The sequence below is a fragment of the Lelliottia jeotgali genome (assembly GCF_977070485.1).
In genome coordinates, this window is sequence record NZ_CDRVFO010000005.1 from 284355 (window position 1) to 342025 (window position 57671).

At 62.5% G+C, this 57671-nt stretch carries 48 protein-coding genes and 2 pseudogenes (2 of these 50 cut by a window edge); 31 read left to right on the forward strand and 19 right to left on the reverse strand.

The window, feature by feature from the left end; all coding sequences use genetic code 11:
- Window positions 1-362: the end of an amidohydrolase family protein gene (locus tag ACW4TB_RS10045; protein WP_254466159.1), read on the forward strand. The gene continues 643 nt to the left of window position 1, outside the view; the window shows 362 of its 1005 coding nt (coding positions 644-1005); its start codon lies beyond the left edge, outside the window; it ends in the stop codon at window positions 360-362.
- Window positions 363-452: 90 nt separating this feature from the next.
- Here ACW4TB_RS10045 and fabB read toward each other — a convergent pair whose 3' ends face one another.
- From fabB to ACW4TB_RS10070, 5 genes are all read right to left on the reverse strand, one after another.
- Complete coding sequence (gene fabB / locus ACW4TB_RS10050; RefSeq protein WP_012315335.1) at window positions 453-1673, reverse strand: beta-ketoacyl-ACP synthase I; 1221 nt, start codon at window positions 1671-1673, stop codon at window positions 453-455.
- An 11-nt stretch (window positions 1674-1684) separates the two neighbouring features.
- Window positions 1685-2200, reverse strand: coding sequence for a 3-hydroxyacyl-[acyl-carrier-protein] dehydratase FabA (gene fabA / locus ACW4TB_RS10055; protein WP_012315334.1), 516 nt, complete (start codon window positions 2198-2200; stop codon window positions 1685-1687).
- A gap of 201 nt (window positions 2201-2401) precedes the next feature.
- Entirely contained in the window at window positions 2402-4333 is a 1932-nt protein-coding gene (locus ACW4TB_RS10060; RefSeq protein ID WP_012315333.1) for an ATP-binding protein, read from the reverse strand.
- Window positions 4330-5220, reverse strand: coding sequence for an ABC transporter substrate-binding protein (locus ACW4TB_RS10065; RefSeq protein ID WP_012315332.1), 891 nt, complete (start codon window positions 5218-5220; stop codon window positions 4330-4332). The genes ACW4TB_RS10060 and ACW4TB_RS10065 overlap by 4 nt, the downstream gene beginning before the upstream one ends.
- Window positions 5220-7367 carry a TonB-dependent receptor plug domain-containing protein gene (locus ACW4TB_RS10070; protein WP_279932667.1) on the reverse strand — a complete coding sequence of 716 codons (2148 nt, stop codon included), beginning with the start codon at window positions 7365-7367 and terminating at the stop codon, window positions 5220-5222. The genes ACW4TB_RS10065 and ACW4TB_RS10070 overlap by 1 nt, the downstream gene beginning before the upstream one ends.
- Window positions 7368-7527: 160 nt before the next feature.
- On the opposite strand from ACW4TB_RS10070, the gene ACW4TB_RS10075 reads away from it, so the two are divergent.
- The 17 genes and pseudogenes from ACW4TB_RS10075 to ACW4TB_RS10155 all read left to right on the forward strand — a co-directional run bounded on the left by ACW4TB_RS10075 (window position 7528) and on the right by ACW4TB_RS10155 (window position 26262).
- Window positions 7528-8553 carry an NAD(P)H-dependent glycerol-3-phosphate dehydrogenase gene (locus ACW4TB_RS10075; protein WP_279932669.1) on the forward strand — a complete coding sequence of 342 codons (1026 nt, stop codon included), beginning with the start codon at window positions 7528-7530 and terminating at the stop codon, window positions 8551-8553.
- Window positions 8554-8589: 36 nt separating this feature from the next.
- Window positions 8590-8937 (forward strand): DUF4389 domain-containing protein, encoded by a 348-nt coding sequence (locus ACW4TB_RS10080; protein WP_012315329.1) that lies wholly within the window; start codon window positions 8590-8592, stop codon window positions 8935-8937.
- Complete coding sequence (sixA, locus tag ACW4TB_RS10085) at window positions 8934-9392, forward strand: phosphohistidine phosphatase SixA (RefSeq protein ID WP_012315328.1); 459 nt, start codon at window positions 8934-8936, stop codon at window positions 9390-9392. Before ACW4TB_RS10080 ends, sixA begins: the two co-directional genes overlap by 4 nt.
- A 172-nt stretch (window positions 9393-9564) precedes the next feature.
- The gene (locus ACW4TB_RS10090) at window positions 9565-10353 is read left to right on the forward strand and encodes an alpha/beta fold hydrolase (RefSeq protein WP_012315327.1); all 789 of its coding nucleotides are present in this window, start codon (window positions 9565-9567) and stop codon (window positions 10351-10353) included.
- Window positions 10350-11204, forward strand: coding sequence for an alpha/beta fold hydrolase (locus tag ACW4TB_RS10095; protein ID WP_279932672.1), 855 nt, complete (start codon window positions 10350-10352; stop codon window positions 11202-11204). Before ACW4TB_RS10090 ends, ACW4TB_RS10095 begins: the two co-directional genes overlap by 4 nt.
- Window positions 11205-11313: 109 nt before the next feature.
- Window positions 11314-12105, forward strand: coding sequence for a DUF4892 domain-containing protein (locus tag ACW4TB_RS10100; protein WP_012315325.1), 792 nt, complete (start codon window positions 11314-11316; stop codon window positions 12103-12105).
- Between the two features lie 12 nt (window positions 12106-12117).
- The gene (locus ACW4TB_RS10105) at window positions 12118-13170 is read left to right on the forward strand and encodes an AI-2E family transporter (protein ID WP_042112064.1); all 1053 of its coding nucleotides are present in this window, start codon (window positions 12118-12120) and stop codon (window positions 13168-13170) included.
- A 176-nt stretch (window positions 13171-13346) separates the two neighbouring features.
- Entirely contained in the window at window positions 13347-13436 is a 90-nt protein-coding gene (gene kdpF / locus ACW4TB_RS10110; RefSeq protein WP_039602773.1) for a K(+)-transporting ATPase subunit F, read from the forward strand.
- A gap of 9 nt (window positions 13437-13445) precedes the next feature.
- The gene (kdpA, locus tag ACW4TB_RS10115; RefSeq protein WP_279932677.1) at window positions 13446-15140 is read left to right on the forward strand and encodes a potassium-transporting ATPase subunit KdpA; all 1695 of its coding nucleotides are present in this window, start codon (window positions 13446-13448) and stop codon (window positions 15138-15140) included.
- Window positions 15141-15156: 16 nt separating this feature from the next.
- Window positions 15157-17205, forward strand: coding sequence for a potassium-transporting ATPase subunit KdpB (gene kdpB, locus ACW4TB_RS10120; protein WP_455842967.1), 2049 nt, complete (start codon window positions 15157-15159; stop codon window positions 17203-17205).
- Window positions 17206-17215: 10 nt separating this feature from the next.
- Window positions 17216-17767 (forward strand): potassium-transporting ATPase subunit KdpC, encoded by a 552-nt coding sequence (kdpC, locus tag ACW4TB_RS10125; protein ID WP_279932680.1) that lies wholly within the window; start codon window positions 17216-17218, stop codon window positions 17765-17767.
- 150 nt (window positions 17768-17917) lie between these two features.
- Window positions 17918-20572 (forward strand): sensor histidine kinase KdpD, encoded by a 2655-nt coding sequence (locus ACW4TB_RS10130; RefSeq protein WP_279932682.1) that lies wholly within the window; start codon window positions 17918-17920, stop codon window positions 20570-20572.
- A complete protein-coding gene (locus tag ACW4TB_RS10135; RefSeq protein ID WP_012315319.1) occupies window positions 20569-21264 on the forward strand; it encodes a response regulator in 696 nt (231 codons plus the stop codon). Before ACW4TB_RS10130 ends, ACW4TB_RS10135 begins: the two co-directional genes overlap by 4 nt.
- A gap of 407 nt (window positions 21265-21671) precedes the next feature.
- Window positions 21672-23444 carry a bifunctional diguanylate cyclase/phosphodiesterase gene (locus tag ACW4TB_RS10140; protein WP_042111592.1) on the forward strand — a complete coding sequence of 591 codons (1773 nt, stop codon included), beginning with the start codon at window positions 21672-21674 and terminating at the stop codon, window positions 23442-23444.
- A 32-nt stretch (window positions 23445-23476) separates the two neighbouring features.
- Window positions 23477-24238 (forward strand): annotated as a pseudogene (locus tag ACW4TB_RS10145) (PAS domain-containing protein); the annotation flags it as partial.
- A 105-nt stretch (window positions 24239-24343) separates the two neighbouring features.
- Window positions 24344-24775, forward strand: a pseudogene (locus tag ACW4TB_RS10150) (methyl-accepting chemotaxis protein); the annotation flags it as partial.
- Between the two features lie 134 nt (window positions 24776-24909).
- Window positions 24910-26262, forward strand: coding sequence for a spinster family MFS transporter (locus ACW4TB_RS10155; RefSeq protein WP_455828319.1), 1353 nt, complete (start codon window positions 24910-24912; stop codon window positions 26260-26262).
- Window positions 26263-26305: 43 nt separating this feature from the next.
- Here the strand turns inward: ACW4TB_RS10155 and ACW4TB_RS10160 are convergent, their stop codons facing one another.
- The 10 genes from ACW4TB_RS10160 to gloB all read right to left on the reverse strand — a co-directional run bounded on the left by ACW4TB_RS10160 (window position 26306) and on the right by gloB (window position 40475).
- A complete protein-coding gene (locus ACW4TB_RS10160) occupies window positions 26306-28783 on the reverse strand; it encodes a TonB-dependent siderophore receptor (RefSeq protein ID WP_279932687.1) in 2478 nt (825 codons plus the stop codon).
- An 86-nt stretch (window positions 28784-28869) separates the two neighbouring features.
- Complete coding sequence (locus tag ACW4TB_RS10165) at window positions 28870-29832, reverse strand: FecR domain-containing protein (protein WP_012315314.1); 963 nt, start codon at window positions 29830-29832, stop codon at window positions 28870-28872.
- Entirely contained in the window at window positions 29829-30344 is a 516-nt protein-coding gene (locus ACW4TB_RS10170) for a sigma-70 family RNA polymerase sigma factor (protein WP_012315313.1), read from the reverse strand. The genes ACW4TB_RS10165 and ACW4TB_RS10170 overlap by 4 nt, the downstream gene beginning before the upstream one ends.
- A gap of 340 nt (window positions 30345-30684) precedes the next feature.
- A complete protein-coding gene (locus ACW4TB_RS10175) occupies window positions 30685-32295 on the reverse strand; it encodes an ABC transporter ATP-binding protein (protein ID WP_012315312.1) in 1611 nt (536 codons plus the stop codon).
- 1 nt (window position 32296) lies between these two features.
- The gene (locus ACW4TB_RS10180; RefSeq protein WP_012315311.1) at window positions 32297-33316 is read right to left on the reverse strand and encodes an ABC transporter permease; all 1020 of its coding nucleotides are present in this window, start codon (window positions 33314-33316) and stop codon (window positions 32297-32299) included.
- Between the two features lies 1 nt (window position 33317).
- The gene (locus ACW4TB_RS10185; RefSeq protein ID WP_012315310.1) at window positions 33318-34391 is read right to left on the reverse strand and encodes a microcin C ABC transporter permease YejB; all 1074 of its coding nucleotides are present in this window, start codon (window positions 34389-34391) and stop codon (window positions 33318-33320) included.
- 1 nt (window position 34392) lies between these two features.
- Window positions 34393-36228, reverse strand: a complete 1836-nt coding sequence (locus ACW4TB_RS10190; protein ID WP_254466150.1) for an extracellular solute-binding protein — start codon at window positions 36226-36228, stop codon at window positions 34393-34395.
- Window positions 36225-38054, reverse strand: coding sequence for an extracellular solute-binding protein (locus ACW4TB_RS10195; RefSeq protein WP_012315308.1), 1830 nt, complete (start codon window positions 38052-38054; stop codon window positions 36225-36227). The genes ACW4TB_RS10190 and ACW4TB_RS10195 overlap by 4 nt, the downstream gene beginning before the upstream one ends.
- A 120-nt stretch (window positions 38055-38174) precedes the next feature.
- The gene (locus tag ACW4TB_RS10200) at window positions 38175-39596 is read right to left on the reverse strand and encodes a lytic transglycosylase domain-containing protein (RefSeq protein ID WP_012315307.1); all 1422 of its coding nucleotides are present in this window, start codon (window positions 39594-39596) and stop codon (window positions 38175-38177) included.
- A gap of 99 nt (window positions 39597-39695) precedes the next feature.
- A complete protein-coding gene (gloB, locus tag ACW4TB_RS10205) occupies window positions 39696-40475 on the reverse strand; it encodes a hydroxyacylglutathione hydrolase (RefSeq protein WP_254466149.1) in 780 nt (259 codons plus the stop codon).
- 86 nt (window positions 40476-40561) lie between these two features.
- Here gloB and ACW4TB_RS10210 point away from each other — a divergent pair, with 86 nt between their 5' ends.
- The 5 genes from ACW4TB_RS10210 to ACW4TB_RS10230 all read left to right on the forward strand — a co-directional run bounded on the left by ACW4TB_RS10210 (window position 40562) and on the right by ACW4TB_RS10230 (window position 45021).
- The gene (locus tag ACW4TB_RS10210) at window positions 40562-41335 is read left to right on the forward strand and encodes a class I SAM-dependent methyltransferase (protein ID WP_012315305.1); all 774 of its coding nucleotides are present in this window, start codon (window positions 40562-40564) and stop codon (window positions 41333-41335) included.
- 13 nt (window positions 41336-41348) lie between these two features.
- On the forward strand, window positions 41349-41795 hold the full coding sequence (gene rnhA / locus ACW4TB_RS10215) for a ribonuclease HI (RefSeq protein ID WP_012315304.1): 447 nt from the start codon (window positions 41349-41351) through the stop codon (window positions 41793-41795).
- Between the two features lie 51 nt (window positions 41796-41846).
- Window positions 41847-42605: a DNA polymerase III subunit epsilon gene (dnaQ, locus tag ACW4TB_RS10220; protein WP_254466148.1), complete on the forward strand. Its 759-nt coding sequence runs from the start codon at window positions 41847-41849 to the stop codon at window positions 42603-42605.
- A 162-nt stretch (window positions 42606-42767) separates the two neighbouring features.
- The gene (locus ACW4TB_RS10225; protein ID WP_455842960.1) at window positions 42768-43100 is read left to right on the forward strand and encodes an Orn/Lys/Arg decarboxylase N-terminal domain-containing protein; all 333 of its coding nucleotides are present in this window, start codon (window positions 42768-42770) and stop codon (window positions 43098-43100) included.
- A 4-nt stretch (window positions 43101-43104) separates the two neighbouring features.
- Entirely contained in the window at window positions 43105-45021 is a 1917-nt protein-coding gene (locus ACW4TB_RS10230) for an Orn/Lys/Arg family decarboxylase (protein ID WP_455842961.1), read from the forward strand.
- Here ACW4TB_RS10230 and ACW4TB_RS10235 read toward each other — a convergent pair.
- The gene (locus tag ACW4TB_RS10235; protein WP_012315301.1) at window positions 45005-45223 is read right to left on the reverse strand and encodes a hypothetical protein; all 219 of its coding nucleotides are present in this window, start codon (window positions 45221-45223) and stop codon (window positions 45005-45007) included. The two genes, ACW4TB_RS10230 and ACW4TB_RS10235, sit on opposite strands and share 17 nt — an antisense overlap.
- Before the next feature lie 156 nt (window positions 45224-45379).
- On the opposite strand from ACW4TB_RS10235, the gene chrR reads away from it, so the two are divergent.
- The gene (chrR, locus tag ACW4TB_RS10240; RefSeq protein WP_012315300.1) at window positions 45380-45940 is read left to right on the forward strand and encodes a class I chromate reductase ChrR; all 561 of its coding nucleotides are present in this window, start codon (window positions 45380-45382) and stop codon (window positions 45938-45940) included.
- Between the two features lie 109 nt (window positions 45941-46049).
- On the opposite strand, the gene phnX is transcribed toward chrR, so the two are convergent.
- Together phnX and ACW4TB_RS10250 are read right to left on the reverse strand one after the other, a co-directional pair.
- Window positions 46050-46877, reverse strand: coding sequence for a phosphonoacetaldehyde hydrolase (phnX, locus tag ACW4TB_RS10245; protein WP_254466146.1), 828 nt, complete (start codon window positions 46875-46877; stop codon window positions 46050-46052).
- A gap of 34 nt (window positions 46878-46911) precedes the next feature.
- Window positions 46912-48018: a 2-aminoethylphosphonate--pyruvate transaminase gene (locus ACW4TB_RS10250; protein ID WP_279932698.1), complete on the reverse strand. Its 1107-nt coding sequence runs from the start codon at window positions 48016-48018 to the stop codon at window positions 46912-46914.
- A gap of 135 nt (window positions 48019-48153) precedes the next feature.
- On the opposite strand from ACW4TB_RS10250, the gene ACW4TB_RS10255 reads away from it, so the two are divergent.
- The 7 genes from ACW4TB_RS10255 (at window position 48154) to ACW4TB_RS10285 (ending at window position 55823) form a co-directional block, all read left to right on the forward strand.
- Window positions 48154-49017: a LysR substrate-binding domain-containing protein gene (locus ACW4TB_RS10255; protein WP_012315297.1), complete on the forward strand. Its 864-nt coding sequence runs from the start codon at window positions 48154-48156 to the stop codon at window positions 49015-49017.
- Between the two features lie 64 nt (window positions 49018-49081).
- Window positions 49082-50092, forward strand: coding sequence for an AraC family transcriptional regulator (locus ACW4TB_RS10260; protein ID WP_012315296.1), 1011 nt, complete (start codon window positions 49082-49084; stop codon window positions 50090-50092).
- 178 nt (window positions 50093-50270) lie between these two features.
- A complete protein-coding gene (locus ACW4TB_RS10265; protein ID WP_279932701.1) occupies window positions 50271-51914 on the forward strand; it encodes an AMP-binding protein in 1644 nt (547 codons plus the stop codon).
- Window positions 51915-51927: 13 nt separating this feature from the next.
- The gene (locus ACW4TB_RS10270; protein ID WP_279932703.1) at window positions 51928-52695 is read left to right on the forward strand and encodes an SDR family NAD(P)-dependent oxidoreductase; all 768 of its coding nucleotides are present in this window, start codon (window positions 51928-51930) and stop codon (window positions 52693-52695) included.
- Between the two features lie 11 nt (window positions 52696-52706).
- Window positions 52707-53900 (forward strand): acetyl-CoA C-acyltransferase, encoded by a 1194-nt coding sequence (locus ACW4TB_RS10275; protein WP_279932705.1) that lies wholly within the window; start codon window positions 52707-52709, stop codon window positions 53898-53900.
- 8 nt (window positions 53901-53908) lie between these two features.
- Window positions 53909-55036, forward strand: a complete 1128-nt coding sequence (locus ACW4TB_RS10280; RefSeq protein ID WP_279932707.1) for an acyl-CoA dehydrogenase — start codon at window positions 53909-53911, stop codon at window positions 55034-55036.
- Window positions 55037-55049: 13 nt separating this feature from the next.
- Complete coding sequence (locus ACW4TB_RS10285; protein WP_012315291.1) at window positions 55050-55823, forward strand: enoyl-CoA hydratase; 774 nt, start codon at window positions 55050-55052, stop codon at window positions 55821-55823.
- Window positions 55824-55859: 36 nt separating this feature from the next.
- On the opposite strand, the gene ACW4TB_RS10290 is transcribed toward ACW4TB_RS10285, so the two are convergent.
- Window positions 55860-57671: the end of a DUF6543 domain-containing protein gene (locus ACW4TB_RS10290; RefSeq protein ID WP_279932709.1), read on the reverse strand. It continues 2721 nt past the right edge of the window; only the last 1812 of its 4533 coding nucleotides appear in the window; the start codon falls outside the window, past its right edge — the gene reads right to left on this strand; the stop codon is at window positions 55860-55862.

The following is a 57671-nucleotide window of genomic DNA, read 5'->3' on the forward strand; positions in this document are numbered from 1 at the left end:
GTTTCATCTGGGCGCATGCGGGCACGAGCATGGAGATTCATCGGCATCAGATGCAAATGGATTTTTTATTGCCGGTGCTGACGCGCTTGCTCAACGACTACCCGAACCTTTATATCGACTTGTCGTGGACTGTGCTCAAGCCCTACCTGCTGGATGACAAAGGTATGCCGCGCAAGGAGTGGCTGGCGCTGGTCGAGCGCTTCCCGCAGCGGTTCATGCTTGGGTCTGATGTGGTGGGCAAGTTTGGCAGCGTAGGGGAGCAGATGCACGGCTTCAAGCCGTTTCTGGATGCTTTGCCGGAGGGGGTGGCCAAGCAGGTGGCGCGGGACAACTTCCTGGCGGTCTTGCCCAAGGCTCGCTGACGGTCTGCCCGGAACTTTACGCGGCACAGGCAAACACAAAAGAAAACGCCCCGAACCAGTCGGGGCGTTTTCATTTACCGCATCAAGGCATTACTTGCCAGTCCAGCGCTTGAGCACCAGGGTGGCGTTGGTGCCGCCAAAGCCGAAGCTGTTGCTCATGACCGTATCGATCTTGGCGTTTTCTTCGGTTTTGCGCAGGATCGGCAGGTCAGCGACTTCCGGGTCCAGTTCGTCGATGTTGGCGGAGCCGGCGATGAAGTTGTTCTCCATCATCAGCAGGCAGTAGATCGCCTCGTGGACGCCAGCAGCACCCAGCGAGTGGCCCGACAGGCTCTTGGTCGAGCTGATCTTCGGTGCCTTGTCGCCGAACACGGCGCGAACACCTTTGATTTCGGCAACGTCGCCGACTGGAGTCGAGGTGCCGTGGGTGTTCAGGTAGTCGATCGGGGTGTCGACAGTGGCCAGTGCTTGCTGCATGCAGCGAATGGCACCTTCGCCGCTTGGGGCAACCATGTCGTAGCCATCGGACGTAGCGCCGTAGCCGACGATTTCGGCGTAGATCTTGGCGCCACGGGCGAGGGCGTGTTCCAGTTCCTCGACCACTACCATGCCGCCGCCGCCAGCGATGACGAAGCCATCACGGTCGGCGTCGTAAGCGCGCGAAGCCAGTTCCGGAGTATCGTTGCGCTTGGTCGACAAGGCGCCCATGGCATCGAACAGGAACGACTGGCTCCAGTGCTCTTCTTCACCGCCACCGGCGAAGACGATGTCCTGTTTGCCCCACTGGATCTGCTCCAGTGCGGTGCCGATGCAGTGTGCCGAGGTGGCGCAGGCCGACGAGATCGAGTAGTTCAGGCCCTTGATCTTGAACGGGGTGGCCAGGCAAGCCGAGACGGTGCTGCCCATGGTGCGGGTGACGCGGTACGGGCCGACACGCTTGACGCCTTTTTCACGCAGGGTGTCCAGAGCTTCCATCTGGTTCAGGGTCGAGGCGCCGCCGGAGCCAGCTACCAGGCCGGTACGCGGGTTGGAAACCTGCTCTTCGGTCAGGCCGGCGTCCTTGATCGCGTCCTGCATCGCCAGGTAGGCGTATGCCGCAGCGTGACCAACGAAGCGGTAGACCTTGCGGTCGATCAGTTCTTCGAGGTTGAGGTCGATGGAGCCGGAAACCTGGCTACGCAGCCCCTGTTCCTTGTATTCCGGGTTGTAACGGATACCCGGACGGCTGTTGCGCAGGTTTTCGGTGACGGTAGCTTTGTCATTGCCCAGGCACGATACGATGCCCAGACCAGTGATAACGACGCGGCGCATGCGAATAACCCTTAGAAATTGTCAGTGGAGGTGAACACGCCGACCCGCAGGGCTTCGGCAGTGTAGATCTCGCGGCCGTCAACGCTGACCGAGCCATCGGCGATGGCCATGTTCAGCTTGCCCTTCAGGACGCGCTTGATGTGAATGTTGTAGGTGACTTTCTTGGCGGTGGGCAATACCTGACCAAAGAATTTCACTTCACCCGAGCCCAGGGCGCGGCCACGGCCTGGAAGGCCCTGCCAGCCCAGGAAGAAACCAACCAGCTGCCACATGGCGTCAAGGCCCAGGCAGCCGGGCATTACCGGGTCGCCTTCGAAATGGCAGGCGAAGAACCACAGGTCCGGGGTGATATCCAGCTCGGCGACCAATTCACCTTTGCCGTACTTGCCGCCTTCTTCGCTGATATGGGTGATGCGATCGACCATCAGCATGTTCGGCGCGGGCAGTTGCGCATTACCTGGGCCGAACAGCTCACCGCGACTGCAGCGCAGCAGGTCTTCCCGAGTAAAGGCGTGTTGTTTGGTCATGCGAGCTCCTCAATAACCCCCTGTGGCAGGGGATGAATCTTCCCGGCCAACCCGGCATCAGTCCGGGCGGCAGCCTACAGGTAGACTATTGCGTTGTAGTGAAAGTCACAGCGCACCTGGCGAAAGAAGTACAGGTGTGCACTGAAACGTCTATTTTCAGGGCCGATGACGGTCCTGTCCAGTCCTTAAGACTGCCGCACTTTAGCATTTATCGCCAGTCGCGACTGTCCGGCCGGGCAGCCAGCGTTGTAACACCTGCTGCAGGTCAGTGCGGCGCAACGGTTTGCTCAGGTAATCGTCCATGCCGGCGGCCATGCAGCGTTCCCGATCACCCTGCAGGGCGTTGGCGGTCAAGGCGATGATCGGTAGCTTGCCGCCGTTGGGCAGCAGGCGTATGCGTCGTGTGGCTTCATAACCATCGACCTGTGGCAGGCGGCAGTCCATCAGTATGGCCGCAAAGTGCTGCTGGCTGACCTTTTCAACGGCCTGGATGCCGTCATGGGCCACGCTGACTTCCAGCCCCAGGCTGCGCAACATGGCTTCGATAACGCTCTGATTGACCGGGTTGTCCTCCACCAAAAGGATCCGTTCGCCTTCGGCGAGCGGTGTGTGAGCCGCCAGCGCGCCGGGCAATGTCGCAGACGCAGGGCTGGCCAGGGCGAGCGGCATTTCCAGGGTGAAGGTCGAACCCAGCCCTTCGTGGCTTTCGCCACGCAGCTTGCCGCCCATGCGTTCAGCAAGGGTACGAGCGATGGACAGCCCCAGGCCAGTACCGCCATAGCGCCGTGAAATCGAGCTGTCGGCCTGCTGGAAGGCGACGAACATCATTTCCAGGCGTTCGCTGTCGATGCCGATACCTGTGTCGCGCACGCTGCACGTGAACCACAAGGTCTGACGATCGAGCGCCTGCCACCGAGCCTCGACCTGCACCTGGCCGCGTTCAGTGAACTTCAGGGCATTGCCGACCAGGTTGAGGAGGATTTGGCGGATGCGTGTCGGGTCGCCCACCACCTGCAGCCGCTCGCTCTGGGTCGGTAATTGCAGCTGCAGATCCAGGCCTCGTTGCTGTGCGCTGTGCTGGAAGGACTGCACGCTGCTGGCGATGAGCTCGCCGAGATTGAAGTCGATATGCTCCAGTTGCAGTGTGGTGCGTTCGATCCGCGAGAAATCGAGAATGTCGTTGATCACCTTGAGCAAGTGCCCGGTGGATTCGCTGGCCACAGCCGTGTATTCGGCTTGCTCGCTGGTCAACTGGGTGGTTTCGAGCAGTTGCAGCATGCCCAGCACGCCGTTCATGGGAGTACGCAACTCGTGGCTCATCATCGCCAGGAATTCCGATTTGGCGCCGTTGGCCTGCTCGGCTTCCTCGCGGGCCTGGATCAACTGGGCAATGGCCTGTTTCTGTTCGGCGCTGGCCTGTTCCAGTGCGCTGGCCAGGTTGTTGATGTGGCGTGCCAGGTGGCCCAGCTCGCTGTCGTCGACCACCGGCAGCGGGGTGTTGTAGTCACCTTGCTGGATGGCCTTGACTGCATGGCCCATGTCGCTGATCGGCTTTGCGAGGCTCATGGCCAGGCGGCGTGCGAGCAGGAAGGTGAACAACAGGGCGAACAGCGCCAGGATGCCAGCCTTGATAACGATCTCCTGTTGGCGCTGGCTGAAGGCGTCGTCCGACATGCCGACGATCACCCGCCCCAGATAATCGTCCCCGATTGCCGGCGACGGCGCTTTGCCCTGCTGCAGGAAGTCGTTGTCCAGGCGGATTTGCTGAAGCCGGATCGGCGCCTGGAACACCTCTACGCGTTGTGCCCGGTTAGCGCTCTCGTCTGACTGCTCGACGTACACCAGGATGTGGTTGCGGCTGTCCTGCACTTCCAGAAAGCGCACGTGGGGGATGCTCAGGGTGGCGCGCATCAGGCCTTCGAGCACTTCGTTGTTGCCCGAGATCACACCGTACTCGGACGCTGGAGCCAACTGATTGGCGATCAACTGACCGGTATGGTTGAGCTCCTGGCGCAAGTCCTGGATGCGCACGAAGGTGAAGAAGCTGATCAGCAGCAATGTCAGCAGCAGCGCAGGGCCTAGGCTTATGATCTGCGTACGGGTGTGGATATCCCAGCTCAGGCGTCTAGTCATGGGGTGGGTTCTCCTTCAGCCAAAACCTTGGCAGTGGCGTTCGGATCAATCGGTTCAAGGCCCAGGGCGCGAGCCACCTGCTGGTTGCCGCTGACCCCGAAACGTGCGGGGTACAGGCTGCGCGGCCATTGCGCTGGCGGGCGGTCGAGCAGTTGGTCGAGCACCGCCAGCCAGTCCTCTTGGTCGCTGTAGGTACTGGCCAGAGCACCGGCGCGGACGAAACCGGCGTTCGGGCCGATCAACGCCATCTGCCGGCCGTAGCTGCTTAGCAGCAGGTTCTTGGCGGTCTTGGAGTTGTAAAGGTCGGGGTCTTCCAGGCCCAGTAGCACGTCGCTATTGCCCAACAGATCCAGCAGCGGCCGGCTGTCGCGCTGGTCCGGCCATTGCTGGGCGACAATTTCCAGCCCCAGTGGCCGGGCCGCCTGGCGTAGTTCGTCAAGCAGAAAATGGCTGTGTTCTGCGTACAGCACGCCGATGCGTTGGGCCTGCGGCAACAGGTAGCGGGCCAGGCGCAACTGGCGAGCCAGGGGCGGGTCACTCCACAGCAGGGTCAAGTACGCCGGTCGCGACTTTCCCAGGCGCTGCTCGGCCTGCACGCGGCTGATGCGCATGGCCAGGGCCGCCGGCCCTTTGCTTTCGGCCAGGCGCCACTCCAGTGCGGCGCTGTCAAGCAGCACCAGGCGCAGGTCGGCCTTGAGCTTGCCTGGGCGCGGCAGTTCGGCAACGGTCTGAAACCGTACCTGGTCTTGGTTGCGGCGGCTTTCGAGGGCCGCGACAAAGCTACGGATGCCGGGCTGTTCCTCGCCACCGACCAACAGGATTTCGCTGGCGGACAGCGAACCCAATGGCCATAGGCAGAACACCAGCAGGCGCAGCAGGCGGGCCATCAGAACTCCAGCTCCGCGCTGACGCTCAGGCGGTGACGGCTGTCATAGCGGTTCTGGAGGGTGGTGGTCGGCTCGTCGTCCAGGCGCTGCTGCCACAACGCAGCCAGCTCAAGGGTGCTGCCCTCGATACGAAAGCGTTTGGCCAGGCGCAGGTCGAGGCGCTCGTAGCGGTACTGGTTGAGCGCATCGTCGCCGTAGTAGAACAGTGCACTGGACCAGCCATCACCCCATTCGCGCATCCAGCCCGCCGAGCCACTGTTGCGGGCGGTGTTGGCGCTGTCGGCGGGGTTGCTGGCCCAGGCATCGACATAGGCATAAGTGAAACGCAGACGGTCGCGCCGGGTGGGGCGCCAGTCCAGCTGTGCCTCGCTGCCGCTGAATCGGGCCTTGTTGGCGTTACTGGCGATGTACTGGTTGTTCCTGAGTGGCTCGCTGATCATTCCTGTGATCTCGTCATAGAACAGCTTCACATCCATGTTCAGGTTGATATCAGTGAACTGGCCGTTGTAGCCCAACTCGCGAGAACGCATGCGTTCCTGGTCGAGGTCGCCCGGGCCGCGGGTCTTGACGAAATACTCGCCGTTCTGCTGGCCGAACGCAGTTGGGGTAAGGTTCTTGACCGTGTAGCTCCAGTTGACGTTGTTTTCGAACATGTCCGGGGAGCGCACTGCCTCGGAATACACCGCACGCAAGCCGTGGCGCGGGGTGATCAGGTAGTTGACTGCCATGCGCGGGGACAGCGAGCTGCCGGACAGTTGCGAGTCTTCGAACATCGCGCCGCCCTGCAGGATCCAATGATCGTCCGCACGCCACTCCAACTGGCCGAAGAGGCGCCAGGTCTGATCGTCGAGGCCGCCGTCGAAATACGTCTGCGAGTCGGCGCGGTCATAACGATAGTTCATGCCGCTGAGCAGGCGCAGGTTGTCGGTCAGGCTCAGGGTATCCTGGATTTCCAGGTCGTAGCGGGTCTCACGGGTGCTCTGGTCGACATCGCCGCACACCACGTTGCTGCCGCCCTGGTTGTTCCACTGGTCCTTGATGGCATCGACCAGTGCCTGCTCTTCGGGGTTGCTGCTGTTGGGCGGATTGTTGGCCCCTCGGGCGACCTGCTCGGCAAAATTCGGGTTGAGCTGCCACAGCCGGGTCAGTTCCGGGCTGAACGACAACGCTGCGTCGCAGGCGCGCCAGACCTGCTGGCGGTCGAAGTGCTGGGCCGAGCCCTGCACATACAGGCTGTGGTCAGGGTTGAAGTCGATGTTCCAGCGCACGGAGCCTGCGTAGTCCTTGGCGTTGACGTCGGCGTTGTTGCCGCTTTCGGTAACGAAGGGGAATACGGGCTGGTAGGTGTAGGGCCGCTGGTTGCTGCCCTCTTTGGCTGCCAGTTGCCATTCCAGGGTCTGGTTTGTCGCGAGGTTATGGCTGACGCTGAGGTTGAAGCGGTTCAGGCGGCGGCTGTCGCGGTAATCCTGGCCGAACTGGTTTTCATCGAAGCCGTCATCTTTCTGGCCCGACACCGACAAGCGCAGATCACCGCCGTCCCAACCAAAACCGTGGCTGAGGTAGTAGTCATCGATGCCGTCCTGGCCGCGGGTCAGCTTCATGCGCGTGCCATGGCTGTCGGCCGGATTGCGGGTGAGAATGTTGACCACCGCCATCAGTGCATTGGCGCCGTAGCTGACGGTGTTGGGGCCGCGGAACACCTCGATGCGTTCGATGTCCTCCAGCGCCACCGGGATGTCGCTCCAGTCCACCGTGGCCAGGCCCGCACGGTACACCGAGCGGCCGTCGATCAGCACCTGCATGCGCCGGGCTTCGTTGACGTTGGTGCCGTGGTAATTGACGGTTGGCTGGTTGCCGGCGCCGTAGCCGATCATCATCCCCGGCACCAGGCGCAGCAGTTCGGGGATGTCGCGGGCGCCGCTGGCACGGATCAGTTCGCTGTCGAGCACGGTCATGCTGCCCGGCACGGCGGCCGGGGATTGTTTCAGCCGCGTGGCGGTCAGAACCTGTGGCAGGTCGGCGTTGTCGATGAACAGGTCGTCGGCCACGGCCGGGCTGCCCAGCAGGGCAGTCAGCAGCAACAGGCGAGGGTAGGGAGGCGTGCCATGGAACACGATACGGCCTTGTATCAGAGTTGAAACAGGCATGTTAACTGACCATGGGGGTTTTGCCAGCCACAGGCGGCAAGCTGCAAGCTACAAGAAAACCTTGTGGCCAATGAGGCCGCTGTCTCTTGCAGCTTGCAGCTTGCAGCTTGCCGTATAATGGCCCCGTCGCCACTTAACTTATGGCTTTAACGGATTGAATATGACTGAACAGCAACCTGTTGCAGTTCTGGGGGGCGGAAGCTTCGGCACCGCCGTGGCGAACCTGCTGGCGCAGAACGGCGTGCCGGTACGCCAATGGATGCGTGACGCTGAGCAGGCCGAGGCCATGCGCGTCAATCGCGAGAACCCGCGCTACCTCAAAGGCATCCGTCTGCATGACGGCGTCGAGCCGGTCAACGACCTGCTGGCCACGTTGCACTACAGCGACCTGATCTTCGTCGCGCTGCCCTCCAGCGCCTTGCGCAGCGTTTTGGCCCCGCATGCCGGGCTGCTGCGCGGCAAATGCTTGGTCAGCCTGACCAAAGGCATCGAAGCGCAGAGCTTCAAGCTGATGAGTCAGATCCTTGAAGAGATCGCGCCCGATGCGCGAATCGGTGTGTTGTCCGGGCCAAACCTGGCCCGCGAGATCGCTGAGCATGCGCTGACCGCTACCGTGGTCGCCAGCGAAGATGAAGACCTCTGCCAGCGCGTGCAGGCGGTGCTGCACGGGCATACCTTCCGGGTTTACGCCAGCAGCGACCGCTTCGGTGTCGAGCTGGGTGGGGCTCTGAAGAACGTCTATGCGATCATTGCTGGCATGGCCGTGGCCCTGGGCATGGGCGAAAACACCAAGAGCATGCTGATCACCCGTGCGCTGGCCGAAATGACCCGTTTCGCCGTGAGCCAGGGTGCCAATCCCATGACCTTCCTCGGCCTTGCCGGGGTCGGCGACCTGATCGTCACCTGTTCTTCGCCCAAGAGCCGCAACTACCAGGTCGGGCACGCCCTGGGCCAAGGCCTGACGCTGGAGCAGGCGGTCAATCGCCTGGGCGAGGTGGCAGAAGGGGTCAATACCCTCAAGGTGCTCAAGGCCAAGGCTGAAGAGGTCCAGGTCTACATGCCGCTGGTGGCCGGGCTGCACGCCATCCTCTTCGAAGGCCGCACGCTGAACCAGGTGATCGAGCGCCTGATGCGCGCCGAGCCCAAGACCGACGTCGACTTCATTTCCATCAGCGGTTTCAACTGAGCCTTTAGCGGCTTTGAACAGAACAAGGAGCGACACATGAACGATACCCCTGAGCGCGCCCAGCGCGAGTCGATCATCCTGCGCGTGCTGTGGATGGTGGTATTTCTGGTGGTGTGGCAACTGGCCGAGCTGCTACTCGGCGGCCTGGTGCTGGTGCAGCTCGTCTACCGTCTGATCTATGGCGCGCCGAGCGCCAGCCTGATGAACTTTGGCGACAGCCTGAGCCAGTACCTGGCGCAGATCGGTCGCTTTGGCACTTTCCACACCGACAGCAAGCCGTGGCCTTTCGCAGACTGGCCCACACCGCGTGCGCCGGAAGGCGAAGCTCCGCATGCCGTTGCCCCTGCACCCCACCCGGTGCGCGACGAGGAGCCCAAACTGTGAAGCTGTGGGTATTGCGCCACGGTGAGGCAGAGCCCAGGGCCCACACCGACGCCGAGCGGCGCCTGACTGCCCATGGTCGCGAGCAGGTGCTGCACAGTGCTGCGTATCTGCTCGGCCAGCCGCTGCAGGCCATCATTGCCAGCCCCTACGTGCGTGCCCAACAAACGGCGGCCCTTGTGCATGACACCCTGGGTTTCGCCGAGCCGGTGCGCACCGTGCCATGGCTGACGCCCGACAGCAACGTGCAGGAGGTGATCGCTGAACTCGAACGCCTGGGGCTTGAGCACGTATTGCTGGTCAGCCACCAGCCGTTGGTGGGTGCGCTGGTCGGTATGCTGGAGCATGGTCACGCGCAACAGCCTGCGCCGTTGAGCACCGCCAGCCTGGCGCAGCTTGAAGGCGACTGGCCGCTGGCGGGGCTGATGACCCTGCAGGCCCTGCAGCACGCCCCTTGAGTGGTCGGCAACGGGCGTTTGCGCCTGTTGCCGTGCCCTCAGCCGATTGCTCGCAGCCCAGCTTCGTCAGCCCCGGTGACCTGATCGCCCTCGCCGATGACCTTTACGGATGTTGCCGAGCGCCAGCGGGATGCCGACAATGGGCCATCATCCCCGTACCGGACCAGGTGCCATGTCGCAGCAGATCTTCTTCGCCCATGCCAACGGATTCCCGTCGGCCACCTACGGCAAGCTGTTCGCGGCCCTGGCGCCGGATTACCAGGTGCAGCATCTGCCCCAGCATGCCCATGACCCCCGCTTTCCGGTGAACGAGAACTGGCAGAGCCTGGTGGACGAACTTTTGCACCACCTGGCCCGGCAGGATCAGCCGGTGTGGGGTGTCGGCCACTCGCTGGGTGGCGTGCTGCATCTGCATGCAGCACTGAGGTGCCCGGCTTACTACCGGGGTGTGGTCATGCTTGATTCACCGGTGCTGACCCGCGCCGATCAGTGGTTGCTGCGCACCGCCAAGCGCTTTGGCTTCATCGACCGCATTACCCCTGCAGGCCGCACGCTGGGCCGGCGCGAGGCGTTCAGCGACCGCGCCAGCGCACGGGATTATTTCGCGAGCAAAAAGCTGTTCCGGCATTTTGACCCCGACTGCCTGGAAGCCTACCTTGAACATGGCCTGGAAGACATGGAGCAGGGGGTACGCCTGCGCTTCGATCCGGCTACCGAAATCAGCATCTACCGCAGTATCCCTCACGCAAGCCCTGCCCCTGCGCGGCAGCTTCAGGTGCCCCTGGCAATGGTGCGGGGTGAGCGCAGCAATGTGATTCGTCGCCACCACACGCTGGCGGTGCGCGGCATGCCCAAGGGCGAGTACCACTGCGTACCCGGTGGGCACATGTTCCCGCTGGAGCGGCCGGCGGACACTGCCAGCCTGATCAAAGGCTTGTTCGACCGCTGGGGCCAGGCATGAGTGCCCACGTGGAGGAAGTCCGTCTCAGCCTGGGTCATATCGAGCTGGCTGCTCACCTGTTCGGCCCCGAAGATGGCCTGCCGGTGATCGCCCTGCATGGCTGGCTGGACAATGCCAACAGTTTTGCCCGCCTCGCACCGCGATTGAAAGGCCTGCGTATCCTCGCCCTGGACCTTGCCGGGCATGGCTACTCGCAACACCGCCCGCCAGGCGCCGGCTATGCGCTGGCCGACTACGCCCATGATGTACTGCGGGTTGCCGAACAACTGGGTTGGCAACGGTTTGCCCTGTTGGGGCATTCGCTGGGGGCAATCATTTCTGTGCAACTGGCCGCCGCCCTGCCCGAGCGGGTCAGCCATCTGGCGTTGATCGACGGCGTCATCCCCCCGACCGGCGCCGAGGCGGATGCCGGCGAACGCCTGGGGTTGGCGCTGCAGGCCCGGTTGCGCCTGGATGGCAAACGCAAGTCGGTCTACAAGACCCTGGAGGAGGGCGTGCAGGCGCGCATGAAGGGCATGGTCGCGGTCAGCCGGGACGCTGCCGAGTTGCTCGCCCAGCGCGGCCTGATGCCGGTGCCTGGCGGTTACAGCTGGCGCAGTGACAGCCGCCTGACGTTGCCATCGCCGGTGCGCTTGAGCCATGCCCAGGCCATGGCCTATGTGCGCGGGGTGAACTGCCCGGCCTGCCTGGTGGTGGCGGCCGATGGCATGCTGGCGCGCCACGGCGAGTTGCTGCAGCAGCTACCCTTTGAACAGAAGGTGCTGCCCGGTGGCCATCATCTGCACCTGAACGATGAACACGGCGCGACCCTTGTCGCAGACTGTATCAATCGCTTCTTTGGCTTTGCTTGACTTGAGCCGGACAAGTGTCGAGGCTTGGCGGGTTGAACAGGGAGACAACCATGCAACTGCCAGACATTCTGGAGCTTCATTACGGCGCTTGCCGTCGCGCGGGTCGCCGATGAGCGTGCCCGTCATGATCCGTACTGCCGGCGCCTGCCTGGCGCTCGTCAGCCCGCTGCTGTGGGCCGGCGCCCTGCCGGTGCCCGTGGATGCCAAGGTGGTCGAGCAACGCCCGGCAGTCGAGCAGGAACGGGTTTACCCTATGGGCCCGCTGCGCAAGATCAGCGGTCGTCTGCGCGTGGACGACAAGGTCGAGAGCCGCGGCCAGGTCAGCTCCATCACCTATGAGCTGCCGGTCGAGCGCACGGCGCGCGAGGCTTTTACCAGCGCCCGCGAAGCATTGCAGCGCGATGGCGGCTACCCGTTGTTCTGGTGCCAGGGCCGCGATTGCGGCGAAGCCAGCCTGTGGGGCAACGATGTGTTCGGCAGTGCGCGGCTCAATGGCGGTGACGAGCAGCAGGCATTCATCCTGCTGCGCCGTTCCGCCGATGAGGCAGACACCCTGGTGGCGCTTTACAGCGTTACCCGCGGCAATCGCCGCGCCTACCTGCACGTGGAAGAGTTCGTCGCCAGCAGCCCGCTGGGTGAGCTGCTGCCCACGCCCGCCACGGTGCTGCGCGAAATGCGCGACACTGGCAAGCTTGACTACCCTGACCTGAGTGCGCCGCAACCTGCCTGGGTAGCGTTGCTGGGTCGCAGCCTGAACCTGGACAGCACGTTGCGTGCAACCCTCAGTGGTCCCCAGGCTGAGGCCTGGCGCGAGCAACTGGTCAAGGCCGGCGTACGCAGCAACCGGCTCGAAGTCGGCAATACCCCCACCGATGGCCTGCACCTGGAACTGATCCGTTGAATGAGCGCCACCATGGCCAACAATGATCGCCTGCTGATCCAGATTATCCTGCTGACCTTGCTCGGCGCTGCGTTGTGGGTGATGGCACCGTTCATCTCCGCGTTGTTGTGGGGGGCTATCCTGGCGTTTGCCAGCTGGCCGCTGATGCGCCTGCTGACACGCGCACTGGGTGGGCGTGAAACACTGGCTGCAGGCCTGCTGACCTCGGCCTGGATCCTGATCGTGGCCTTGCCGCTGGTGTGGCTGGGCTTCAACCTCGCCGACCATGTTCGGGACGCCACCGCCTTCGTGCGCGACGTGCAGGTGGATGGCTTGCCTGATGCCCCGGCGTGGCTGGGTGGCATTCCCCTAGTGGGTGAGCGCCTGGTCAGCGGGTGGCAGTCGCTCGACCAGCAGGGCGCCGCGCTGATCGCGTCGGTCAAGCCCCACCTGGGCCAGGTCGGCAACTGGTTGCTGGCGCGCAGTGCGCAGATCGGCAGTGGTGTGCTGGAGCTGACGCTGAGCCTGGTCTTCGTGTTCTTCTTCTACCGCGATGGTCCGCGCCTGGCGGCGTTCGTCCTGCGTTTGCTGAACCGTCTTGTAGGTGAGCGCGCCGAGTATTACCTGGAGCTGGTTGCGGGCACCGTGCAACGGGTGGTCAACGGGGTGATCGGTACGGCGGCGGCACAGGCACTGCTGGCCTTGATCGGCTTCCTGATCGCCGGTGTGCCGGGGGCCATCGTGCTGGGCCTGGTCACCTTCATGCTCAGCCTGATCCCCATGGGGCCGCCACTTGCGTGGATACCCGCGACTGCCTGGCTGGTATGGCAGGGTGAGTACGGCATGGCGGTGTTCCTGGGTATCTGGGGCACCTTCGTCATCAGTGGCGTGGACAACGTGCTCAAGCCTTACCTGATCAGCAGGGGCGGCAACCTGCCGCTGGTGATCGTGCTGCTCGGAGTGTTTGGCGGTTTGATTGCCTTTGGCTTCATTGGCCTGTTCATCGGGCCAACCCTGCTGGCGGTGGGGTATAGCCTGCTGCTGGACTGGAGCCGCAACGCCGGGCAGCCAACGCCACAACGTTAGCCTTGCGTCGGCCCGGGCGGGCTCGCCCTGCGCATGGGCCGATGCAGGCAACACCACAATCCTGATCTTTACGCATTCTTTATCTCCAGCCGCACGCCTCGATCTCGTACCTTTACGCCCCTCCCTCGGACAATTCCCCCAAAGCGGCCCAAGCCGTAACAAGGGGAGATCCACACATGAACATGCTCGACGGGCTGTCACTGCTACTGGCAGTGGCGTTGGCGGTTTACCTGCTGATGGCGCTGCTGCGCGCCGATCGCAGCTAGGGAGCGGCCATGCACAGTTATGACTTCGCGTTGCTGCTGGCGTTTTTCGCCATCGTGCTGCTGCCGGCACCCTGGCTCGGGCGGTTCTACTTCAACGTCATGGAAGGCCAGCGGACTTGGCTGACGCCGCTGCTTGGGCCGGTGGAGCGGGGCTGCTATCGGCTGGCCGGCGTGCGCGCCGATCAGGAACAGAACTGGAAGCAGTACGCCCTGGCGCTGCTGGCCTTCAACCTGGCCGGCTTTCTGCTGCTCTTCAGCGTACTTTTGCTGCAAGGTTACCTGCCGCTCAACCCGCAACACTTGCCTGGCCAGGAATGGTCGCTGGCTTTCAACACCGCGGTGAGCTTTGTCACCAACACCAACTGGCAGGCTTACAGCGGTGAAGCCTCGGTCAGTTACCTGAGCCAGATGCTCGGCCTGACCGTACAGAACTTCGTAAGCGCCGCTACCGGGCTGGCCGTGCTGGTCGCCTTGTGTCGCGGCATCGCCCGGCGCTCGACCACCAGTATTGGCAACTTCTGGGTCGACATGACCCGTGCCACCCTTTACGGCCTGTTGCCGTTGTGCCTGGTGCTCGCGCTGCTGCTGGTCTGGCAGGGTGTGCCGCAGACCTTCGCTGACTACGCCCACGCTGTGACCCTGCAAGGTGCTGACCAGACGATTCCGCTCGGCCCTGCCGCCAGCCAGATCGCGATCAAGCAATTGGGGACCAACGGCGGCGGCTTCTTCGGAGTCAACTCGTCACACCCGTTCGAGAACCCCACTGCCTGGAGCAACCTGTTCGAGGTGGCTTCGATCATCCTGATCCCGGCCGCCCTGGTCTTCACCTTCGGCCATTACGTCAAGGACCTGCGCCAAAGCCGCGCGATTCTGGCCTGCATGCTCGGCCTTTTCCTGATTGGCGGCGCGACCGCACTGTGGTCGGAGCACCAGCCCAACCCGGCGCTGGAAAGCGCGCAGGTTCAGCAAAGCGCACCCCTGGAGGGCAAGGAAAGCCGCTTCGGCACGACCGGCTCGGTGCTGTGGACGGTAACCACCACCGCAGCGTCCAATGGCTCGGTCAACGCCATGCACGACAGCCTCAACCCGCTCACCGGCATGGTCGCTATGGTCAACATGATGGTCGGCGAGGTGATTTTCGGCGGCGTTGGCGCGGGGCTCTACGGCATGTTGCTGTTCGTGCTGATCGCGGTATTCCTGGCAGGCTTGATGATCGGCCGCACGCCGGAATACCTCGGTAAGAAACTACAGGCCCGGGAAGTGCAACTGCTGGTGGCAACCCTGCTGGTGATGCCGGTCGGTGTGCTGGTGCTTGGCGCCATCGCCGCCAGCCTGCCGGGCCCTGCCAGCGCGGTCAGCAACCCAGGTGCACATGGCTTCAGCCAATTGCTCTACGCCTACACCTCGGGTGCCGCCAACAACGGCTCGGCGTTCGCCGGGTTCGGTGCCAACACCGTATTCCACAACGTGATGATCGGCCTGGCCATGCTCATCGGCCGCTTTGGCTACATCCTGCCGATCCTGGCCTTGGCTGGCAGCCTGGCCGCTAAGAAAAGCGCGCCGCAAGGGCTGAACAGCTTCCCAACCCATGGCCCTCTGTTCACCGGCCTGCTGCTGGTGACCATCCTGCTGGTGGGCGGCCTGACCTTCCTGCCGGCCCTGGCCCTTGGGCCAATCGCTGAACACCTGAGCCTGGGTTTCTGAGGAACCGACCATGAACATGCCCATTCCTGAAGTGAACGCCCGGCACAGCGCCAAGGACCAGACCCGCTTCGCCGCGCTGTGGCGCCCGGCGCTGGTGCAAGCATTCGTCAAGCTTGACCCGCGGCAGCTCAAGCGCTCGCCGGTCATGCTGGTGGTCGCGCTGACCGCCGTCCTGACCACCGTGCTGTGCTTTGCACCCGGCAGTGACGTGAGCACCGGCGTTGCCGTGCAGATCGCGTTGTGGCTGTGGTTTACCGTGCTGTTCGCCAACTTTGCCGAAGCGCTGGCAGAGGGCCGCGGCAAGGCCCGCGCCGATAGCCTCAAGGCCGGCAGTCAGGGGCTGACCGCAGAGCGCCGTATGCGCGACGGCACGTTCGAGACCGTTGCCGCTGCGCAGCTGCGCAAGGACGACGTAGTCCGTGTCGTTGCCGGCGAGATGATCCCGGGTGACGGCGAGGTGCTCGAGGGCATCGCGGCGGTCAACGAAGCGGCCATCACCGGTGAGTCTGCGCCGGTGATTCGTGAATCCGGCGGTGACCGCTCGGCCGTCACTGGCAATACCCGGTTGGTTTCCGACTGGCTGCTTATTCGCATCACCAGCAACCCGGGCGAGTCTACCCTGGACCGCATGATCGCCTTGGTCGAAGGCGCCAAGCGACAGAAGACGCCCAACGAAATCGCGCTGGATATTCTGCTGATCGGCCTGACGTTGATCTTCCTGATCGTAGTGGTCACGCTGCAGCCATTCGCCCACTTCGCCGGCGGCAGTCTGCCACTGATTTTCCTTGCTGCACTGCTGGTGACGCTGATCCCGACCACCATTGGTGGCCTGCTCTCGGCCATCGGCATCGCCGGCATGGATCGCCTTGTGCGCCTGAACGTGATCGCCCGCTCGGGCCGTGCCGTGGAGGCGGCCGGTGACGTGCACACGCTGATGCTCGACAAGACCGGCACCATCACCTTTGGCAATCGCCGTTGCAGCGCCCTGCATGCAGCCACCGGGGTGACCGCCAAGGAGCTGGGCGAGGGCGCCTTGCTCGCGTCGCTGGCCGATGACACGGCCGAAGGCAAGTCGATCGTCGAGTACCTGCGCCAGTTGCATGACTTCGTCGAGCCGGGCGTGGGGCAGTTCGACGCCATTGCCTTCAGTGCCGAGACACGCCTGTCGGGCATCGATTTCCAGCAGCATCGCTACCGCAAGGGCGCCGTTGATGCCGTCCTCGCCTTCGTCGGCATGCAGCGCCTGGAAATGCCGCTGGCGCTGGCCCGCGAAGTTGAACGCATCGCTCAGAGTGGTGGTACGCCGCTGCTGGTGTGCGTGGACAAGCGGCTGCTCGGCGTGATCCATCTCAAGGACGTGGTCAAGCCTGGCATCCGCGAACGCTTCGCCGAGCTGCGCAAGCTGGGTATTCGCACGGTGATGGTCACCGGCGACAACCCGCTGACGGCCGCGGCCATCGCCGCCGAGGCAGGTGTTGATGACGTGCTGGCCGAAGCCACACCGGAGAAGAAGCTGGCGCGCATCCGCCAGGAGCAGAACGACGGCCGCCTGGTGGCCATGTGCGGCGACGGTGCCAACGATGCCCCTGCTCTGGCCCAGGCTGACGTAGGCATGGCCATGAACGACGGCACCCAGGCCGCGCGCGAAGCCGCCAACATGGTTGATCTGGACAGCGACCCGACCAAGTTGCTGGACGTGGTCCAGGTCGGCAAGGAGCTGCTGGTGACACGTGGCGCGCTGACCACGTTTTCCATCGCCAACGACGTGGCCAAGTACTTTGCCATTTTGCCGGCGTTGTTCGCTGCCATCTACCCGCAACTGGGCGTGCTCAACCTGATGCAGCTGGCCAGCCCGCAGAGTGCGATCCTCTCGGCCATCGTGTTCAACGCACTGATCATCATCGTACTGATCCCCTTGGCGCTACGCGGCGTGCGCGTACAGGCGGCCAGTGCTGCCCATCTGCTACGGCGCAACCTGCTGATCTACGGCCTGGGCGGCATCATCGTGCCATTTGCCGGGATCAAGCTGATCGACCTGCTGCTCAACGCTTTGCACCTGGTCTGAGGAGGCCACCATGAACACATATGTACGCCCGGCGCTGAGCCTGATTCTGTTGTTGGCGGTGGTCACCGGCGCGCTGTATCCGCTGGCGGTGACCGGTGTTGCCCAAGTGGTTTTTCCGGAACAGGCCAATGGCAGCCTGGTACGCGATGAGCAAGGCCAGGTGCGCGGCTCGGCACTGATCGCCCAGGATTTTCAGGGGGATGGCTGGTTTCATTCGCGGCCTTCGGCGGGGGCTTATGCCACCGTGGCCAGCAGTGCCAGCAACCTGTCGCCAAGCAACCCGGCGCTGGCTGAACGGGTCGCGGGCGATGCTGCGAAGCTGTACCAGACCGGGCAGGGGCCGGTGCCACAAGCATTGCTGACCACCTCCGGCAGTGGCCTGGACCCGCATTTGCCACCGCAGGCGGTGGCCTACCAGATTCCGCGGGTGGCGGCGGCGCGCCAGATACCGGTAGAGCGCTTGCAAGCCCTGCTGGAAGGGGCCACCCTCCATCCATTGATCGGGCCGCCTGTGGTCAACGTTCTGGCTCTTAACCAGGCCTTGAGCAAATTTGGGCTATGAACGTGGGGCCGCGTTGCGGCCCAATCGCCGGCAAGCCGTCTCCCACAGCAAGTGCACAGCTTTCGAAAGCTGTGAACCACTTGTGGGGGGCGGCTTGTCGGCGAAGCAGGCACAGACAATGCCGATCGTGGCACTACTGAAGGATGAAGCATGAGTGACGCAGCCCGCGCAGACGCGCTGTTGGCCAACCTGCCGCGCGAAGGACGTGGCAGGCTCAAGGTATTTCTCGGTGCAGCCCCCGGCGTAGGCAAGACCTACGCCATGTTACAGGCCGCCCACGCCCAACAGCGCCAGGGCGTGCAGGTACTGGCAGGCGTAGTCGAAACCCACGGCCGCGCCGAAACCGAATCACTCCTCTCTGGCCTGGTCCAGCAACCTTTGCTACGCAGCGAATACCGGGGTGTCACCCTGGAGGAAATGGACCTTGACGGCCTGCTGAAAGCCGCCCCCGGCTTGGCCCTTGTCGATGAACTCGCCCACAGCAACGCCCCGGGCAGCCGCCACGCCAAACGCTGGCAAGACGTTCAGGAACTGTTGGCCGCCGGAATCGACGTGTACACCACGGTCAACGTCCAGCACCTGGAAAGCCTCAACGACAAGGTGCGCGACATCACTGGCGTGCACGTGCGTGAAACGCTGCCGGACTGGGTGCTGCAGGAGTCTTTCGAGCTGGTGCTGATCGACCTGCCGCCACGCGAGCTGCTCGAACGTCTGCGTGAGGGCAAAGTCTACGTGCCCGAGCAGGCTCGGGCTGCGATCGATGCCTATTTTTCCCAGACCAACCTCACCGCGTTGCGTGAGCTGGCCATGCAGGCCGCCGCCGCGCAGGTCGATGCCGACCTGGCCCACGGTTATCGTCAGCGTGGCCAAGAGGCGCCGGCCCTGCGCGGGCGTCTGCTGGTGGGTGTCGATGGTGACGATCAGGCCGAACGCCTGGTGCGCCATGCCAGCCGGGTTGCGCAGCGTCGGCATTTGCCCTGGAGCCTGGTGCATGTGGACAACGGGCGGCTGCGCGACGAAACCGCACGGCAGCGTTTGCAGGCGGCCCAACAACTGGCTGAGCGCCTGGGCGGGGAAGTGGTCCTGCTGCGCGCAGGCGAGGTGGCACGCACGCTGATCCAGCATGCCGGCGAGCGCCGAGCCAGCCTGGTGCTGGTAGGTCAGTCCCGGGACCGCCTGCGTCGTCGACTGTTCGGCGCAGGCGTGGCTGCCCGGTTGCTGCGTGAAAGCCACGGGCTTGAGATCAACGTGCTCGACCGCGATGCCCAACCGGCCCCCGCAAGTTCGGCCGTGCGACGGGTGTGGATATGGCGCCACTATCTGTTGGCACTGGCCGCGACCGCGCTGGCGACGGGGTTGTCCTGGGCGGTGTCGAGCGTGTTGGCGCTGCCCAATATTTCGCTGGTGTTCCTTGCCGCCGTACTTCTGGTCGCGGTGCGCAGCAGCCTGGGCCCGGCCTTGGCCTGTGCTGCCTTGTCATTCCTGACCTACGACTTCTTGTTCATCCCGCCGAATTTCTCCTTCAGCATTCAGCGCGAAGAAGACGTGCTGACACTGGTGTTTTTCCTGTTGATGGCTGCGCTTACCGGCAACCTCGCTGCGCGTCAGCGCCGCCAGTTGCAGGCCCTTCGCGAAACCCAGGCGCAAACCAACCAGTTGCTCGACCTGTCGCGACGGCTTACGGTCGCCACCGACCGGCAAGCCGTATTCAACGCCGCCGGCCAGCACCTCAACGGCTGGCAGGACGTGCACGTCTGCCTGCTCGAACGCAACCCCGAAGGGCAGTTACAAGTGGCCAGCGGCCAAGCCCAGGCCTTCAGCGACAACGAGCGCGCCGCCGCCGAATGGGCCTGGCAACATGGGCAGGCCGCCGGCCATGGCAGCGACACCCTGCCTGATGGCAGATGGTGGTGGTGGCCGTTGACCGTCGACGATCATCCCCTGGCCATGCTCGGCGTACGCCCCCAGTCCGGCGACCCTCTCAGTGCCCAGCGGCGCCGGCTGCTCATGGCGCTTGGTCAACCGCTGGCCCAGGCCCTCGCTCGGGCTCGCCTGGCCGAGCAACTGGAAGCCGCCCGCCTGCACGGCGAGACCGAGCAGTTGCGCAGCGCGTTGCTGGCCTCTGTCTCCCACGACTTGCGTACTCCGCTGACCGCCATGCGTGGCAGTATCGACAGCCTGCTGGCGCTGGGCGAAGCCATCCCCACCGAAGACCGCCGCGAGCTGTTGGAGGGTACCCGCAACGAAGCCGAACGCCTTGACCGCTATATCCAGAACCTGCTCGACATGACCCGTCTGGGCCATGGCGGTCTCAAGCTGGCCCGCGACTGGGTCGCCCCTGCCGATATCGTCGGCAGTGCCCTGAACCGCCTACGCGTAGTGCTCGCGCCCCTGCGCGTGCACACCGACGTGCCCGCTGAGTTGCCGTTGCTGTTCGTGCACGCCGCGCTGATCGAGCAGGCGCTGATCAACGTGCTGGAGAACGCAGCGCGCTTTTCACCCGCCCAAGGCCGCCTCGAACTGCAGGTGTCGGTGCACGACGAGCAATTGCGGTTCGCGGTCAGCGACCAAGGGCCTGGCATCCCAGTGCCTGAGCGCGAGAAAATCTTCGACATGTTTTACACCGCGGCCCGCGGCGACCGCGGCGGGCAGGGCACCGGCCTGGGCCTGGCGATCTGCCAGGGCATGATCGGCGCCCATGGTGGGCAGATACTGGTCAGCGAAGGCATCGATGGCCATGGCACCTGCATCACTTTATGCTTGCCGCTGCCCCCACAACCCGAAGCCGAAAGCGAAGCCCCATGAGCCAGTCCGCCACCCTCCTGGTCATTGACGACGAACCGCAGATCCGCAAGTTCCTGCGCATCAGCCTGGCCTCACAAGGCTACAAGGTAATCGAGGCGGCCACCGGTAGCGAAGGGCTGGCCCAGGCTGCCTTGGCCAAGCCTGACCTGGTGGTGCTTGACCTCGGCTTGCCTGACATGGACGGCCAACAAGTGCTGCGCGAGTTGCGTGAGTGGAGTGCGGTGCCGGTGATGGTGCTGTCGGTGCGTGCCAACGAACTGCAAAAGGTCGATGCGCTGGATAGCGGGGCCAATGACTATGTGACCAAGCCGTTCGGCATCCAGGAGTTTCTGGCCAGGATACGTGCGTTGTTGCGCCAGGTGCCGCAAGCGGGCGGGAGCGAGGTGACGGCGAGCTTCGGGCCTTTGACTGTGGACTTCGCATTTCGCAAGGTGACGCTTGAGGGCGCTGAGGTGGCGCTGACCCGCAAGGAATATGCGTTGCTGGCGCAACTTGCCGGGCACCCGGGGCGGGTGATTACCCAACAGCAGTTGCTCAAGGATATCTGGGGCCCGACGCACGTGGAGAACACCCATTATCTGCGGATTGTAGTGGGGCATTTGCGGCAGAAACTGGGGGATGATCCAACAGCACCGCGGTTCATCATTACCGAGGCCGGGGTGGGGTACAGGCTGGTTGCGCCTTCCTGCTAAGGCCTTGTCGGTCAAGCTGCACCTTCGTTGTTGCGCACCATGAAACGCCCTCCCTTGCTCCCTCTCCTCTGAATGGTCGCAGCCATCAGCCAACTGAGCGTTTTCGCTCAGCAAAATCGCCCCCATTTACGCTTCCGTGTCAGGCGTTGCCTTAGGGCAACGCCGTTCTTTTCTTTGTACGCCAATTTTATTTTGTACAGGTATGCAGCCGGGAATTTGCCGTATTCACGGCGAATAAGTCTTTGCTAAGAATAAAAAATTGTACAGCGCTCTGGATTTGTACAAGTTTTGTCGGTACTGTTGATTTCCTCGCAGGAGCGCGGAACGTTCAAAGGAGTGATGAAGTCTCAGTAATGGCCCATAGCCATAACCTTGTTGCCATTCCGATAGGGGCAGGTGAAATGAACATGAATGTCGCCCCTATGCCGTCCAATGAAGAGCAGCGCTTGGCTGCGGTCGCCGAATGGTGTGTTGCGCACCAGGACTGCAGCACCGAGCTGCGCACACTGGTCGAATGGGCCGGCCGTTACTTCAATGCCCCGATGTGCCTGATCTCGATCGTCAGCGAGTGCCAGCAGTGGTTCATGGCCAAGACCGCATTGGAGGCCGACAGCACGCCGCGGGATGTGGCGTTCTGTGCCCATACCATTCTTCAGGCGCAGCCGCTGGAAGTACTGGATGCGACGCAGGACCCGCGCTTTGCCGAAAACCCGCTGGTCACCGGTGCGCCCGGCATTCGCTACTATTGCGGCGCTCCGCTGCTGGTGGACAAACAGGTCGCGATTGGCAGTTTCTGCATCATCGATACGGTCCCGCGTGAGGCCATGGATGATGCTCAGCGCGGTATGTTGCAGGCGTTCGCAGACATGGCAGTGCAGATCATTGCCGGTATACGCCATCGAAATTTCTACGACCAGCCGACTGGGCTGTTCAATCGGGTAAAACTTGAATGCGACGTGCAGACGCGTCTTGAACGCCATGATGCCCTGACCGTGGTGGTGTTCGACATCATGCCGGCGCAGGTGCTTACGCACATGATCAAGGTGTTGGGCTACAACTTCGCCCACGACCTGACCCTTCAGGTGAAAGACCTGATCGTCAGCCAGCTTGACCCGGATCTTGCGTTGTACAAGATCAGCCCCACCCGGTTTGCCGTCATCGTGCATCAGCACCCTTTGGCAATGTGCGCGCGGGTAATCGGTGCGCTGAGCGACCCTGTGCAGTGTCATCAGATTCCCGTGCTCCTGGATGCTGCGGTCGGTATTTCGCCGGTCACCCGCTGCGACGACGATGGCAGCCTTGACTGGTTGCGCCGTGCGGTGGGCGCCGCTGACGCAGCCCGTGGCAACCCTAGCCGCTGCGCGCACTATCAGCCGGAGGTGGACGCCGCGCAGCGCAGGGCCTTCTCCTTGCTGTCCTCACTGGGGGCAGCGCTGCAGAGCGATGACGAGCTCAGCCTGCACCTGCAGCCGCGAGTCGAACTGCAAGGCCATACCTGCAACAGCGCTGAAGCGCTGTTGCGCTGGCGTCATCCGCAATTGGGGGATATTTCCCCTGCCGAGTTCATCGCCCTGGCCGAGAAAACTGCGCTGATAGCCTCGATCAGTCTGTGGGTGATGCGCGCGGTGTTGAACATCCTGCAACACGCTCAGGCGCCGGACTTGCGCATCAGTATGAATGTCACCGCGCGCGACCTGGAGAACGCAGTATTCATGGACACCTTGCTTGCCGAGCTCCAGCACAGGGCCATCGCGCCATGGCGCCTGCAACTGGAGTTCACTGAAAGCGTGCTGATCGAGCAACCCGAAGAAGTGCGCCGGCAGTTGCTGCGTGCACGTCAGGCCGGGATCGACATCGCCATCGATGACTTTGGTACCGGCTATAGCAACTGGGCCTACCTCAGCCGCATTCCTGCCACCCTAGTGAAACTGGACCGCTCGTTGATCCAGAAAGCCACGCACAGTGCCAAGGACCTCCTATTGGTGCAGTCGCTGGTGGGGTTGGCTAACCAGCTCGGTTACCAGGTTGTGGCCGAAGGCATCGAAACCGCTGAACAGCTCACCTGTGCCAAGGCCTGGGGCTGTACCCAGGCGCAGGGCTATTACCTGGCAAGGCCCATGCCACTGGCCGCCTTCCAGACGTGGTACTGCAACAACCGGCTCCGCAGGTCGCAGATTTGACTTATTCGTCGCTATTCTCAGCAGGTGCCAGCATGTTCAACCGGCAATTGAAAACCACGCTCGCCGAGCGTGAACGCGAACTGGAAAGCCTTCGGCAATGCCTGGAGCAGATAGAGCAGGCGGGTTTTTTTCTGCGGCTCGACGCCGATTGGCGGATCGTCGACTGCAACATTTCCAGTGCTGCTGCGTTCGGCGTCACTGTGGATGCCTTGACCGGCACTTACCTGAGGCAGTGGCTTCCCGCAGAGGCCTTGCGCGGGTTGGCCAGCGCGCTTGCCAATGGTGTGCCGCTGCACGATGACATGAGCCTGAATGCGGCCAATGGCAAGTCGGCGTGGTGGCGCCTGGGCTGGTATCCGCGGTTGGATGCACAAGGGCGGATATGCGAGGTCCGCGCATACGGGCGCGACGTGTCCAAAGAGGTCGGGCTGGCTCGGGAGAACCAGGCGCTGCTCGACGCGTTGTTGCGCTCCAGCGCGGTCATCCAGTTCGATCTGGCAGGCAATGTGCTGGCCGCCAATGACACCTTCCTGGCGGGCATGGGATACCGTCTGGATGAAGTGGTGGGTAAGCATCACCGTATGTTTTGCTGCGCAGAAGATACCGCCAGCCCGGCATATGCAGAATTCTGGCGAACGCTCAATACCGGCCGCTACGTCACCGGCCGTTTCCGCCGCCTGGACCGGCACGGGAACGAAGTGTGGCTGGAAGCGAGTTACAACCCGGTGAATGATGCGCAGGGAAAATTGGTGCGGGTGGTCAAGTTCGCCTCGGTGGTTACCGCACAGGTCCAGCGCGAAGAGGCCATCAAACAGGCCGCGCAGATGGCGCTTGAGGTGTCCCGCAATACCGTTGGCGGAGCGTCTGAGGGCGCGGCGGTGGTGCAGCAAGTGGAGCAGACCATGCAGGGCATGACCCGGCAACTGCAATCGGCCGGCACGACGATCACTGCACTGGGCGAGCAATCGGTGTTGATCAGTTCGATCGTCCAGACCATCGGCGGCATCGCTGCGCAGACCAATCTGCTCGCGCTCAACGCAGCCATCGAAGCAGCCCGCGCCGGCGAGCAGGGCAGGGGGTTTGCCGTAGTTGCCGACGAAGTGCGAAAACTGGCGGCGCGCACCAGCACGGCTACCGATGAGATCGTCTCGGTGGTGGCGCACAACCAGACGCTCGCTAGCCAGGCCGTTGGCGAGATAGAAACCAGCCGGGATCACGCCACGCAGAGCCTGCAGCTCGCCTCGCAGGCAGGTGAGGCGATTGGCGTGATCTTGCAGGGCGCGACGGGTGTGGTGAACGCTGTAGAGCGAGTGAGTCAGGATTTGCGTTGAACCGGGCCAGCGTACTGCTCACCGGGCATCGCTCGATATCAGCGCGGTCAATGGTGGCAGACGATGCGCAGTTCCCCCTCTAGATTCGTGTGGCGTGCTGGAAGCCCCGAACAACAATAACGAGGGACCTGACTATGCCAACCGCCATCCAAGCGAACAACGCCTGGCGCATCCTGTTCCTGCTGTTCCTGGCCAACCTGTTCAATTTCTTTGATCGCACGATACCCGCCATTATCATCGAACCGATTCGCTTGGAGTGGCATCTGAGCGACTTCCAGATCGGCCTGATCGGCACAGCCTTCACGCTGGTCTATGCCATCGCTGGCCTGCCATTGGCACGGCTGGCCGACACCGGCTCGCGCAGCCGGCTGATGGGCTGGGGCCTGATGGCGTGGAGCGGGCTGACGGCAGTCAACGGCATGGTTGGGAGCTTCTGGAGCTTTCTGCTGGTGCGCATGGGGGTGGGCATCGGTGAAGCCAGCTATGCGCCCGCCGCCAATTCGCTTATCGGAGACCTGTTCCCTGCCGAGCGGCGGGCAAGGGCGATGGGTATCTTCATGCTCGGCCTGCCGCTGGGCCTGTTGCTTGCCTTCTTCACCATCGGCGCCATGGTGCAGGCCTTCGGCAGCTGGCGCGCACCTTTCTTCATTGCCGCAGTACCGGGTGTGGTGCTGGCGCTGTTCCTGTTCCTGATTCGCGAACCGGCACGCGGCGCGGCAGAAACCGTAGCCGTCTCCCAGGCTCCACTGGACCGGCCCCTGCGCCGCGTACTTAGCGTGCCCACCTTCGCCTGGCTGGTGCTCGCCGGCCTTACGTTCAATTTTGCTTCGTACGCCTGCAACTCGTTCATGGTGCCCATGCTGCAGCGGTACTTCGAGCTGCAACTGCAACAAGCCGCAGTCGCCACCGGGGTCATAGTCGGTGTGACTGGCTTGGTAGGCCTTACCCTTGGTGGCTGGGTGGCCGACAAGGTGCATCAGCGCTTTGCCAATGGCCGGCTGATGTTCGCCGTGCTGAGCATGCTGGTCGCCACGCTGGCCACCGCCTGGGCGCTGCACGCCGGGCGGATCGAGCTGGGCCTGTTCGTGGCACTGTTCGGCGTGGGCTGGCTGTTCTCGTACAACTTCTACACCTGCGTGTACACCGCCATCCAGGACGTGGTGCAGCCCCGCCTGCGTGCCACGGCCATGGCGCTGTATTTTGCCGGGCTGTATCTGCTTGGCGGTGGATTGGGGCCGGTGGTGGTCGGCGGGCTGTCGGACCATTTTGCCGTTGCAGCCATGAACGCAGCAGGGGAGGCGATGATGAGCGAGGCGTTCAAAGCCCAGGGGTTGCACGACGCGATGTACCTGATACCGGTGGCGCTTATGTTGACCATGGTGTTTCTGCTGGCCGCGTCGCGGTGTTTCAGCCGCGATGCGCAGCGGATGCGGGAGGGGATGGTGGCTGACAGCGAAGCAGTGGAGGGCCGCGCTGTCCAAGCCTGAGTAACATCGGCCGTTCCGAAAGGCTGTCATGACAGCGTCAGCATCAGAAACTGGCTTTGACCGATACCATGAAGTTGCGTGGCTCACCGTAATAGTTGCCGAAGGTTTCGGTGCCGATGCTGGTGTAGTAGCGCTTGTCGAACAGGTTGTTACCGTTGAGCGCTACCGACCAGGTGTCATCGATGCGATAACCGATACGGCCATTCCAGATCGCATAGCCTGCCTGGTCGATTTTTTCGCCACTGGCGGGCGAGACGCGGAAGTTGTCGCTTTGCGCGTTGACCCCGGCACCGATAGACAACCGTTCAAACGCGCCGCTCAGGGTGTACTCGCCCCACAGGCGCAACACATGCCGAGGCACGTAGCTGTTGAACGCCGCACCGTTCAGGCTGCTATCGATGTCGTCCAGGGTCTTGGTCTGGGTGTAGGTGTATCCCGCAAGCAGTTGCAGGCGCTCGATGATTTCCCCGCCTAGCTCCGCCTCGAAACCTTGCGCACGTACCTTGCCGGCGTTGACGTAGCAGTAACCATCGGATGACGGGCATGACGAGTTATAATCGGTCTGCGCCTGGTCTTTCTGAATAGTACGGAACAGGTTGAAGGCGCCGTTCAGTCGCCCCTCCAGCCAGGCCCCCTTGATCCCCAATTCATAGCTCTGGCCCACAAGCGGCTTGAGCGCGGATCCGTCTTCAGACCGGTAATTGCCTTGTGGAGTGAAGATGTCCGAGTAACTGGCGTAAGCGGTGAGGTTTTCGTTCAAGTCCAGCAGTACGCCGGCGAAGGGCGTGACCTGCCCGGTCTCGCGGGTGCTGGAATGCTCCGACGTACCGGTATTGATAAAGTCGGAGTCGGTCGTGGAGGTGTACCAGCTCACCCGGCCGCCAACCACCAGGGTCAGTGGGTCGGCCAGTTTCAAACGCAGGGTCGAGTAGAGGCCTTTTTGTGTAGTCTTGGACTTCACCGGCCCGCCGCGAGATGAGTTGTCGATGAAGTAGCTGTCGTCGGGCTCAGGGATGAACTTGTCGGGGTTGAATACATTCTGGCGCTGCGGCAGAAAGGCCACTGAGTAGAAGTCGTCCTTGTTCGAACGGCTCGCATTCATGCCCAGCACCAGTTCGTGTTGTTGGCCAAACGCATCGAATGTGCCATCGACGTAGGCGTCCAGGCCGTAATCGACCTGGTCGTAGTCATACATGCTGCCCAGCATGCCAGTGGTATTGGTACCGGGCGTCACTGCACCTGAGGCAAACGCGTACTTGATGTCTTGGGTATTCTTCGTATAGACGCTGGCAACCTTGAGTTTCCAGTCTTCGTCAAGCTGATGGGACACGTCACTGAACACGGTGGTGCGCTGGCTGCGCCAGGTGTTCCATGAGGGGTCCAGGCAGGTTGAGCGGCTCAGCTTCAAGTCGCTGCGATCCCGGTAGCGCGGCAGGCCACCCCAGCATGGGTTGGCATCCACGTCTTCATAGGCAACGCCCAGCCCCAGGGTGGTATCGGCATTCAGATCGAAGTCGAGCGCACCGTAATACACCTGATCTTTGCGGTTGGCGTCGTCCACGAAGTAGTGGCGGCTCTGTTCGGCGATCACCGCCCGGCCGCGCAGAGTGCCGGATGCGTTCAGCGGGCCGCCGGTGTCCAGCTGGCCGCGGTAGTTTTCCCAACTGCCGCCGGACAGGGTGATGTCGGTATGCGCAGCTGCCAGGCCGCGCTTGCGCACGAAATTCACCCCGCCCGCAGTGCCTCCGGAGCCTTTCATCATGCCCGCTGCGCCGCGCAGTACTTCGACCCGGTCGTAGTACGCCATGTCGCTGCTGAAACTGTCGGCCTGGACATAGAGGTTGCCCATGTCCAGCGGCACACCGTCGTACTGATACTGGCCCGACATGCGGAACCCGCGTGAATAGAAGTATTTGCCACCCATGGTCGAGTCGTACACAGTAATACCGGGCGTCTTCTCCATGACCTGGTCGATGGTGTACAGGTTCTGGTCGTCCATCATCTTGCGGGTCATTACCGTGACCGACTGTGGCGTCTCTTTGAGCGAGTGCTCACCTTTGCCGATGGTGACCGCGCCCGTGGTGTACGAGCCGCTGTTCTCTGTCGTGGCGCCCAGCACCTGGCCAGTGATGTTGGTGGCTCCAAGTTCCATTGCCGAACCAGCGGAAGGCACTTCCCGCAGCACATACGTGCCGTTGGCTTGTGGCTCGGCTTGCAGGCCGCTGCCGGCCAGAATCCGGCTAAAGCCTTCAATGACGCCGAAGGCACCTTTGAGCCCAGAGGAGCTAAAGCCGTCTGTTTGCCTGGCATCAAACGAAATCGCCGCCCCCGCCGCGCTGGCGAAGTGACCAAGGACTTCGGTCAGGCTGCCACCAGGGATGTCGAACGTCCGCACTGCGCTGTGCTGGGTCGCCACGGCTGCCTCGACCGTTGCTGTGGACCAGGCTCCGACAGTGGTTACGGCCAGCAGCGCGACTTTTACCGCGGTCGCCAGACGACCACGCTTGAATACCTCAGACATCCTAATCCCCCTGAAAATGATCGATTAAACCCAATGGGGGATGAGCCGAACGATGCGTAAGAAAAGTGCAAAAAAGAATTTTTAAATTACTGAGGCGGGACGGCAGGAGGCGACACAGTGACCCAGAAACGGCTGTAACGCGTGACGCGTAATGAAAGCCCGCTTTCCAGCGCCGCCAACGCCAGGTCGGTGTCATCGATTGGAAACGAGCCGGAGACCCTCAGGTGCGCAATTCGCGGATCACAGCGCAGTACGCCGGTGCGGTAGCGCGACAGGTCGGAAAGCAGTTCGACCAGGGGGCGATCAAGGGCAATGATGCTGCCGTGTTGCCAGGCACCCACCGTAGCGTCATTACGGCGTAGCTGCCCCATCGTGAGGTCGGTGAAGGCGATGGATTGCCCGGCCTCAACGCGCACTGTCAATGGGCTGCTGGACGCTCTGACTTCTACCGCTTTCTCCAGGACTGCCACCTCACCGCCCAGCGCTTGTGTGCGAACGATAAAGCGCGTGCCCAGCGCCCGGACCTCGCCATGAGTGGTGCTTACCTTGAATGGTCGCTGTGCTGGGTCGGTAGCCGTCGACACCAGAATTTCACCGCGGAGCAGTTCCAGCACCCGTTGCTGGCCGTCGTACTTGAGGTTTACAGAAGTGTCGGTGTTGAGCAGCAGTGAACTGCCATCGGCCAAACGAAAGGCACGGCGCTCACCCACTGCGGTGCGGTAATCGGCAAACAGCTGTTGCGAGCTGTTGCTATTGCACCCCAGCCAGCCCAGGGAGGTGGCTGGCACCAATACCACTACGCTGCGTAACAGTTGCCGGCGGGAACGGGCGGCTCCGCGCAGGGCCGGTGCGGCCAGCGCGGCCGGCACGCTTGCCATCTGCTCACCCACAGCGGTCATCCGCTGCCAGGCTTGGCGATGGACAGGGTCGGCAGCCAGCCAGTCGTTCCAGGCGCTGCGATCGGCGTCGGTGGCGATGCCAGACTGCAGGCTCGCGTACCAGCGGGCGGCTGCACTGATGGCCTGCAACTCGGCGGGCGAAAGGCTCATGCCAATTGCATCTGCATCAAACAGCAATGCTCCATTGCTTTTGCCATGTAGTTGTTGACGCTGCGCACGCTGATGTTCAGTTGCTCGGCAATTTGCGGGTAGGTCAGCCCGTCGAATTGCGACAGCATGAACACCTGCCTGACCTTCGGCCCCAGCCCTTGCAACAGGCGATCGATTTCTACCAGTGCCTGCAACATGATCGCCTGCTCTTCCAGCGACGGGTGCTGTGCTTGCGGCAAAGCAGCCAAGGCTTCCAGGTAAGCCTGTTCCAGTGAGCGCCGACGAAACAGGTCGATCAGCAAGCCCTTGGCGATCCTCGACAAGTAGGGGCGCGGCTCGCGAATGTCCAGTGCGCTGCGAGCCTTGATCACCCGCACGAACGTATCCTGCGTCAGGTCCGCGGCATCGAAGGCGTTGCCCAGCCTCTTGCGTAGCCAGCCATTGAGCCAGCTGTGATGCTCGCAATACAGGTGATTGACGGCGCTACGCAGAGAGAGGTCGTTGGCGGGCATTTTGATGGAATGGTTCGCGATTGGTAATGAATCTTATTGTCGTGCGTGGTGGGGGTGTTTGCAATAGTAAAGGTTTGCCCGAAGGCTCCGCCTTTCGCGCCTTAGGCCCCCGGCCGTTGTCGTAAACCGTGACAAGCACGTAGGGCCACCTTCCTGATTGCTTTGCCAGAGCCTTTTAGCTGGCAAAAGAGCTCATCCAGGGATTCGAACTCAGGCATCAAGGCTATTATCAGAGCCGAGACGGACGATCTAGGCTGCAGCGAAACAGCCTGCTGCTCCGTGCTCTGGGCGCCCAACCTCTGCCTTGATACTGGTAGAAATATCAGGCCCTGGAAGGCAGTCACCGTTCATTGTCATGACGCAAAAACGCCGCCTCCAACAGTTGCTGCGTATAAGTGTGCTGGGGTGAATGGAAGATCTGCTGAGCCTCGCCTTGCTCCACAACATGCCCCTGCTTGATCACCATCAGTTGGTGACTCAACGCTTTGACCACGGCAAGGTCATGGCTGATGAACAGGTAGGTGAGGTTGTACTTCTGCTGCAAGTTGCGCAGCAATTCCACCACCTGCCGCTGCACCGTACGATCCAGTGCAGACGTCGGTTCGTCCAGCAGAATCAACGCCGGCTTGAGCACCAGCGCCCGGGCGATGGCGATACGTTGACGTTGCCCACCCGAAAACTCATGCGGGTAGCGGTGGCGCGTGCGAGGGTCCAGGCCTACCTCTTCCAGCGCCGCGATAATTGCCGCTTCCTGTTCTGCGGCTGTACCAATCTTGTGAATCCGTAGCCCCTCGCCAACGATATCCGCCACACACATGCGTGGGCTGAGGCTACCAAAGGGGTCCTGAAACACCACTTGCATCTCGCGTCGCAGTGGCCGCACCTGCTTCTGGTTCAAGCCTTCCAGCGCCTGGCCATGGAAGCGAATGCCACCCTGGCTCGAAATCAGGCGCAAGATCGCCAGCCCTAGCGTCGACTTGCCCGATCCGGACTCACCCACGATCCCCAGTGTCTGCCCTTGCGGCAAACTGAAGTTGATCCCGTCCACCGCCTTCACATGGTCGACCGTCTTGCGCAGCAAGCCTTTCTTGATCGGGAACCATACCTTCAGGTCGTTCACTTCCAGCAGCGGTGCGCCAACTGGATTATGTGCCGGCAAACCGCTGGGCTCGGCATTGATCAGCATCTGCGTGTAGTGGTGCTGCGGCGCAGTGAACAGCGTCGCGCAATCGGCCTGTTCGACAATTTGCCCACGCTGCATCACGCAAACACGGTGGGCGATGCGCCTTACCAGGTTCAGGTCATGGCTGATCAGCAGTAATGCCATGCCCAACCGCGCCTGCAGTTCCTTGAGCAGCTCCAGAATCTTCAGCTGCACGGTCACGTCGAGTGCGGTGGTAGGTTCATCGGCAATCAGCAACTCCGGCTCATTGGCCAGCGCCATGGCAATCATCACCCGCTGCCGCTGGCCACCGGACAGCTCGTGGGGCAGGGCCTTGAGGCGCTTGCGTGGCTCGGGAATGCCTACCAGCTCAAGCAGCTCCAGCGTGCGCGCAGTGGCTTGCTTGCCGGTGAGGCCCTTGTGCAGCAGCAGGATTTCGTTGATCTGCTTCTCGATGCAGTGCAGCGGGTTCAGCGAGGTCATCGGCTCCTGGAAGATCATCGCGATGCGGTTGCCGCGAATCTTCTGCATGGCCTTCTCACCTTGCTGCAGCAAGTCCTTGCCTTCATAGCCGATGCTGCCGCTGGGGTGACGTGCAAGTGGGTAGGGCAGCAGGCGCAGAATCGAGTGGGCGGTAACGGATTTGCCCGAACCGCTCTCGCCGACCAGCGCCAGGGTCTCACCCTTGCGGATGTCGAAGCTGATGCCATCGACCACACGGTTGACCTGTTCGCCGGTAACGAACTCCACCGCCAGGTCGCGTACTTCGATCAGGTTCTGTTCACTCATCTCACTTCCTCGGGTCGAAGGCATCGCGGGCGGATTCGCCGATGAATACCAGCAGGCTCAGCATGATCGCCAGCACGGCAAAGGCGCTGATGCCCAGCCATGGCGCCTGCAGGTTGGACTTGCCTTGGGCCACCAGTTCGCCCAGCGACGGCGCGCCCGGTGGCAGGCCGAAACCGAGGAAGTCCAGGGCGGTCAGGGTGCCGATGGCGCCGGTGAGGATGAAGGGCATGAAGGTCATGGTCGAAATCATGGCGTTGGGCAGGATGTGCCGGTACATGATCGCGCCGTTGCGCATCCCTAGGGCACGGGCGGCGCGCACGTACTCGAGGTTGCGCCCGCGCAGGAACTCGGCGCGCACCACGTCAACCAGGCTCATCCACGAAAACAGCAGCATGATGCCCAGCAACCACCAGAAGTTGGGTTGCACGAAGCTTGCGAGGATGATCAGCAGGTACAGCACCGGCAAGCCGGACCAGATCTCCAGAAAGCGCTGGCCGGCAAGGTCCACCCAGCCACCGTAAAAGCCCTGCAGGGCACCGGCGATGACGCCGATGATGGAACTGAGGATGGTCAGGGTGAGGGCGAACAGCACCGAAATGCGGAAGCCGTAGATCACCCGCGCCAGCACATCGCGGCCCTGATCGTCGGTGCCCAGCAGGTTGTCCGGCGAGGGTGGCGCTGGGGCTGGTACGCGCAGGTCGTAATTGATGCTCTGGTAGCTGTACGGGATCGGGGCCCACAGCACGAAGCTGTCTTTTTTGGCCAGTAGCTCCCGGATATACGGGCTCTTGTAGTTGGCCTCCAGCGGGAACTCGCCGCCGAAGGTGGTTTCCGGGTAGCGCTTGAAGGCCGGGAAAAACCATTCGCCGTCGTAGCGCACGGCAATCGGTTTGTCGTTGGCGATCAGCTCGGCGCCCAGGCTCAGGCCGAACAGGATGAGGAACAGCCACAGCGACCACCAGCCGCGTCGGTTGGCCTTGAAGCGCTCGAAGCGCCGACGGTTGAGAGGGGACAAGGCCATGTCAGTGCTCCCGGCTGGCGAAGTCGATGCGTGGATCGACCAAGGTGTAGGTGAGGTCGCCGATCAGTTTCACCACCAGCCCGAGCAGGGTGAAGATGAACAGGGTGCCGAACACCACCGGGTAGTCGCGGTTGATGGCCGCCTCGAAGCTCATAAGGCCCAGGCCGTCGAGGGAGAAAATCACCTCGATCAGCAGGGAACCGGTGAAGAAGATGCCGATGAACGCCGAAGGGAAGCCCGCGATCACCAACAGCATGGCGTTACGGAACACGTGGCCGTACAACACCCGTGAGCGGCTCAGGCCTTTGGCTTTGGCGGTGACCACGTACTGCTTGTTGATCTCGTCGAGAAAACTGTTCTTGGTCAGCAGGGTCATGGTGGCGAAGTTGCCGATCACCAGGGCGGTGATCGGCAGCACCAGGTGCCAGAAGTAGTCGAGCACCTTGCCGGCCGTGGACAGCTCGTCGAAGTTGTTCGAGGTCAGGCCGCGCAGCGGGAACCAGTCGAAGTAGCTGCCTCCAGCGAACAGCACGATCAGCAGGATGGCGAACAGGAACGCCGGGATGGCATAGCCGACGATGATCGCCGAGCTGGTCCAGACGTCGAAGTGGCTGCCGTGGCGCACCGCCTTGGCGATGCCCAGGGGGATCGACACCAGGTACATGATCAACGTGCTCCACAGCCCGAGCGAAATCGAAACCGGCATCTTCTCGGCGATCAGGTCGATGACCTTGGCATCACGGAAGAAACTCTCGCCGAAATCCAGCTGGGCGTAGTTCTTTACCATGATCCACAAGCGCTCGGGGGGCGACTTGTCGAAGCCGTACATGCGCTCGATTTCTGCGATCAGCGCCGGGTCGAGGCCCTGGGCGCCGCGGTAGTTGGAGCCGGCCACGGAGACTTCGGCGCCGCCGCCGGCGATCCGGCTGGTGGCGCCCTCGAAGCCTTCGAGCTTGGCGATCATCTGTTCCACGGGGCCGCCGGGGGCGGCCTGGACGATGATGAAGTTGATCACCAGGATGCCGAACAGAGTCGGGATGATCAGCAGCAGGCGACGCAGGATGTAGGCCAGCATGTCAGTTGGCCTCTTGCGCGGGCGTTTCAGACACGGCTGGCGTCACGTCTGGCTTGATCCACCAGGTGTCGATGCCGATGTCGTACTTGGGCGAAACATCGGGGTGGCCGATGTGGTTCCAGTAAGCCACGCGCCAAGTCTTGATGTGCCAGTTGGGGATTACGTAGTAGCCCCACAGCAACACGCGGTCCAGGGCGCGGGAGTGGTTGATCAGGCTTTGCCGGGAATCGGCGTTGATCAGTGCTTCGACCAGTTGATCGATCGCCGGGTCGCGCAGGCCCATGAAGTTGCGGCTGCCGGGGTTGTCGGCAGCGGCACTGGACCAGAACTCGCGCTGCTCGTTGCCTGGGGAGCTGGACTGCGGATAGCCACTGACGATCATGTCGAAGTCACGCGAGCGCAGGCGGGTGATGTACTGGGAAACGTCAACGCGGCGGATGTTCAGGTCGATGCCAAGGTCGGCCAGGTTGCGTTTGAACGGCAGCAGGATGCGCTCGAATTCGGTCTGGGCCAGCAGAAACTCGATGGACACCGGTTTGCCGTTCTTGTCGACCATCTTGTCGTCGACGATCTTCCAGCCAGCGTCCATCAGCAGCTTGTAGGCCTGGCGCTGCTGTTCGCGGATCATGCCGCTGCCGTCGGTGACCGGGTTGTGGAAAGCCTCGCTGAACACCTGTTCGGGGACCTTGCCGCGCAGCGGCTCAAGGATCTTCAGCTCGTCAGGCGAGGGCAGGCCTTGGGCGGCCATTTCGGAGTTTTCGAAATAGCTGCCGGTGCGGGTGTAGGCGCCGTTGAACAACTGCTTGTTGGTCCACTCGAAGTCCAGCAGCAGGCTCAGCGCCTGGCGTACGCGGATGTCCTGAAACACCGGTTTACGCAGGTTGAAAATGAAACCCTGCATGCCTGTGGGGTTGCCGTTGGGCAGCTCTTCCTTGATCAGGCGGCCATCGCGTACGGCGGGAACGTTGTAGGCGGTGGCCCAGTTTTTCGCGCTGGTTTCCAGGCCATAATCGAATTGGCCGGCCTTGAGTGCTTCCAGCGCGACGGTGTTGTCGCGGTAGGAGTCGAAGGTCATTGCGTCGAAGTTGAACTGGCCGCGGTTGAGCGGCAGGTCCTTGGCCCAGTAGTCCTTGACCCGCTCGTAGCGGATCGAGCGGCCGGGCTTGACCTCGGTGATCTTGTACGGGCCGCTGCCGAGCGGGATTTCCAGGTTGCCGCGGTTGAATTCGCGGCCTTCGTACCAGTGCTTGGGTAGCACGGGCAACTGGCCGAGGATCAGCGGCAACTCGCGGTTGTTCTTGTGCTTGAAGGTGAACAGCACACGCAGCGGGTCTTCGGCGACGACTTGGGCAACATCACCATAGTACTGGCGGTAAAGCGGTGCGCCGTCCTTGATCAGGGCGTTGAAGGTGAATACCACGTCTTCGGCCCGCATAGGGTGGCCGTCGTGGAAGCGCGCCTCGGGGCGCAGGTAGAAGCGCACCCAGCTGTTGTCCGGGGCCTTTTCGATCTTGCCGGCAACCAGGCCGTACTCGGTGAACGGCTCGTCTAGGCTCTGGCGCATCAAGGTGTCGTAGATGGCGCTGACGTTTTCGGCGGCGACGCCTTTGTTGATGAACGGGTTGAGGCTGTCGAATCCGCCGAAACTGGACTGGCGGAAGGTGCCGCCCTTGGGCGCGTCGGGGTTGACGTAGTCGAAATGCTTGAAGTCGGCCGGGTACTTCGGCGCTTCATCATATAGGGTCAGTGCGTGTTGCGGCGCGGCCATGGCCGGCAGGCTCAGGCAGGCTAGCAGCAGGCTGCCCGCGAGCTGGCGCAGGCGGTACGTTGGCATCATTGGGCTTTCTCCGAAGTCTTTAGCCACCAGGTATTCAGCCCGAGGGTATAGGGCGGTGTGGTGACGAAACCGAACCGGTTGCGGTAGGCCAGGCGGTGATTGTCGAGATACCAGTTGGGGATCATGTAGTACTGCCAGGAAAGCACGCGGTCCAGGGCGCGGGCGGCGGCGACCTGGTCATCGCGGGTGCGTGCGGCGAGCAAGGTGTCGAGCAGATGGTCGACCACCGGATCCTTGACCCCAGCATAATTTTTGCTGCCCTTGGTCGCAGCCTGGCTGGAATGGAAGTACAGCCACTGCTCAAGGCCGGGGCTCAAGGTCTGGCTCAAGGTCATCAGAATCATGTCGAAGTCGAACTGGTCCAGGCGTTGTTTGTACTGGGCACGGTCCACGGTGCGCAAGCGCGCATCGATGCCGATGCTCGCCAGGTTTTCGACATAAGGTTGCAGGATGCGTTCGAGGTTGGGATTCACCAGCAGCAGTTCCATGCGCAGCTGCTGGCCTTGTGCGTTCACCAGGCGCTGGCCGTCGAGCTTCCAGCCGGCGTGGCCGAGCAGGCTCAGCGCCTGGCGCAGGCTCTGGCGGTCGATGCCGCGGCCATCGGTGTGGCTGACCTGGTAGGGCTGGGTGAACAGCTTTTCCGGCAGTTGGTCACGGAACGGCGCCAGCAGCAGCCATTCCTTGCCCGTAGGCAGGCCGCTGGCGGCAAACTCGCTGTTGGGGTAGTAGCTGGTCGAGCGGCGGTAGGCGCCGCTGAACAGGGCGCGGTTGGTCCACTGGAAGTCGAGCATCAGGCCCAGCGCCTGGCGTACCCTGGCGTCGCTGAAGGTTGCGCGGCGGCTGTTCATGAACAACCCTTGGGTCTGGGTCGGAATGCGATGCGGGATCTGGGCCTTTATCACCTCGCCACGGCGCAGTGCCGGGAAGTTGTAGCCGTTGGCCCAGTTCTTTGCCTGATGCTCGATATAGATGTCGAACTCGCCGGCCTTGAAGGCTTCGAACGCGACTGTGGCGTCCCGATAGAACTCGTATTCGATGCGGTTGAAGTTGTACTTGCCGCGGTTCACCGCCAGGTCCTTGCCCCAATAGTTCTTTACCCGCTCGAACACCAGGCGCCTGCCGGGCTGTACCTGGGTGATACGGTAGGGGCCGCTGCCAAGCGGCGGCTCGAAGGTGGTGGCCTTGAAATCGCGGCCTTGCCAGTAGTGTTTGGGCAGCACCGGCATCTCGCCCAGGCGCAGGATCAGCAGCGGGTTGCCAGCGCGCTTGAACACGAAACGGATGCGCAGCGGGCCGAGGATATCGACGCGCTGCACTTCCTGCAGGTTGGTGCGGTAGATCGGGTGGCCGTCCTTGAGCAGCGTGCGGTAGGAGAAGGCCACGTCGGCAGAGGTGATCGGTTTGCCGTCATGCCAGCGCGCTTGCGGGCGCAGGTTGAACACCACCCAACTGCGGTCCTCGCTGTACTCCACCGAGCGGGCGATGAGGCCGTAACTGGAGGTGGGCTCGTCCCCGGAAGGGTCGTACATGCCGGTACCGACCATCAGCGTTTCGTTGAGCTCGTTGACACCGTACTGCAGGAAGTTCGGCGTTGTGACCGGGCTAGAACCCTTGAAGGTATAGGCGTTGAGCGTGTCGAACGTGCCCAATGCCATGGCGCGCAAGGTGCCGCCCTTGGGCGCTTGCGGGTTGACCCAGTCGAAGTGGGTGAATGTGGCTGGGTACTTGAGCGTGCCGAACTGCGCGTATCCGTGGCTTTCGCTCACCATCGCGGCTGCGGGAAAGCTCAAGGCCAGGCTGAGGGACAGCAGGAGGGGACGTATCAAGTCGGCATCCGATCCAGAGGCGTTGGGCTTTGGTCGGGCTACAGTAACAGCTTGGCGGGGTTGGAAAAAGGGTGTGTCTGGAAGGAGATTACGGGGCTGCAAAGCAGCCCCCGGTTCGCATCAGTGCCCCAGGTAGACGGTCAAGGTCTGGCCTGGCTTGAGGGCATGCCCGCTGCGCGGATTCCAGCGCTTGAGGTGCTTCATCTCTACATTGAAACGTTTTGCCACCAGATACAGCGAGTCACCCTTACGGACCTTGTACTGGGTAGAGCGCTTGGAGGATGCCGCCACCCGGTTGCCTGCCGCACTACCGCCACGCAGTGCCAGCACCTGGCCGGCCTTTACACGGCTACCCGATAGTTTGTTCCAGCGCTGAATATCCTTTACCGAAACCCGGTTGGCCCTGGCAATTGTGCTCAGGCTGTCGCCCCGCTTCACGCGGTAACTGCGCGCGCTGGCAGGCGCCTTGGCTTCGGCCACGGCGCGTGCGAACACGGCCTTGTTCGGCTGCAGGCTGACCAGTTGTTCAGGCTTGAGGTTGGAGAGGCTGTCGGACAGCAGTTGCGCCTTGGCCGTAGGTACAAGCAATTGTTTCGGCCCATCCACGGTCATGCGCTTCTTGAATGCCGGGTTGAGCTGGATCAGTTCGTCTTCGTCGATGTTCGCGAAGGCGGCTACCCGCGACAGGTCCAGACGGTCCTTGATGGCGACAGCTTCGAAGTAGGGCTCGTTGGCGATCGGGTTGAGGTTCACGCCGTAGGCTTCAGGGGTCAGGACCACCTGCGACAGGGCCAGCAGTTTGGGCACGTAATCGCGCGTTTCCTGCGGCAGTGGCAGGTTCCAGTAATCGGTTGGCAGGCCGAGTTTCTCGTTGCGCTCGATCGCCCGGCTGACGGTGCCTTCGCCGGCGTTGTAGGCGGCCAGTGCCAGCAGCCAGTCGCCGTTGAACATGTCGTGCAGGCGGCTCAGGTAGTCCAGCGCGGCGTTGGTCGACGCGGTGATGTCGCGGCGACCATCGTAGAAATTGGTCTGGCGCAGATTGAAGTGGCGCCCGGTGGAGGGAATGAACTGCCACATGCCTGCGGCATGGGCGCGCGAGTAGGCCATGGGGTTGTAGGCGCTTTCGATCGCCGGCAACAGGGCCAGCTCCAGCGGCATGTCGCGTTCTTCCAGGCGCTCGACGATGTAGTGCAGGTACAGGCTGCCGCGCTCACCGGCGTTTTCGAGGAACGATGGGTTGCTGGCAAACCACAGGCGCTGCTGCTCGATGCGCGGGTTGACGTCGATGGTGTCTTGCAGGGCAAAGCCCTGGCGCATGCGCTCCCACACATCCTGCGGCGCCTGCTCGGCGGGTTTGACCGTGAGCGGAACGGGCTTGTGTTTGATCCGCGCCTGATAGCTGTGCGCGCGAACGCTGTCGGATTCGTCGAGCTGACGGGTGCTCTGGCAGCCCACCAGGGTGGCGGCCAGCGCCAGCGCACTGATTTGGGCCAGGCGCGTCAGGGCGACTGAATGAGCGGTTCTGCGGCTACGGGAAGACATCGGCGGGGACGGGTATCCGGGCAAAAATTTCGGCGATTCTAGAAACCGCATCCCGCCGGGTCAACCTTCGAGCGCCTGTTGCGATATATCTTCAGGTTATCAGAAGGTGTCCTTCCAAGACCTCAAGGCAGCAAAAACAGCGACATGCGTGGTGTTTGAATGTCCCTTCCATTCGTCAGCTTTTTGTTTAACTAATGTTTCAGAGGTTCGCAGAAAAGGGTTGGTCAGCCGTTCCAGGCCGATAGTTGATGGCAATGTGATGCGATTGTCGGCGCGCAGTCGGGTAACATCATCGAATCGTTGCAAAACGTGCGGATTTTGCGGCTCGACGGCCTTGGCGAAGCGCAAGTTGCTGAGGGTGTACTCGTGGGCGCAGTACACCTCGGTACGCTCCGGCAGCGAGGCCAACCTGGCGAGGGCCGGCTGCATCTGCTCTGGCGTGCCTTCGAACATCCGCCCGCAGCCGGCGGCGAACAGGGTGTCGCCACTGAACAGCACCGGCGTCGCGGGCTGGTCGCTGAAAAAGGCGATATGGCCCAGCGTGTGCCCCGGCACCGCCAGAACCTGGAAGGTCACGCCCACCGCGGTCACTTCGTCACCTTCGTCCAAGGCAAGGTCACGGCACGGAATACGCTCGTTGGCCGGGCCGCTGACCCGCGCACCGGTCAGTTTTTTCAGCCGCTCGACACCGCCGACGTGGTCATTGTGGTGGTGGGTGACCAGAATATCCTCCAGCACCCAGTCGGGATTGGCGGCCAGCCATGCCTCCACGGGGGCGGCATCACCAGGATCGACCACCGCGCAGCGGCGTTTGGCAGTATCCTGTAACAACCAGATGTAGTTGTCGGAGAAAGCGGGGAGAGCATCGATCTGTATCATGGTGCGGATCCGTATCGCCAAGCGTGGCACATGAGGCCATCTTAGCCGCGATGGCGCGGTGCGAGAACCTTCGAGGGAGAGCGCAAATGACCGACCAACCCTTTGCCCAGGCCGACCCGGCCTGGATCGAGCTGATCAGCCTGGCCCGTGACTGGTTCCACGGCCCGCTCGGCCAGCTGATGCTCAAAGAAGAAGAAAAATTGTTGGAGGAGGAGCTCGGGCGCTTCTTCGGGGGGTACCTGGTGCATTATGGCCCCTGCGCCGAGGCACCGCCCAGCGCCCCTCAGGTACAGCGCAACGTGCGGCTGGGCGCGCCGCTGCCAGGGGTGGAGATCGTCTGCGAGGAGCAGGCCTGGCCCTTGAGCGAGCATGCCGCCGACGTGGTGGTGCTGCAGCACGGCCTGGACTTCTGCCTGTCGCCCCATGGCCTGCTGCGCGAGGCCGCCAGTGCCGTACGCCCCGGCGGGCATCTGCTGATCGTCGGCATCAACCCCTGGAGCAGTTGGGGCATACGCCACTTCTTCAGCCACGGCGCGCTGCGCAAGGCCCGCTGCATCTCGCCGTCACGGGTCGGTGACTGGCTCAACCTGCTGGGCTTCGCGCTGGAGAAACGCCGCTTCGGGTGCTATCGTCCGCCGCTTGCCTCACCGGCCTGGCAACAACGCCTGGCGGGCTGGGAACGGGTGGCAGGCGGTTGGCAGAGCTCCGGTGGCGGGGTTTACCTGCTGGTAGCGCGCAAGATGGTGGTTGGCCTGAGGCCGCTGCGCCAGGAGCGCCGCGAACCGATGGGCAAGCTGCTGCCTTTGCCACTGGCCAAGGTCAACCGCACCGCGGTCAGCCCGGACACCGAAAAGCACTGAACATGAGTGGTACATGAGCGATAGCGTCGAGTTGTATACCGATGGTGCCTGCAAGGGCAATCCAGGCCCTGGTGGCTGGGGTGTCCTGCTGATCTACAAGGGCGTCGAAAAGGAGCTGTGGGGCGGCGAGCGCGAAACCACCAACAACCGCATGGAACTGATGGCCGCGATCCAGGGTTTGATGGCACTCAAGCGCGAATGCGAAGTGGTGTTGACCACCGACTCGCAGTACGTGATGAAGGGCATCAACGAGTGGATGGTCAACTGGAAGAAGCGCGGCTGGAAAACCGCCGCGAAGGAGCCGGTGAAGAACGCCGACCTGTGGCAGCAGCTAGACGAGCAGGTCAACCGCCACAAGGTCACCTGGAAGTGGGTACGCGGGCACATCGGCCACCCCGGTAACGAGCGCGCTGACCAGTTGGCCAACCGTGGCGTCGACGAGGTACGCGCCAAACGTTGAGCTGGGGTACAATCCTCGGCTTTGTAACTGATGCAAGTTGGAGCGCCCCGCGTGGAGCAGCAGCAAGATAAACGCCTGGTCATTCTCGATACCGAAACCACCGGCATGCCGGTCAGCGAAGGCCACCGGATCATCGAGATCGGCTGCGTCGAAGTCATTGGCCGGCGCCTGACCGGTCGGCACTTCCACGTCTATCTGCAGCCGGACCGCGAGAGTGACGAGGGCGCGATCAATGTCCATGGCATCACCGACGCGTTCCTGGTCGGCAAGCCGCGCTTCGGCGATGTGGCCGAGGAATTCTTTGAATTCATTCAGGGCGCCACGCTGGTCATCCATAACGCGGCGTTCGACGTGGGCTTCATCAACAACGAGTTCGCCCTGCTTGGCCAGCGCGACCGCGCCGACATCTCGCAGCACTGCACCATCCTCGACACACTGTTGCTGGCCCGTGCCCGGCACCCGGGGCAGCGCAACAGCCTTGACGCGCTGTGCAAGCGTTACGATATCGACAACTCTGGCCGTGAACTGCACGGCGCGCTGCTCGACTCGGAGCTGTTGGCTGACGTCTACCTGGCAATGACCGGTGGCCAGACCAGCCTTTCGCTGGCTGGCAATGGGGCTGACGGCGACAATGAAGGGCAGGGCAGCGGTGGCAGCGAAATCCGCCGGATTACCGGGCGTGCGCCTGGGCGGGTGATCATGGCCACTGCCGAGGAACTGGAGGCGCATGCAGAGCGCCTGGCGGCTATCGCCAAATCGGCGGGCGGGCCGTCGATGTGGCAGGCATTGACCGAGACGCCTGCCGGTTGATGCTGAGCTTGCCCTGGCCTTGTCGCCGGCAAGCCGGCTCCCATGTTTTTACTGAATTGCAAATTCGTGTAAGAAACGGCGTGCCTGCGACAGGACCGTACTGACAGCACCAGGCTCTACTACCCTGTGAAGGATGCTCTATCCTTCGGAGGTAGCAGCCTGATGTACAAGGACCTCAAGTTCCCCATCCTCATTGTCCACCGCGCCATAAAGGCCGACAGCGTTGCCGGCGAGCGTGTGCGGGGGATTGCCGAGGAACTGCGTCAGGACGGCTTCGCCATTCTCGCCGCCGCAGACAATGCTGAAGCCCGTCTGGTCGCTGCCACTCATCACGGGCTGGCCTGCATGATGATCGCCGCCGAAGGCGTCGGCGAAAACACTCACTTGTTGCAGAACATGGCCGAGCTGATACGCCTGGCCCGCCAGCGTGCCCCGAACCTGCCAATATTCGCCCTGGGCGAACAGGTCAGTCACCCTGGAAAACGCCCCTGCTGAAGCGATGAGCGAGCTCAACCAGCTGCGCGGCATCCTTTACCTGTTCGAGGATACCGTGCCGTTCCTCGCCCGCCAGGTAGCACGTGCCGCACACAACTACCTCGACGGCTTGCTGCCGCCTTTCTTCAAGGCCTTGGTACAACACACCGCGCAGTCCAATTATTCCTGGCACACGCCCGGCCATGGCGGTGGCGTGGCTTACCGCAAAAGCCCGGTGGGCCAAGCCTTCCATCAATTCTTCGGCGAGAATACCTTGCGCTCGGACTTGTCCGTCTCGGTGCCGGAACTGGGCTCGCTGCTCGATCACACTGGCCCTTTGGCAGCGGCCGAAGCCAGGGCGGCGCGCAACTTTGGCGCCGACCATACCTTCTTCGTGATCAATGGCACCTCCACCGCCAACAAGATCGTCTGGCATGCCATGGTCGGCCGTGATGACCTGGTGCTGGTGGACCGTAACTGCCACAAGTCGGTGGTCCATGCCATCATCATGACCGGCGCCATTCCCATCTACCTGTGCCCGGAGCGCAACGAGCTGGGCATCATCGGGCCGATCCCGCTCAGCGAATTCAGCGCCGAATCGATCCAGGCCAAGGTGCGGGCCAACCCCTTGGCCAAAGGGCGCGAACCGCGCATCAAGCTGGCGGTGGTGACCAATTCAACCTATGACGGGCTGTGTTATCACGCCGGGCTGATCAAGCAAGCTCTGGGCAGCAGCGCCGAGGTGCTGCACTTCGATGAAGCCTGGTTCGCTTACGCGGCGTTTCATGAGTTCTTCACGGGGCGCTATGCGATGGGTACGGCCTGCACCGAGGACAGTCCGTTGGTGTTCAGCACGCACTCTACGCACAAGCTGCTGGCTGCCTTCAGCCAGGCGTCGATGATTCATGTGCAGGACGGCGCCCAGCGGCAACTGGACCGTGGTCGCTTCAATGAAGCCTTCATGATGCATATTTCCACCTCGCCGCAGTACAGCATCCTCGCTTCTTTGGATGTGGCTTCGACCATGATGGAGGGCCACGCAGGGCGCTCGCTGCTGCAAGAGATGTTTGACGAGGCACTGAGCTTTCGTCGCGCCCTGGCCAACCTGCGTGCACATATCGCTGCCACTGATTGGTGGTTCAGTATCTGGCAGCCGCCGGGGGCAGAAGGCATCGATCAGCTCGCCGCGCAGGACTGGCTGCTCCAACCTGGGGCGCAGTGGCATGGCTTTGGCGAATTGGCGGGCGATTATGTGCTGCTTGACCCGCTCAAGGTCACCTTGGTGATGCCGGGGTTGCGGGCCGACGGGGTGTTGGACGAGCAGGGCATTCCCGCGGCAGTGGTCAGCAAGTTTCTCTGGGAGCGCGGGTTGGTGGTGGAGAAAACCGGCCTTTATAGCTTCCTGGTGCTGTTCTCGATGGGCATTACCAAGGGCAAGTGGAGTACGCTGCTGACCGAGTTGCTGGAGTTCAAACGCCATTATGATGGCAATACTCCGTTAAGCCAGTGCCTGCCGAGCATCGTTGCGGTCGACACGGCACGCTACCACGGTATTGGATTGCGCGACCTGTGCAACCAGTTGCATCAACGCTATCGCGTCAATGCCACGGCCAAGCAACTCAAAGGGTTGTTCAGTCGCTTGCCGGAAGTGGCGCTCAGCCCGGCCCGGGCCTATGACCATATGGTGCGCGGTGAGGTGGAAGCGGTGCCGATCGAGGCATTGCTCGGCCGCGTCGCGGCAGTCATGCTGGTGCCATACCCGCCCGGCATACCTTTGATCATGCCGGGGGAGCGGTTCACTGAAGCAACCCGCTCGATCCTCGACTACCTGGTGTTTGCCCGCGCCTTCAACAGCGGTTTTCCCGGTTTCGTCGCCGATGTGCACGGCCTGCAGAACGAAAGCGGAAACTATACGGTCGATTGCGTCAAGGAATACGAATGATCTCGACGCCGGTCTGTACCAGTTCAAAACGGTCTTCACCCAAGTGGTTGACCCGGTCGCCGATGGCCAGGCGATAGGTGGTAACCGGTGCGCCCTGTGCGCTGCCGTCAGTCTGCAGGGTGGACTCTTGGAACTCGTGTACGGGGTAGATACGGCCTTCGGCGTCACGGGCGTGGAATTGGCCGACCATTACTGCTGCCATTTAGGTGAAAACCTCTGAATTACGTAGGGAATGTCTGCAGGAATAGACCGTGGATGGTACCTGGAAGTTTTCTGGCGGAGGAAAAAAACCTAAGCGCCGAGCAATGGTCATCTATAACTACAACGTCTCTTAACCCAGCAAAGGTTGAAAATCGCCATGAGCCAGGTGTATTCGGTAGCGGTCGTCGTCGGCAGCTTGCGCAAGGATTCGTACAACCGCAAGGTGGCCCGTGCCCTTTCAGAGCTGGCACCGTCCAGTCTTGCCTTGAAAATCGTCGAAATCGGCGATCTGCCACTGTACAACGAGGATGTCGAGGCTGCGGGCGTGCCCGAGCCGTGGAAGCGCTTTCGCGATGAGATCCGGCGCAGCGACGCGGTGCTGTTCGTCACCCCCGAGTACAACCGTTCTGTACCGGGCTGCCTGAAAAATGCCATCGACGTGGGTTCACGTCCCTACGGGCAAAGTGCCTGGAGTGGCAAACCTACGGCGGTGGTGAGCGTTTCGCCCGGAGCCATTGGCGGGTTTGGTGCCAACCATGCGGTGCGGCAGTCGCTGGTGTTTCTCGACATGCCGTGCATGCAGATGCCCGAAGCTTATATCGGTGGTGCGGCCAGCCTTTTCGAGGACAGTGGCAAGCTCAATGACAAGACCCGGCCGTTTCTGCAGGGTTTCATCGACAAGTTCTCCTCTTGGGTGAAGCTGAACAGGGCAGTCTGAACCGGCCCTGTCGCCGGCAAGCCTGCTCCCACAGTTACATCACTGTTCGTGAAAACAGCGGGTCGATTGTGGGGGCCGGCTCGCCGGCGAAAGCTGTAACACAGATCGGTCAGAACGCCTGCGGCATCTCCCCCTTGGCCAACCGCCGGTTGATATCGGCGACCACCTCGGGCAGTTCGTTGATGGTGTCGATCAGGTAGTGCGGGCGTGACCCTGCGAACAGCGCATGAATGCGCTTGCGTTCACTCTCCAGCTGCTCTGCGCTCAATGCCTGGTAACCTTCCCAGGTAAGCCCAAGTGCGTTGCCCGAGCACACCAGTGCCACGGTCCACATACCGGCACGACGGCCTTCGAGGATGCCCGGTACGGTGTCGTCGACCTTGACGCAGGCCGCTACGTCGTCGATGCCCAGGGCGATCACGTTGGCCAGTGCCTGTGCCGGCCACGGGCGGCCGTTCGGGGTTTCGTCGGTGGCCACCACATGGTCGGCGACATAGCCGTTCTGTGCTGCCAGTTCGACAACCTTGTCCATCACCACTTTCGGGTAGCCAGAGCATGAGCCTATTTTCAGGCCGTCCTGGCGAAGGCCGGTGAGGGTGTCCAGAGCGCCGGGGATCAGTGCTGAATGCACGGCGATCTTCTCAATCTGCAGCGGCATGAAGCGGTTATAGATGGCGGTGACGTCCTCGTCGGTCGGCGTGCGGCCGAACACCTTGCGATAGCGTTCGGCAATTTCCGGCACGTCACACAGGGTGCGGATATGGTCCCACTTACCCATGCCCATTGGGCCGCGCGCTTCCTCGATGGAAACCTGGACGTCGAACTCGGCAAAGGCTTCGACGAAGATCTGGGTCGGTGCGAAAGAGCCGAAGTCGACCACGGTGCCGGCCCAGTCGAGGATGGCGGCTTGCAGCTGGGTGGGGTTGCTGTAGTTCATGTGCGCTATTTCCTGAAGGCGGATGGGCAGAGGGTCAGATGTCCAGTACTTCCATTTCCCGCAGCACGTCGGCCACGGCATTCACAGCAGCTTGCATGCCGTCCGGGCCGACCACGCCGATGCAGCCGACGCGGAAGGTCTCGACCTGGGTCAACTTGCCGGGGTAGAGGATGAAGCCTTTGGCCTTGACCCGTTCGTAGAAGTCCTTGAACTGGTAGCGGGCGTCATTCGGGGCGTGGAAGGTTACGATTATCGGCGCCTGGATGTCGGCTGGCAGGAAGCTGCGCAGGCCGATGGCCGCCATGCCATCGAGCAGGGTCTTGCAGTTGTCGGCGTAGCGCTGGTGGCGCGCCGGCAGGCCACCTTCCTCGGCGTACTGCTGCAGCGCCTCGTGCAGGGCGGCAACCACATGGGTAGGTGGGGTGAAGCGCCATTGGCCGGTCTTGGCCATGTAGGCGTGCTGGTCGTGCAGGTCCATGGCCAGCGAGTGGGCATTGCCCTCGGCGGCTGCCAGTGCGGTTTTCTCGGCGAAAACGAAGCCCATCCCGGGGACGCCTTCCAGGCATTTGCCGGACGCTGCGATCAGTGCCTCGAAGGGGATTTCGCGGGCGTCGATCGGCAGGGCGCCGAACGAGCTCATGGCATCGATGATCAGGCGCTTGCCGTGGCGCTTGATCACCTGAGCGATCTCGTGCAGCGGGTTGAGGATGCCGGTGCTGGTTTCGCAGTGGATCAGCGCCACGTGGGTCACGCTGGGGTCTGCCGCCAGCAGGCGATCGACGTCGGTAGCGGTGGTCGGTTGGTCTTCGGCGGTTTCGAAAGTGCTGAAGTTGCGCCCCAGCACTTTGCAGATTTTCGCCAGGCGCTGGCCGTAAGCGCCGTTGATCAGCACCAGTACCTTGCCGTCGCGCGGCACCAGGGTGCCGATGGCGGCCTCCACGGCGAAGGTGCCGCTGCCTTGCAGGGGGACGCAATGGTGGCTGGCGGAGCCGTCGATGATTGCCAGCAGTTGCTCGCAGACACTGGCAGTCAGCTGGTTGAAATCACGGTCCCAGGAGCCCCAGTCCACCAGCATGGCTTGTCGGGTGCGCAGGGATGTGGTCAGTGGGCCGGGGGTCAGCAGGATCGGGGCGTTGCTCATTGCGTGGTTCCTCACAAGCTGCGGGTGGTCAGCCGAAAAAAGCTGGCGCTGAAACTACGAGGGCTAGGTTGCAATTGGCCAAGCTATCAATCAAATTGTTTGTTGTTATGCCAGCCATAAGTCAGGCCGATAAATATGAACCTGTTCCAGCTTCGCGCTTTCGACGCCGTCGCCCGTGAGGGCAGTTTCACCCGTGCTGCTGCGCGCTTGTTCATTAGCCAGCCGGCGGTGACCGGGCACGTCAAGGCGTTGGAAGAGCACTACCAGATCACCCTGTTACGGCGCACGGCACGGCGGGTGGAGCTGACCGAGGAGGGTACCCGCCTTGCGGCTATCACCCGGGCGATGTTCGGCCTGGCCGAAGAGGCACAGGCGATGCTCGAGGCCAATCGCCAATTGCTCACCGGCCGCTTGGAGGTGGCCGCAGATGGGCCGCACCGGGTCATGCCGATGCTGGCGCTATTGCGTGAACGCTACCCGGGCATCACCGTCAACCTGCGCCTGGGCAATGCCCAGGAGACCTTGGCCGCATTGTTGTCAGAGCATGCCGACGTGGCCGTATTGACCGAGATCGAACCGCGCAAGGGCCTTTACTTGCAAAACCTCTGCGAGTCGCGTTTGTGCGCACTGCTGCCGGCAGGCCATGCCTGGGCTAGCGGGCAGGGTGACCTGCCACTGGCTGCTCTGCATGAACAGATCATGGTACTGCGCGAACCCAGTTCGACCACCCGGCGAACCTTCGACAAGGCGTGTGACCAAGCGTCGGTAAGGCCCAGGGTGTTGCTGGAGCTGGACAGCCGTGAGGCAGTCACCGAGGCAGTGGCGTCGGAGCTTGGGATTGGTGTGGTCTCCTCGACCGAGGTGGCCAATGACCCGCGAGTGGTGGCGCGGCCGCTGGTCGGCCACGGTTTGCGTAACCAGCATCTGGTGGGATGCCTGGAGCGGCGCCGCGAGCTGCGGCTGATCCAGGCGTTCCTGGCCCTGGCTGCCAGTCTGTAATCCAACGCTGGTGTTTTTTCCATGCCGGCCTAACATGGGCGGCACGCAACAGCCAGGAGGGCCGATGAGCGAGAAAGACACCATCTCCATGCAACTGGTGCGCGAAGCCCTGTTGCAGACCTGCCCGGCGGGTGAGCCGGATGCCGCTCTGCTGGCGCAGGCTGGCATCGACATCGGCCAGCTCGACCAGGCTGATGCACGCGTCAGCGCCGAGGCTTACTCCCGGCTTTGGCGCTTGCTGGCGCAACGCTGCAACGATGAATTCTTCGCCATGGACCCCCGTGGGCTGCGTACTGGAAGCCTGGCATTCCTGTGTCGGGCGAGCATGGCCCAGCCCACCCTGCAGGCTGGCCTGGAAACGGCGTTGGCATTTCTTTCGCTGATGCTGCAGGACCTGCAACCGGTACTGGTGCGCCAGAAAAGCCTGGCCGAAATCGTCATCGTTGAACCCAATGATCAGCCTCGGCGTGCGTTCACCTATTTTACCTTCTGGATGATCGTGCACGGCGTCGCCTGTTGGTTGGGAGGGCGGCGTATTCCGATCCTGGCGATTGACTTGCGGTGCGCCGAGCCACCTTTCTGTGATGACTACCGGGTGATGTTCTCGGAAAACCTGCAGTTCGAACGCCCCTTGACCCGGATGATCATCGCCGGGGACTGCCTTGACCTGCCGATGCGCCGCAGTGAGGACGAGCTTCAGCGCTTTCTGGCAGAGGCACCTGGCAACATCCTGGTGAAGTATCGCGACCCGAACAGCCTGGCCCGTCGTATCCGCCAGACGCTTAGCCAGCAGGCGCCCAGCCAATGGCCTGCCGCCGAGCAACTGGCGGCAACATTGTGCATGTCGGCGTCAACCTTGCGGCGCCGTTTGGGCGAAGAGGGCCAGAGCTACCAGGCGCTTAAAGACAGTATTCGCCGCGAGTTGGCAATTGCCTGGCTGGCGCAGCCGCAGCTTGGGCTTGGCGACATCGCCGAGCGGTTGGGCTTTGCCGACAGCAGTTCGTTCTACAAGGCGTTTCGCAAGTGGTTCGGGTGCAATCCGGGGCATTACCGCAGTGTCTTCCTGCAGGCGTAAACCGGCCCTGCAATAGCCATGCTCCGACGGGCAGTTGGCGCATTGCGAAGGCTGAGAAGACACGCGGCCAAAACGCTCATTCAGATTGACAGCTTTGGCCATTGCCCAGGTAGGCAGGCGGCGCGAACATCGTCAGACCGATGGTGCACTCCAACAATAAGAACCCAGGAGTCTGACGATGCGCGAGTATGGCGACGCCGTCCTTTCATTCAATCATGCCGAGGCCGCAATGGGGCTGCACGGCAGCCTCGCAGCCCTCAATGCCTGCGTCGAATGCTGTGACCGCCATGTGGCCCAAGGTGGTATCGCCCTGGTCTACGAGGACCGAGAGGGCAATGGCAGGCTCTACACATTCGGGCAGATGCAAGCCATGGCGGCCCGCTTTGCCAGTGTCCTGAGGGCCCAAGGCGTGCAGGCCGGTGACCGTGTAGCAGGGCTGATGCCACGCACCCCCGAGTTGCTGGTGACCATCCTCGCCACCTGGCGCCTGGGCGCTGTTTACCAGCCGTTGTTCACTGCCTTTGGCCCCAAAGCCATCGAGCACCGCCTGGAGCAGTCGCATGCCAAGGTAGTGGTCACCGACCGTGGCAACCGCGCCAAGCTGGACGATCTGGCCGTGTGCCCCGTGCCGATCATCGTCGGCGCTGACGAGGGTGAACTGGACTTCCAGCGCCTGCTCGATGCCGCCTCTGCCGATTGCGAGCCAGTGATGCGCTCGGGCAACGATCCCTTCCTGCTGATGTTCACCTCGGGCACCACTGGCCCTGCCAAACCCTTGGAAGTGCCGCTACGCGCGATCGTCGCGTTCCAGGGCTATATGCGCGATGCCATTGGCCTGCAGCCACAAGACAACTTTTGGAACCTGGCCGACCCAGGGTGGGCCTATGGCCTTTACTACGCGGTCACCGGGCCGTTGTCGCTGGGTCACGCCACCACCTTCTACGATGGCCCGTTCAGTGTCGAAAGCTGCGCGCGGGTGATCGACAAGCTGGGCATCACCAACCTGGCAGGTTCGCCCACCGCATATCGCTTGCTGATCGCCGCTGGCAAGGCGTTCTCAACGCCGGTCCAGGGCCGCCTGCGGGTCGTCAGCAGTGCCGGTGAACCGCTCAACCCCGAGGTGATCCGCTGGTTCGCCGATGAGTTGGGCGTGACCATCCATGACCACTACGGGCAGACCGAGCTGGGCATGGTGTTGTGCAACCACCACGGCCTTGAGCATCCCGTGCGGGCGGGTTCGGCCGGTTTTGCCATCCCTGGCCACCGCATCGTGGTGCTGGACGAGCAGGGCGCCGAATTGCCCGCAGGGCAGCCTGGCATTCTGGCAGTGGATCGGGAGCAGTCGCCGCTTTGCTGGTTCGGTGGCTATCACGGCCTGCCCACCAAGGCCTTCGTCGGCAAGTATTACCTGAGCGGCGATACCGTCGAGTTGAACACCGACGGCAGCATCAGCTTCGTCGGCCGCAGCGACGACGTGATCACCACCTCTGGCTACCGCGTTGGTCCGTTCGATGTGGAAAGCGCACTGATCGAGCACCCGGCTGTGATCGAAGCCGCAGTGATTGGCAAGCCGGACCCTGAGCGCACCGAACTGATCAAGGCCTTTGTGGTGCTGGCTAGCGGTGTTCACGGTAGTGCCGAGCTGGAAGAGACCCTGCGCCAGCACGTTCGCCAGCGGTTGTATGCCCACGCCTATCCCAGGGAAATCGAATTCGTCAGCGAGCTGCCCAAGACCCCGAGCGGCAAGCTGCAACGCTTCATCCTGCGCAATCAGGAAGTTGCCAAACAACAAGCGCAACAGGCCACTCCTGCCCGCGCCTGAAAGGAACCCGATCATGCACATCGCCAACAAACACTTTATCGTCAGCGGCGCAGCTTCAGGGCTGGGTGCTGCCACTGCGCAGATGCTGGTCGAGGCCGGCGCCAAGGTCATGCTGGTTGACCTCAATGCCCAGGCTGTCGAGGCCAAGGCCCGCGAGCTGGGTGACAACGCCCGCTTTGCGATCGCCGACATCAGCGACGAGCAAGCGGCCCAGGCCGCCGTCGATGCCGCTGTAACGGCTTTTGGCAGCCTGCACGGGCTGGTCAATTGTGCGGGCATCGTCGGTGCCGAAAAAGTGCTGGGCAAACAAGGGCCACACGGCCTGGCCAGTTTCGCCAAGGTCATCAACGTCAACCTGGTCGGTAGCTTCAACCTGCTGCGCCTGGCTGCTGCTGCGATGGCTGAAGGCGTTGCCGACGAAAGCGGCGAGCGCGGGGTGATCGTCAATACCGCCTCGATCGCCGCCTATGACGGTCAGATAGGCCAGGCTGCCTACGCCGCCTCCAAGGGCGCCATCGCCAGCCTGACATTGCCGGTTGCCCGCGAGCTGGCGCGTTACGGCATTCGTGTGATGACCATCGCCCCGGGTATTTTCGAAACCCCGATGATGGCCGGCATGACCGAAGAGGTACGTACTTCGCTGGCTGCCGGTGTGCCGTTCCCGCCGCGCCTGGGCCGCCCGCAGGAATACGCGGCGCTGGCCCGTCACATCATCGAGAACAGCATGCTCAACGGCGAGGTGATCCGCCTCGACGGCGCACTGCGCATGGCTGCCAAATAAGGAAAGCGAACATGACCCTCGCCAATGATCCTATCGTTATCGTCAGCGCCGTGCGCACGCCCATGGGCGGCCTGCAGGGCGATCTGAAAAGCCTGACCGCGCCACAGCTGGGCAGCGCGGCCATTCGTGGTGCCGTGGAACGTGCCGGCATCGATCCCGCCAGTGTCGAGCAAGTGCTGTTCGGCTGCGTACTGCCGGCCGGGCTGGGCCAGGCGCCGGCACGACAGGCTGCACTGGGTGCCGGGCTGGACAAGCACACCACCTGCACCACCCTTAACAAAATGTGCGGCTCGGGCATGCAGGCCGCGATCATGGCCCATGACCTGCTGCTGGCGGGCACCGCAGACGTGGCGGTGGCGGGCGGCATGGAAAGCATGACCAACGCCCCGTATCTGCTGGACAAAGCCCGTGGCGGCTACCGCATGGGCCACGGCAGGATCATCGACCACATGTTCATGGACGGCCTGGAAGACGCCTATGACAAAGGCCGCCTGATGGGCACCTTCGCCGAAGACTGCGCCCAGGCCAACGGCTTCACCCGCGAAGCCCAGGACCAGTTCGCCATCGCCTCGCTTACCCGTGCCCAGGACGCGATCAGCAGCGGCCGCTTTACCGCCGAGATCGTGCCGGTGGAAGTCACCGAGGGCAAGGAAAAGCGCGTCATCACGGACGACGAGCAGCCGCCCAAGGCGCGCCTGGACAAGATCCCGCAGCTCAAGCCTGCCTTCCGTGAAGGTGGTACGGTGACCGCAGCCAACGCCAGTTCGATTTCCGACGGTGCTGCGGCGCTGGTCCTGATGCGCCGCTCCGAAGCCGACAAGCGCGGCCTCAAGGCCCTGGCAGTCATCCATGGCCACGCGGCCTTCGCAGATACCCCGGCGCTTTTCCCGACCGCGCCGATCGGGGCCATCGACAGGTTGATGAAACGCACCGGCTGGAACCTGGCCGACGTCGACCTGTTCGAGATCAACGAGGCCTTCGCCGTGGTCACGCTGGCGGCCATGAAACACCTTGACCTGCCGCACGATAAGGTCAACATCCACGGCGGCGCCTGCGCCCTTGGTCACCCGATCGGCGCTTCCGGCGCACGCATCCTGGTGACCTTGCTGTCGGCCCTTCGCCAGAACAACCTACGCCGCGGCGTTGCGGCCATCTGCATCGGCGGTGGCGAGGCCACGGCCATGGCTGTCGAATGTCTGTATTGAGGTGAACCATGCTGGTAACTGACGAGCAACAACAGATCGTCGATGCGGTCCGGGCTTTTGCCCAGGAACGCCTCAAGCCTTTTGCCGAACAATGGGACAAGGAACACCGCTTCCCCCGGGAAGCCATCCAGGAGATGGCCGAACTCGGCCTGTTCGGCATGCTGGTGCCCGAGCAGTATGGTGGCAGTGACACCGGCTATGTGGCCTATGCCATGGCCCTGGAAGAAATCGCTGCTGGCGATGGCGCCTGCTCGACCATCATGAGTGTGCACAATTCGGTAGGGTGCGTGCCCATCCTCAAGTTTGGCAGCGAACTGCAAAAGCAGCAGTACCTTGCACCGCTGGCCAGCGGGTCGATGATCGGTGCATTCGCTCTCACCGAACCCCAGGCCGGTTCCGATGCCAGCAGCCTGAAAACCCGTGCACGGCTGGATGGCGACTACTATGTGCTCAACGGCAGCAAACAGTTCATTACCTCCGGGCAGAACGCCGGTGTGGTGATTGTTTTCGCTGTCACCGATCCGGAGGCAGGCAAGCGTGGTATCAGCGCCTTCATCGTGCCCACCGACTTGCCGGGTTACCAAGTGGCGCGAGTCGAAGACAAGCTCGGCCAGCACGCATCCGACACCTGCCAGATCGTTTTCGACAATGTGCGCGTTCCAGTGGCCAACCGCCTGGGCGATGAGGGGCAGGGTTACAAGATCGCCCTGGCCAATCTTGAGGGTGGGCGCATTGGCATTGCTTCGCAGTCGGTGGGCATGGCCCGTGCTGCGTTTGAAGTTGCCCGTGATTACGCCAAGGAGCGTTGCAGCTTCGGTAAACCCTTGATCGAGCACCAGGCGGTAGCGTTCCGCTTGGCGGACATGGCCACCAAAATCGCCGTGGCTCGGCAGATGGTGCTGCACGCCGCAGCACTGCGCGATGCCGGGCGCCCTGCGCTGGTGGAAGCGTCGATGGCCAAGCTGTTTGCCTCGGAAATGGCCGAAAAGGTCTGTTCGGATGCCTTGCAGACATTAGGCGGTTATGGCTATCTGAGTGACTTTCCGCTGGAGCGGATTTACCGCGACGTGCGGGTTTGCCAGATCTACGAAGGCACCAGCGACATTCAGCGCATGGTCATTGCGCGCAATCTTTGAAGGAGCAGTCTGCATGGCATTCGAAACCATCCTGTTGGATATTCACGACAAGGTCGGCCTGATTACCCTGAACCGGCCCCAGGCGCTCAATGCGCTCAACGCACAGATCGTCAGTGAGATCAATCAGGCCCTGGACCAGCTCGAGCGTGACCCGAATATCGGCTGCGTAGTGCTGACCGGTTCGGCCAAAGCCTTTGCCGCCGGTGCCGATATCAAGGAAATGGCTGAGCTCAAATACCCGCAGATCTACGTCGATGACCTGTTCAGTGATGCCGACCGCATTGCCAATCGCCGCAAGCCGATCATCGCTGCGGTATCGGGTTTTGCCTTGGGCGGTGGTTGTGAGCTGGCGATGATGTGCGACTTCATTCTGGCGGCCGACAATGCAAAGTTCGGACAGCCGGAAATCAACCTGGGCGTACTGCCAGGCATGGGCGGTACCCAGCGCCTGACCCGGGCCGTGGGCAAGGCCAAAGCCATGGAGCTGTGCCTGACGGGGCGTCTGATGGGGGCTGAGGAGGCGGAGCGTGCAGGCCTCGTTGCGCGCGTGGTGCCACAGGCCGAACTGGTCGAGGAGGCATTGAAGGTGGCTGCGACCATTGCTGGTAAGTCGATCCCGGTGAGCATGATGGTCAAGGAGAGCGTCAACCGGGCCTTTGAAGTCACGCTGAGCGAAGGTGTGCGTTTCGAGCGTCGTGTGTTTCATGCGGCATTTGCCACTGAAGACCAGAAGGAGGGGATGGCCGCCTTCATTGCCAAGCGCGAGGCTCAATTCAAGGACTGCTGACCTGCGGCAGGGGCAGCGACCTGCCCCTGCCGGTGATCAGGCCTGGTGGTCGAAGAAGTACCGCTTCGCCGCTGCCAGGTCGATCGGGCTGCGATGCACTTCGGTCTCATGCCCGCCAGCATCTTTGACGACACGGCCACGTGCATGGCGCTGCTCAGCCGTTTTCAGGTGGCCGGCGGTATAGGTGGTCTGTTCGGCATCCCCGTCCGAATAGTGGAAATGTGCATACCAGAGATCTTCGCCATCACGGCTGATGGCGTATTCCTCGAGGTAGTCATCGGCCCGGCCCGCTAGCTTGGCCAGTTGCCGCCGTGGGCCGGTCATACGAACCTGCACCTGCTTATGCTCCAGCAGAAAGCCCAGTTCGCTCATTCGAGGCTTTTGCAGCAATGCTACCCGCGTTCTCTGCTCGACCGCCTGCTTGGTCAGCGTTGCCGACAGGTCTTCGATCGCCTTGATGCTCAGTGCCGCATCGGCATCGTGGATGCTCTCGTCAGTCTGGTTGTCACGGGTCAAGCGCAGTTCGATGGCTGCTCGGTGGTGGTCAAGGCCATCGCGGTGCAGCAGCAGTATCTCCTCGATTTCAACTGGCAGATAGGTGTTGGCCTTGGCGCCTTGCATCAGGACCAGGCTGCTTCGTGCGCTGGACAGGCGCCTTTCGCTTTCGCTGAGTAGCGCCTTTAGTTTGGCTGGAGGACGCGCGTGAGTTTTATTCTGTGCAGCGTGTACCGGTACCCACTGCTCATTGTCACACTTGTAGCTGCGTGTAACTGACCCTTGCTCACTGCCAGGAATGTCGACGATGTTGTCATCGTCCGCCCGCGGCTGGCCCAGCAGCAGTCCATCGTCACGGGTTTCGATCAGGCCGGGCAATTGCTGGCTGAGTTGCTTCACGGAGGTGGATTGGGGCCAGTCGGCGTATTCGGCGAGTTGGCTGAGCACATCTGCAGTCATGTCACCGATATCGCTTCGCAGTTGTGTAAACGCCGAGGGTACTGCGACCTCGTCGAACTGGCTTTGCAGAATGCCGGCCCGTCGTTTAGCGGTCTCCAGATGCTGCATGATGTTTTCCAGCAAGCGGTGCTTGGCCTCGTCGCTGGCATTGACCCGTTTGCTCAGCTGAACCCGTTGCCCTATGGCCAGTTCGATGCTGTCCCTCGTACGCTCGAGCCAGAAGGTTCCGGCGTCGCCCAGCGGTTCGAGCGTGATGCGGTTGACACAGTTTTCGAGGCGCATGAAGCGCCAGTGCAAAGGTGACCAACGGCCTCGCTGCTCTTGAAGCCCCTGCACCATCTTCAGGGTGCCGTGCAGCGAAGGGCTTGCCAGCTGGCGCAGGTTCTCAAGCCCCTGGTCGAAGGCAGTGGCGTTGTCGAACAGGCTATCGATCAGTGACGTCAAGTTGGCCAACCTTGCAGCGAGAACCACCTGATCCGCGGGCGTCGATTCGGCTTCTTGCTCGATCATGTCCAGCAAGCGGGCACGTTCGGGTTTGTACAGGCGCATCAACAGCTCACGGATCTGCAATTGGCAATTGAGGTGCTGGTAGAGCGTCCCCGCGCGTTTGACCTTGTAGTCGGTCACCGGCGTCAGTTCATTGAGTTCTTGCAGGCGCTGGATATGCTCGGCAACGAACGTCTCGAACGTCTGCAGCTTTTCGAGGCAGTTACGTAATATGCGCGGGTCGTCTGACCGGCTGGCCAGCTCGCGCAGCTTTTTCATGTACGGCAGCTGCTCAGTGATGCTTTTTGAATCGTTTACCACCCGGTCGATCTTCTCCCGGGTATTGTGCTTGCGTTGCGCTTGCAGACTGGCTATCCGCTTGGAGGGTGGCATGCCACCGCGCAGTCG

Bases quoted from the DNA above. Each gene is read 5' to 3' on its own strand.
- fabB (WP_012315335.1), bottom strand. From the start codon at position 1,673: ATGCGCCGCGTCGTTATCACTGGTCTGGGCATCGTATCGTGCCTGGGC.
- fabA (WP_012315334.1), bottom strand. From the start codon at position 2,200: ATGACCAAACAACACGCCTTTACTCGGGAAGACCTGCTGCGCTGCAGT.
- ACW4TB_RS10060 (WP_012315333.1), bottom strand. From the start codon at position 4,333: ATGACTAGACGCCTGAGCTGGGATATCCACACCCGTACGCAGATCATA.
- ACW4TB_RS10065 (WP_012315332.1), bottom strand. From the start codon at position 5,220: ATGGCCCGCCTGCTGCGCCTGCTGGTGTTCTGCCTATGGCCATTGGGT.
- ACW4TB_RS10070 (WP_279932667.1), bottom strand. From the start codon at position 7,367: ATGCCTGTTTCAACTCTGATACAAGGCCGTATCGTGTTCCATGGCACG.
- ACW4TB_RS10075 (WP_279932669.1), top strand. From the start codon at position 7,528: ATGACTGAACAGCAACCTGTTGCAGTTCTGGGGGGCGGAAGCTTCGGC.
- ACW4TB_RS10080 (WP_012315329.1), top strand. From the start codon at position 8,590: ATGAACGATACCCCTGAGCGCGCCCAGCGCGAGTCGATCATCCTGCGC.
- ACW4TB_RS10090 (WP_012315327.1), top strand. From the start codon at position 9,565: ATGTCGCAGCAGATCTTCTTCGCCCATGCCAACGGATTCCCGTCGGCC.
- ACW4TB_RS10095 (WP_279932672.1), top strand. From the start codon at position 10,350: ATGAGTGCCCACGTGGAGGAAGTCCGTCTCAGCCTGGGTCATATCGAG.
- ACW4TB_RS10100 (WP_012315325.1), top strand. From the start codon at position 11,314: ATGAGCGTGCCCGTCATGATCCGTACTGCCGGCGCCTGCCTGGCGCTC.
- ACW4TB_RS10105 (WP_042112064.1), top strand. From the start codon at position 12,118: ATGGCCAACAATGATCGCCTGCTGATCCAGATTATCCTGCTGACCTTG.
- kdpF (WP_039602773.1), top strand. From the start codon at position 13,347: ATGAACATGCTCGACGGGCTGTCACTGCTACTGGCAGTGGCGTTGGCG.
- kdpA (WP_279932677.1), top strand. From the start codon at position 13,446: ATGCACAGTTATGACTTCGCGTTGCTGCTGGCGTTTTTCGCCATCGTG.
- kdpB (WP_455842967.1), top strand. From the start codon at position 15,157: ATGCCCATTCCTGAAGTGAACGCCCGGCACAGCGCCAAGGACCAGACC.
- kdpC (WP_279932680.1), top strand. From the start codon at position 17,216: ATGAACACATATGTACGCCCGGCGCTGAGCCTGATTCTGTTGTTGGCG.
- ACW4TB_RS10130 (WP_279932682.1), top strand. From the start codon at position 17,918: ATGAGTGACGCAGCCCGCGCAGACGCGCTGTTGGCCAACCTGCCGCGC.
- ACW4TB_RS10135 (WP_012315319.1), top strand. From the start codon at position 20,569: ATGAGCCAGTCCGCCACCCTCCTGGTCATTGACGACGAACCGCAGATC.
- ACW4TB_RS10140 (WP_042111592.1), top strand. From the start codon at position 21,672: ATGAATGTCGCCCCTATGCCGTCCAATGAAGAGCAGCGCTTGGCTGCG.
- ACW4TB_RS10155 (WP_455828319.1), top strand. From the start codon at position 24,910: ATGCCAACCGCCATCCAAGCGAACAACGCCTGGCGCATCCTGTTCCTG.
- ACW4TB_RS10160 (WP_279932687.1), bottom strand. From the start codon at position 28,783: ATGTCTGAGGTATTCAAGCGTGGTCGTCTGGCGACCGCGGTAAAAGTC.
- ACW4TB_RS10165 (WP_012315314.1), bottom strand. From the start codon at position 29,832: ATGAGCCTTTCGCCCGCCGAGTTGCAGGCCATCAGTGCAGCCGCCCGC.
- ACW4TB_RS10170 (WP_012315313.1), bottom strand. From the start codon at position 30,344: ATGCCCGCCAACGACCTCTCTCTGCGTAGCGCCGTCAATCACCTGTAT.
- ACW4TB_RS10175 (WP_012315312.1), bottom strand. From the start codon at position 32,295: ATGAGTGAACAGAACCTGATCGAAGTACGCGACCTGGCGGTGGAGTTC.
- ACW4TB_RS10180 (WP_012315311.1), bottom strand. From the start codon at position 33,316: ATGGCCTTGTCCCCTCTCAACCGTCGGCGCTTCGAGCGCTTCAAGGCC.
- ACW4TB_RS10185 (WP_012315310.1), bottom strand. From the start codon at position 34,391: ATGCTGGCCTACATCCTGCGTCGCCTGCTGCTGATCATCCCGACTCTG.
- ACW4TB_RS10190 (WP_254466150.1), bottom strand. From the start codon at position 36,228: ATGATGCCAACGTACCGCCTGCGCCAGCTCGCGGGCAGCCTGCTGCTA.
- ACW4TB_RS10200 (WP_012315307.1), bottom strand. From the start codon at position 39,596: ATGTCTTCCCGTAGCCGCAGAACCGCTCATTCAGTCGCCCTGACGCGC.
- gloB (WP_254466149.1), bottom strand. From the start codon at position 40,475: ATGATACAGATCGATGCTCTCCCCGCTTTCTCCGACAACTACATCTGG.
- ACW4TB_RS10210 (WP_012315305.1), top strand. From the start codon at position 40,562: ATGACCGACCAACCCTTTGCCCAGGCCGACCCGGCCTGGATCGAGCTG.
- rnhA (WP_012315304.1), top strand. From the start codon at position 41,349: ATGAGCGATAGCGTCGAGTTGTATACCGATGGTGCCTGCAAGGGCAAT.
- ACW4TB_RS10225 (WP_455842960.1), top strand. From the start codon at position 42,768: ATGTACAAGGACCTCAAGTTCCCCATCCTCATTGTCCACCGCGCCATA.
- ACW4TB_RS10230 (WP_455842961.1), top strand. From the start codon at position 43,105: ATGAGCGAGCTCAACCAGCTGCGCGGCATCCTTTACCTGTTCGAGGAT.
- ACW4TB_RS10235 (WP_012315301.1), bottom strand. From the start codon at position 45,223: ATGGCAGCAGTAATGGTCGGCCAATTCCACGCCCGTGACGCCGAAGGC.
- chrR (WP_012315300.1), top strand. From the start codon at position 45,380: ATGAGCCAGGTGTATTCGGTAGCGGTCGTCGTCGGCAGCTTGCGCAAG.
- phnX (WP_254466146.1), bottom strand. From the start codon at position 46,877: ATGAACTACAGCAACCCCACCCAGCTGCAAGCCGCCATCCTCGACTGG.
- ACW4TB_RS10250 (WP_279932698.1), bottom strand. From the start codon at position 48,018: ATGAGCAACGCCCCGATCCTGCTGACCCCCGGCCCACTGACCACATCC.
- ACW4TB_RS10255 (WP_012315297.1), top strand. From the start codon at position 48,154: ATGAACCTGTTCCAGCTTCGCGCTTTCGACGCCGTCGCCCGTGAGGGC.
- ACW4TB_RS10260 (WP_012315296.1), top strand. From the start codon at position 49,082: ATGAGCGAGAAAGACACCATCTCCATGCAACTGGTGCGCGAAGCCCTG.
- ACW4TB_RS10265 (WP_279932701.1), top strand. From the start codon at position 50,271: ATGCGCGAGTATGGCGACGCCGTCCTTTCATTCAATCATGCCGAGGCC.
- ACW4TB_RS10270 (WP_279932703.1), top strand. From the start codon at position 51,928: ATGCACATCGCCAACAAACACTTTATCGTCAGCGGCGCAGCTTCAGGG.
- ACW4TB_RS10275 (WP_279932705.1), top strand. From the start codon at position 52,707: ATGACCCTCGCCAATGATCCTATCGTTATCGTCAGCGCCGTGCGCACG.
- ACW4TB_RS10280 (WP_279932707.1), top strand. From the start codon at position 53,909: ATGCTGGTAACTGACGAGCAACAACAGATCGTCGATGCGGTCCGGGCT.
- ACW4TB_RS10285 (WP_012315291.1), top strand. From the start codon at position 55,050: ATGGCATTCGAAACCATCCTGTTGGATATTCACGACAAGGTCGGCCTG.